Consider the following 41,298-nt stretch of genomic DNA (forward strand, 5'->3'; position numbering starts at 1 on the left):
TGGGCGCCTCCCTGGCGCGCCCCGCGCAGGGGGGGCCCCCCCCCCCGGGGGGGGGCCCCGCCGGCGGGGGGGGGGGGGGCGGGGGGGCCCCCCCCCCCCCCCCCCCCCCCCCCCCCCCGGCCCCGATCTCTGCGGAGACGTGTCTTCTCGCATGTTGCTCGAATAGAGATCGAACTTCTCTGTTGCGACGGTGCGGCGAACGTTTTCTTCCTATAGGCTCCGCTGACGACCCCCGGAGCCCGTTCCCGTGAGCCCTGACGCCCCATCCAAGACGGCCCCGACGCCGGCCCGCCCCGAACGGGGTGGCCGGTCGGACACGGCCGCCTCGGTCCTGCCCGGCATCGGCCTGTGCGCGGTGATCACCGCGGTGGCGATGGCCGCGCAGGCGGTAGAGGAGCGGGTCGCCGGTCACCCCTACATCGAGGCCCTGGTCCTGGCGATCCTGATCGGCATCGCGGTGCGGACCGCCTGGACGCCCCCGGCGCAGTTCCGCACCGGCATCGCCTTCTCGGCCAAGCAGCTCCTCGAGGTCGCCGTGGTGCTGCTCGGCGCCTCCCTGAGCCTCGGGGCGATCCTCGCCTCCGGCCCGGCGCTGCTGGCCGGCATCGTCGGGACCGTGGTGCTCGGCATCGCCGCCAGCGTGGCGATCTGCCGGGCGCTCGGGCTGCCGGCCCGGATGGCGATCCTGGTGGCCTGCGGCAACGCCATCTGCGGCAACTCGGCCATCGCCGCGGTGGCACCCGTGATCGGCGCGGAGGCGAAGGACATCGCCGCCGCCATCGCGTTCACCGCCGTCCTCGGCGTGCTGATGGTGCTCGGGCTGCCGCTGTTCGTGCCCCTCGCGGGCATGACCGACAACCAGTACGGGGTGCTGGCGGGGCTCACCGTCTACGCGGTGCCGCAGGTCCTGGCCGCGACCGTCCCGGTGAGCCTGCTGTCGACCCAGGTCGGCACCCTGGTCAAGCTGGTGCGGGTGCTGATGCTCGGCCCGGTCGTGGTGGTGTTCTCGCTGATCGCCCCGCGTCTGCCGCAGGCAGCGGGGGCGCCGCCGGCGCCGTCCCGTCCGGGCTTCACCAAGCTGGTGCCCTGGTTCATCCTCGGCTTCCTGGCGCTGGCCACCCTGCGCTCCCTGGGCCTCGTCCCGGACCCGGCGGTGAAGCCGCTGACCCAGCTCGCCGGCGTGCTCACGGTCCTGTCCATGGCCGCCCTCGGCCTCGGGGTCGACGTCCGGGTCCTGGCCCGGGTCGGCGGCCGGGTCACCCTCGCGGTCACCGCCTCCCTGGCGGTCCTGATCGCCCTCAGCCTGACGCTGATCCGCGCCCTCGGGATCGGGTGACGCCGCGCGCGGTCTTTCCCGCCGCGCGGGCTCCCGACCCGTGTAACAGGCATTCCATCGGCACCTTTGTGCAGGTGACCGGAGCCTTTCGCGCCGGCGATCCGGCCCATCCGCACCGAAAAGCGCTTCGGGTGATCATCCTTCAGTCAAGACCGTCTTGACACATACGCGGTTTTTGCTTTGGAACCGCAGGCATCGTCGTCGAAAGCTTCGTGTGGACTCGCGCAGTGCCTGAAAAGAATCCCGAGAACAGCCTCAGGTTGGTCACGCTGGTGGGCGAGATCGTCGCCGCCTACGTCTCGAACAATTCCGTTCCGCCGACGGCCCTGCCCGAGCTGATGGCGAGCGTGCACGCGGCCCTGGCATCCCTCGACGGGCAGGCGCCGGCGGCCGCGGTCGAGCCGGCCGTGGAGCGGCCGACGCCGGCCCAGATCCGCAAGTCGGTCCAGGAGGACGGGATCGTCAGCTTCATCGACGGCCGGACTTACAAGACCCTGAAGCGCCACCTCACCGCCCACGGCCTGACGCCGGAGCGGTACCGCGAGCGCTACGGTCTGCCGGACGATTACCCGATGACGGCGCCGGGCTACGCCGCGCAGCGCTCCGCGCTGGCGAAGGCGATCGGCCTCGGCGTGCCCGGCGGGCGCGTCGATCAGCGCAGGACGGGCACCGGCGGCTGATCGGCGGCGCGGCGCGGGGCCGCGCGCGGCGCAGTCTCGCTCCGCCGCCCCAGGAACGGCAGCACCTGCGCGGGGGCCGGCTCGGATCGGCTGGGCTCGGCGCGGCCCGGGCGGCCGAACGTGTCGGCCCAGCTCAGTTTGATCACCCGGTTGTCCGCGGCCGCGGGCTCCTCCGCGGGGCGCGGCGCCTTGCGGTTCGCGGCGCCGATCCAGCGCACGATCCGGTGCTCGCGCCCGCGGCGGAGCACCGGCGGCAGATTCGTCTCGCTGCGCTTGCGGTTCTGCCGGATGTCGTCGGTCTTGTCTGAGATCGACACGCTCGATAACCCTGTCCCCGTGCGAGGTGCGGGCGGGGACGGATAGCGGGTGCAGCCGTGGATCCGCCGGGGTGCTCCACCCTCGACAACGGCGCTATCCTACTGAACTTGCAGGATCCGGACAGGGCGGTCCCGTCCAAAAAACTTGTCTCTGCGTCCCAGATTGGCCCGTCCGGGGCCGGAACGGCTCAGGAGGCGCGCGCGCCCGGCACCGCGGCGAGCAGGGTGCGGGTGTAGGCGTGCTCCGGCGCGGCGAACAGGTCCGCGGTGCCCCGCATCTCCACGATGGCGCCGCGGTGCATCACGGCGATCCGGTCGCAGATCGTGGCGGCCACCCGCAGATCGTGGGTGATGAACAGCATCGCCAGCGACAATCTCTGCTTCAGGTCCTCCAGCAGGTCCAGCACCTGCCGCTGAACCGAGACGTCCAGCGCCGAGACCGCCTCGTCGGCCACCAGCACGTCCGGCTCCATCGCGAGCGCTCGGGCGATGCCGATGCGCTGGCGCTGCCCGCCCGAGAAGGCGTTGGGGTAGCGGGCGGCGGCCTTCGGATCGAGACCGACGAGGTCGAGGAGGCTGCGCGCCCGCTCCCGGGCCTCGGCGGCCGAGACCCCGTGGGCGATCGGGCCCGCCGTGATGATCTGCTCGACGGTGCGCCGCGGGTTCAGCGACGCGAACGGGTCCTGGAAGATCATCTGGATCCGGCTGCGCTTGTCGCGCAACGCGCCGCTCCTCAGCGCCGTGTAGTCGAGTTCGCCCAGCCGGACGGTGCCGCCGTCGGGCTCGATCAGGCGGATCGCGAGCCGCGCGGTGGTCGACTTGCCGGAGCCGGATTCGCCCACGATCCCCAGGGTCTCGCCGCGGCGCACGTCGAACGAGACGTCCTTGACCGCCGCCACGACCCGCGGCTTGCCGAACAGGCCGGAGCGCCCGGAATAGGTCTTCGACAGCCGGTTCACCGACAGCGCGACCGGGGCGGCCGCCAGGGGCGGGCGCGGCGGCGGCGTCAGGCTCGGGACGGCGGCGAGCAGCGCCCGGGTGTAGGGCGCCTGCGGGTTCCGCAGCACCGCCTCGGCCGTGCCGGATTCCACGAGCCGCCCGCGCTGGAGCACCGCCACGTGGTCGGCGATCTCCGCCACCACGCCGAAATCGTGGGTGATGAACAGGACGCTCATCCCGCGCTTCCGCTGCAGGTCGCGGATCAGCCGGAGGATCTGGGCCTGGGTGGTGACGTCGAGCGCCGTGGTCGGCTCGTCGGCGACCAGCACCGAGGGCTCCAGCGCCAGCGCCATGGCGATCATCGCCCGCTGCCGCTGGCCGCCGGAGAGCTGGTGCGGGTAGGCCCGCACCGCCTCCTCGGGGTTCGGCAGCCCGACCTCGGCGGCGAGCGCCACCGCCCGGGCCCGGCGCTCGCTCCGGCTGAGCAGGTTGTGCGCCTCGAACATCTCGGCGATCTGGTCGCCGACTCGCATCACCGGGTTCAGGGCCGTCATCGGCTCCTGGAACACCATGGCGATGCGCCGGCCCCGCAGCGCGCGCCACGCCGGCTCGTCGAGGGTCAGGAGGTCCCGGCCCTCGAACAGGATCGCGCCGGCCGTCGGTTTCAGGGCCCGGGGCAGGAGGCCGGTCAGCGCGTAGGCGCTCATCGACTTGCCCGAGCCCGATTCCCCGACGACGCACAGGATCTTCCCGGCCTCGAGGTCGAGGTTCAGGCCCTCGACCGCGTGCGGGCGATCGGCGCCCTTGGGGAGCGCGATCGTCAGATCGCGGATGCGGACGACCGGCTCGCTCATGGTTCAGGCCCTCGCTTCGCGGCGGCGGAGGATGTCGGGTCCGTCTCGGCCCAGATCCCAGAACAGGCCGGCCATGATCGCCAGGCCCTCGCGGGTGCCGGAGGCGAGCATGTGCTCGTCGGGCCCGTGCTGGCGGCAGGCCGGGTAAGAATGCGGTACCCAGAGGGTCGGCAGGCCCAGAATCTCCGAGAAGGCGTCGTTCGGCAGCGAGCCGCCGAGATTGGGCAGCAGCGCCGGCCTTTTTCCGCTGCTCGCCTCGATCGACTGGAGCGCCCACTCGACCCAGGGATCCTCCACGGGCAGCCGCGTCGCCTGGAAGACTTCCGCGGCGCGGGCCGGCCGGACCTCGATCATCGGGAAGCCGTGCGCGTCGAGATGGGCGCGCACGTTCCGGATGAGGTTCTGCCAGTCGGTGCCGACCACGAAGCGCAGCTGCAGGGTCGCCTTGGCGTGGGGCGGCACGGCGTTGAGCGGCCCGTCCGGGTCGCCGGTCTTGAAGGCCAGCACCTCCAGCGTGTTCCAGGCGAAGACCCGCTCGGCCGGGGTGAGGCCCGGCTCGCCCCAGTCGGAATCGATCGTGGGCGCGGTCGGGTCCTCGCCGACGCGGATGTCGGCGAGCGCCGCGCGCACGCCCTCGGGGATCGGCGGCGGCCGCAGGGCGTCCACCAGGATGCTGCCGCGGGCATCGACCATCGAGGCGATCGCCGAGGCCAGCACCGTGCCGGGGTTGCGCAGCAGCCCGCCCCAGTTGCCGGAATGGTGCGGGCCCTCCCGAAGGTTCAGGCTGAGCTCGAAATTGTAGGCGCCGCGGGAGCCCAGGAAGAGGGTCGGCCGCTCGCCGTTGAGGCGGGGGCCGTCCGAGGCGATCAGCACGTCGGAGCGCAGGGCCTCCGCCTGCTCCCGGCAGAACGGCCGCAGGCCCGGGGAGCCCGATTCCTCGCCCATCTCGATCAGGAGCTTGACGTTGAAGCCGAGACGGCCCCCGCGCGCGGCGATCACCTGCTCCAGGGCCGCGAGGTTGAGGACGTGCTGGCCCTTGTTGTCGGCGGTGCCGCGCCCGTACCAGCGGTCGCCCTCGACCACGATCTCCCAGGGGCCGAGCCCTTCGCGCCACTGCTCGGGGTAGCCCCGCACCGTGTCGCCGTGGCCGTAGATCAGCACGGTCGGCAGGTCCGCGCCCTCGCGCCGCTCGGCGATCAGGAACGGTCCGTGGACCCCGTCCGGGTTGGGGAAGATCTTCGGCGCGTCGAAGCCGAGGCGGGCGACGAGCGGCGCGATGAAAGCGTCGAGATAGGCGCGGAGCGCCGCCTCCTGGCCGGGAGCCTGGCTCTCGGTGGGCATCGCCACGGCCTCCCGCAGGAGCGCGAGGAACGCGCCCGAGTCGAAGGCCTCCGTGGCGCGCGCGATGGCGGCGTCTCGCGTCATGGTGTGTTTCCCGTGAAACATTTCGTTAACCTGCCGGCCGGTTCCGGCCTGGCGACGGCGTCAGTGGCGCGCCTCGGGAGCGGTGATGTCGCGCAGGCCATCACCTAAGAGATTGATCGCCAGCACGAGGAGGAGGAGCGCCACGCCCGGGATGGTGATCACCCAGGGCTGGAAGAACATGTACTGCTTGCCCTCGGCGATCATCAGGCCCCAGGAGGGCAGGGGCGGCTGCACGCCGAGCCCGAGGAACGACAGGGCGGCCTCCAGCAGGATCGCGTGGGCCATCTCCAGGGTCGCCACGACGATCAGCGCGTTCATGATGTTGGGCAGGATCTCCTGGCGGATGATCCGCAGGTCCGTGAGCCCCGCGGCGCGGGCGGCCGAGACGAAGTCCTGGTTGCGGATCTGCTGGGTGGCGGCCCGCGTCACCACGGCGAAGCGGTCCCAGAGCAGGAAGCCCAGCACCAGCACCACCACCTTGAGCGAGCCGCCGACCAGCGCCGCCATGGCCAGCGCCACCAGCACCACCGGCATGGCGAGCCGCGTGGTCACGACGTAGCTGACCACCGAATCGACCCAGCCGCCGAAATAGCCGGCGCACAGGCCGAGCGTCGTGCCGATCAGCCCGGAGATCAGCGCCGCCGAGATCCCGATCAGGAGGGAGATCTGGCCGCCGTAGAGCAGGCGGCTCAGGTAGTCGCGGCCGAGCTTGTCGGTGCCGAGCACGTGCTCCCAGGTGCCCTTGGCCTGCCAGACCGGCGGGATCAGGCGGCGGGACACGTCCTGCGCGTAGGGGTCGTGCGGGGCGATGAGCGGGGCGGCGAGCGCCGCCAGCACGATCAGCCCGAGGATCCCGGCCCCGATCAGGAAGCCGGTGTGGCGCAGGCCCCGGCGCAGGATCAGGCGAGTGGGGGAGGGGACCGGCGCCAGCGCGATCGGCGCGTCCGGGGGCAGGGCCGGGGCGGCGAGCGCCGCCGTGTCGGGGGGGAGGCTCATCGGCGGATCCTCACGACTGGCGCAGGCGCGGGTCGAGGAAGGCGTTCAAGAGGTCGGCGGCGAGCGTCAGGCCGATATAGATCATGGCGAGCACCAGCACGATCGCCTGGACGACCGGGAAGTCGTTGCGGGCGATGGATTCCCAGGCGAGCTGCCCGAGCCCCTGGAGCGAGAACACCGCCTCGATCACGATCGAGCCGCCCAGCATGAAGCCGAACTGCACCGCCGAGAGGGCGATCACCGGGATCACGGCGTTGCGCAGCGCGTGCCGCACCAGGATCTTGCGCGGCGGCAGCCCCTTGGCGCGGGCGGTGCGGACGTAGTCGGAGGCCAGCACCTCCAGCATGCCGTTGCGGGTGAGGCGCATCACCGCCGGCATCGCGTAGTAGCCGAGGGCGACCGCCGGCAGGACGAAGTTCTTCCACGTGGCGTTGCCCGAGACCGGCAGCCAGCGGAGGTTGACGGAGAAGATCAGGATCAGCGTCAGGCCGAACCAGAAGCTCGGCATCGCCTGGCCGAGCACCGAGACGGCGAGCGCCGTCCGGTCGATCCACGTGTCCCGCTTCACGGCGGCGACGACGCCCAGCGGGATCGCCACGAACAGGGCCACGGCGAGCGCGATGATGCCGAGATAGAGGGTGATCGGCAGGCGGGCGGCGAGCAGGTCGATCACGCTCTCGCGGAAATAGAAGGAGTTGCCGAAATCGAGGTGCAGGGCCCGCCAGCCCCAGGTGAGGAACTGGGTCAGCAGCGGCTGGTCCAGCCCGTAATCCTGGCGGATCTGGGCGATCTGCGGGCCGGTGGCCTCGGGGCCGGCGATCGCGGTCGCGAGGTCGCCCGAGAGGTGGAGGAGCAGGAAGCTCGCCACCGAGACCGTGAGGGCCACCGCCAGGGCGACCAGCACGCGCCGGAACGTGAAGGCCAGCATGGGTTCAGGCTCCTTCCTGGCGATGCAGATCGCGCCGGATCAGGACGAAGCGTCCTCTCCTCCCCCGGCGATCCCGGGCTTGCCCGGGATCGCTCAAGCTTGTGGGGAGGAGCCGGAGGTGGGGGTGGCGCAGAATCGAGCGGTGCGGTGCCGTCTGCGCCACCCCCACCCCTGACCCCTCCCCGCAAGGGGGAGGGGAAAGGCGTCGCGCCTTCGCGGCCATCCTCACTTCCACGACGCCGCGTAGAAGCGCGGCACCTCGTCGGGCTGGGCCGTGAAGGTCAGGTCCGACGTGAAGGCGTAGTTGGTCGAGTAGGAGAACATCGGCAGGGCGTAGGCCTGCGCGGCGATCCGCTGGAGCGCCTTGGCGTAGGCGGCCTTGCGCTTCTCGGGATCCATGGAGCTGTCGCCCTCCTGCAGGTCGGCGATCACCTGCGGATCCTTGGTCAGGTCCTCCTCGCCGCCGCGGAAATACACCCCGTCGAAGGCCGAGACGTCGAGCACCGAGAACGACCCCCAGGTCTGGTAGCCGATCGAGGTCTTGCCGGCCCGCAGCGCGTCGCGGAACGCCGCGTAGCGCAGGTAGTTGAGCCGCGCCTTGATGCCGACGGCGCCGAGATAGCCGATCACCGCCTCGGCGTAGTCGCGCTCGCGATAGGCGCCGAGGTCGATCTCGAACCCGTTCGGGTAGCCGGCTTCCTTGAGCAGCGCCTTGGCCTTGGCGGGGTCGTAGGCGTAGCGCGGCACGCCCTGGTCGGTGCAGCCGAACTGGTCGACGAAGCACAGCGCGTTCATCACCCGCGAGGCGCCGCGCACGAGGTTGTCGACCATCGCCTTGCGGTCGATGGCGTAGGAGATCGCCTGCCGGACGCGCACGTCCTTGAGCGGCGAGTTCTCCTTCGCCCGGCCCAGCGTGTCGAACTGCAGGAACCCGACCCGCATCGTCTCGGAATTGAGGACCGTGATGTTGGGCGCGGCGCGCAACTGCTCGGCTTGGTCGCTCGGCACCCGCCAGATCCAGTCGACGCCGCCGGTCATCAGCTCGGCCATCCGGCTCTCGCCGTCCGGGATGACGCGGAACTGCAGCTTGCCGATCTTCGGCTTACCCAGAGGGCTCTCGGCCCAGTACTTGTCGAACCGCTCCATGGAGACGCCGCGGCCGCTGTCGACCTTGGTGATCCGGTACGGGCCGCTGCCGACCGGCGCCTTGGCGAAACCGTCGAGGCCGACCTTCTTGAAGTAGTTGGCCGGGAAGATCGGGGTCGGGCCGGCGAGGTATTCCAGCGCCGCCGGGAACGGGGCCTTCAGGTGGATGCGCACGCTGTGCGGGCCGGTCACCTCCACCGACTTCATCCAGTCGACGTTCTGGCGGGTGACCGTGCGCGCTTCGGGGGTCAGCACGTAGTTGAACGTGAAGGCCACGTCCTCCGGCCCGAGCGGGTCGCCGTTGTGGAAGACCACGCCCTCGCGGATCGTGAGGTCGAGGGTCGTGTCGTCCGCCCATTTCCAAGCGGTCGCCAGGAACGGCTTGTAGGTGCCGTCCTTGGGATCCCGGTACAGCAGCGTGTCCCAGCAGTTCCGGGCCAGGATCACGCCCTCGCGGGCGCTGTTGTGATACGGGCTGACGTTCTCGGGCTCGCTGTCCGACGCGTAGACCAATGTGTCGTTGGCCTTGCCGGCCAGCGCCGGGTGGGCGGCGATCAGGGTCGCGAACGAGGCGGCCAGGGTGGCGGCTCGGGTGAGGGTCCGTAGCGGCATGCAGGCTCCGACGGCGCGGCGGACAGGCCCGGCGGACGGTTCCGCGGCTGCCGCGTTTTTCACCCTGCCATGGTGTTGTGCATCTGGGATCGCAACAAGTAGAATTTAGCGAGTGCTGCGTTGCCATATCGGCAATGTGCACGGCACCATACAGCGCATCGAGCACGATAATGCAGAGTACGGGCCTGCGCTACTTCCTGGCCGTGGCCCGCACCGGGTCGATCGCGGCCGCCTCGTCCCAGCTCAACGTCGCGGCCTCGGCGATCAGCCGGCAGATCGCCAACCTGGAGGCCGAGCTCGACTGCGTGCTGTTCGAGCGCCGCCCGCGCGGCATGGTGCCGAGCCCGGCCGGTGAGCTGCTGGCGCAGCACGCCCATCAGGTGCTGATCCGCTCCGAGCAGGTGGTCACCGAGATCCGGGAGCTGGAAGGGCTCGCCCGCGGGCTGATCCGGGTCGCCTGCTCGGAGGGCTTCTCCCTCGACATCGTGCCGAACGCGATCGCGGCCTTCCACGCGGCCCATCCCGGCATCCGCTTCGAGGTCACGGTCCAGCCCCCGGCCCAGGTCACCCAGACGGTGTCGGTGGGGGATGCCGATCTCGGGATCACCTTCGCGCTGACACCCACCGCGCAGGTCGAGGTGCTCTACGACGGGCAGGTCGACATGCTGGCGCTGGCCGCGCCCGACCATCCCCTCGCGCGGGCGCCGGCCCTGCGCCTCGTCGACCTGCTGGAGTATCCCGTCGCCCTGCCGACCCGGGACACGACCCTGCGGCAGGTCTTCGACGCCGCCTGCGCGCACGAGGGCATCGCGGTGGAGCCGGTGCTGACCTCCAACACGCTCTCGGCGCTGCTGCCCTTCGTGCGGCGCTCCCGCGGCATCGCCCTGATGTCGGCGCTGTCGGTGCAGACGCCCCTGCGGCTCAACGAGCTTGTCAGCCTGCCGATCCAGTCCCGGACGAGCCTCGCCCGGGGCGTGAAGATCCAGGCGATGCGCGACCGGCGGCTGCCGAAGGCGGTGCGGGCATTCCTGCGCCAGCTGCTCGACGCGCTGCCACCGCCGCGCTCGCCGTGACCCTCGACGCGCTCGGCCCGCGGCTCTGCATCCTGGGGCCGTCGAACAGCGGTAAGTCCACCCTGGCGGTCGCCATCGCGCGGGCGCGCGGCCTGCCGCCGGTCCACCTCGACCGGCTGTATCACCAGCCGGGCACCGACTGGGACCCGCGGCCCTTCGCGGAGTTCCAGGCCCTGCACGACGCGGCGATCCGCGAGCCGCGCTGGGTCATGGACGGCACCTATGCCCGATGCCTGCCGCAGCGTCTGGAGCGGGCGACGGGCGTGATCCTCCTCGACGTCCCGACCGCCACCGGCCTGATCCGCTACCTGCGCCGGTCATGGTTCGTGCGCGAGCGGCTCGGCGCCCTCGACGGCGGCCGGGACAGCGTGAAATGGGCGATGATCCGCCACATCGCCGTTACCGAGCGCGAGAACCGGGCGCGCGAGGCGGCCCTGTTCGACCGCGTCGCCCTGCCCAAGATCCGGCTCGCCGCGGGGGCCGGCCTGGCCGGCTTCTACCGCGCGGAGGGACTGAGCCGGTGACCGGGCCCGCTCAAGCGCCGCCGCGGGACGCAGCGACGGTGCAACTGTGGTCCATCACGTCCTCGGCGCTGGCGCTCGGCGCCCGGTATGCCAGCAGGATGTAGCCCGGCTCGGGATCGCCCGGGGGCGTGGCGAGCGCCGCGAAGCTCGTCCGGTGCAGGTCCGGCCGGGCGCCCGGCAGGGTGTGCAGGGCCGCGAACGGGTTGAACTGCGCGGCCTCCGCCTCCGGCACGCGCAGGGCGTAGTACCGGTCGCCGGCCAGCGGCACCGGGAAGCGGCTCCAGGTGTGGCGCACCTGCCGGCCGTGCGCCCGGACGGCCTTGAGCACGCTCGGCTTCAGGCAGTCGAGGTGGATGTGGAGCTGGTCCTGGCTGCGGCCCCGGGCCGAGTTGACCGCGAGCCCGACCTCCGCGGGGGTGAGCTTCCCCTTCAGCACGTCCGACACGAGCGGCCGCGCCGCCAGGGCCGCCCGCCAGTAGGCGGCACCGCGCGGTCCCCGCAGGACCGGCGCCTCCAGGCCCGGCACGGTGTCGGTGGGCATGACGACGCTGTGGGTCGGCTCGCCGGGCGCGCGCAGGACCGCCGAGCCGGGACGGTCACCGTCCCCGAGATCGACCGACAGGCACGGGAAGGTCCGGTTGGCGAGCCGCTTGGCGAGCACGCAGGTCTTCAGGGCGGCCCACAGCACGTCGCGGCTCGGGTCCGGCGCGGCTTCGGCCGGTGCCGCTGCGGCCGACAGGGCCGCCACGAGGGCCACGACGAGGAGGGCGGCGGGCGGCGGGCGGCGCATGGGGTCTCTCACTGGGGCCGGCGCGTCCGGCCCGGCCTCACCGCGATAGCCGATCCGGGGCCGTGCCGGCAAAGGATCCGCGAGCCCTGACGCCGTGCCGGGAAACCCGCTATGCCGGCGGTCGCCGAGTCCCCGCAGAACGCCCGCCGGAATGCCGCGATGACGCCCACTCCCACGCCCACTCCCACGCCCACTCCCACGCTCACCCCCGACATCGCCGCGCGCTTCGCCGCCGTCGCCCTCGGCCATGTCGGCCGCGAATATCCGAACAAGCCGGGCCACGTCCTGGCCGGGCCGGCGGATGCCCGCACCCCCGCGGCCCTGCACCCGGCCTTTCACGGCAGCTACGACTGGCATTCCTGCGTCCACGGTACGTGGCTGCTGGCGCGGGTGCTGCGGCTGTTCCCGGACGGCCCGCAGGCCCCGGCGATCCGCGCCCGGCTCGACGCGCAGCTGACTCCCGCGACGGTGGCGGGGGAATGCGCCTACTTCGCCGCCCCGACCGCCCGGGGCTTCGAGCGGCCCTACGGCTGGGGCTGGCTGCTGAAGCTCGCCGACGCGCTCGCCGCGCTCCCCGAGCGCCGCTGGTCCGAGGCCCTGGCGCCGCTGGCCGCGGTGATCGTCCGGCGCTTCGCGGAGTTCCTGCCGGTGGCGTCCTACCCGGTGCGGGTCGGGACCCATTTCAACACCGCCTTCGCGCTGCGCCTGGCGGCCGATTACGCGGAGGGCGCGGGGGATGCCGGGCTGACCACTCTGCTGCACGACACCGCCGTCGGCTGGTACGGGGAGGACGCGGATTGCCCGGCCTGGGGCGAGCCCGGCGGCGACGACTTCCTCTCCTCGGCGCTGATCGAGGCGGAGTGCATGCGCCGGCTGCTGCCGCCCGCCCGCTTCGCGCCCTGGTTCGACCGGTTCCTGCCCGGTCTCGCGGCGTCCCGACCCGCGACCCTGTTCCGCCCCGCGGGCGTGACCGACTGCTCCGACGGGAAGATCGCCCATCTCGACGGGCTGAACCTCAGCCGCGCGTGGTGCTTCCGCGCGCTCGCCGCGTCCCTCGGCCCGGACGATCCCCGCCGGCCGCCGCTCCGCGCGGCCGCGGAGGCGCACCTCGCGGCCGGGCTCCCGCACGTCACCGGCGACTACATGGGCGAGCACTGGCTCGCGACCTTCGCGCTGCTGGCCCTCGAGGCCGGTGCCGAGACCGGTGCCGGGACCGTTGCTCTGGGCGAGGCCCAGGACGGCGGGAAGTAAATCTGAGAGATTCTTGAGAGCTGTCCGTCGCGGGCCATGTCGACGACTGCCCGGCGACTGACCGACGACAACAAAAAAAGGACCGCCCTCAGGAGAACGGTCCGGAAGTCTAGGGAGGAAACGCCCACGAGGGGCTGCAAGACAGCGACGCCGTCGCTGTCTTGCCTGCCGTCAACCCGACAGGGACGGCCTTGTTCCTGGCTCCGGCCCGCCGCGCGGCAGGGCCCGCCCGCCCGGGACCGCCGTGAGGCCGGCGGGGCGGCGCGGCTCGCCGGGGCCGAACTCGGCGCGGTAGGTCCGCTCCAGCGTCATGAGCCCCCGCAGGGGACCTTCGGCCAGATCGAGGAGCCGCGCGTCGCGCCAGCGCAGGGTGCGGCCGAGGCGGCGCCGGAACCAGCGCCCGCGCTCCTCCTCGACGAGCAGGACCAGCTTGCCGGTCCAGGTCCGGCGGAACCAGAAACGTCCGGTCAGCGTCATGGCGGTCGAGGCCCCGGTGGTGGATGGGGATAGACTACATCCGGATCTCGTCTGCGGGAAGATTTCCGGATGATGCGCCGATGAATTCTGGCGAAGACTGTTAATCGGAAGCGGGTTCCGGCCGTGCGCGGGCGTCCGGCTGCCCGCCCCGCCGCGCCGCCTCGGAGAGGACCTGGGCGAGCTGCTCGGCCGAGTAGGGCTTGCGCAGGAGGGCGAAACCGTGGGCGTCGTCCTCGGCCAGGACGTGGCTGTAGCCCGAGGTCAGCACCACCGGCAGGTCGGGGCGGCGGGTCCGGAGCTGCCGGGCGAGGGCGAAGCCGCCCATCCCCGGCATGACCACGTCGGAGAAGACCGCGTCGAACCGGTCCGGCGCCCGGTCGAGTTCGGCCAGCGCCTCCTCGGCGGATTTCGCCCAGACCGGCGCGTGGCCCAGATCCTCCAGGATCTGGGTGCAGAAGCGCCCGACCCCGAGATTGTCCTCCACGACGAGGATGCACAGGCCCCGCCGCGGCTCCGCCTCCGGGCGGGCCTCGCGGTCGGCCTCGGACGCCGCGGCGGGCGCGGCGACCTGCGGCAGGTAGAGCGAGAAGGTCGTGCCGTGGCCGAGCGCGCTCGCCACGTCGATGTCGCCGCCCGACTGCTTGGCGAAGCCGATGACCTGGCTGAGGCCGAGGCCGGTGCCCTTGCCGACCTCCTTTGTTGTGAAGAACGGCTCGAAGATCCGTCCCAGATCCGCGTCCGGGATGCCGGCGCCGGTATCGGAGACCCGCACGGCCACGAACGGTCCCTTCGCGCCGGCATGCCCGCGGATCGGCGGCATCGGGCTATCGCCCTCCAGCCGCAGGGTCAGGTTGCCTTCCCCGTCCATGGCGTCGCGGGCGTTGACCGCCATGTTGATCAGCGCGGTCTCGAACTGGCTCTGGTCGGCGCGCACGTAGCGGGGCGTCGCCGGCAGGTCGATGGCCACGCGGATGCGCGCGCCGGTGACCGAATCGAGCATGTCGGCGATGCTGCGCAGGCGCGCGCCGATGTCGAACACCTGGGGTTTCAGCGCCTGGCGCCGGGCGAAGGCGAGGAGCTGGCCGGTGAGCCTGGCCGCGCGGTCGACGGTGTCGGAGACGGCGTCGAGGTAGCGGCGCCGGCGCGTCTCGGCCAGGTCCGGCCGGCGCAGGAACTCCACGGACGACCGGATGATGGTCAGGAGGTTGTTGAAGTCGTGCGCCACCCCGCCGGTGAGCTGGCCGATGGCCTCGAGCTTCTGCGACTGGCGCAGCGCCTCCTCGGCCTGGCGCTGCTCGGTGATGTCGCGCCCGAAGCCGTAGAACAGCCCGTCCTCCGGAACGACGGTCCAGAGCACCCGCCGCCGGTCGCCGGCGCGGGTCAGGCAGGCCAGTTCGATATCCTCGACCCGGCTGTCCGCGCAGAGCGGGCGCAGCGCCGCCTCGGCCGCCGCGCGCTCGGTGGGGGCGAGGAAGTCCAGGGCCGGCCGGCCGACCGTCTCGGCCTCCGACCAGCCCAGCGCCCGGCTCCACGAGGGGTTCACCGACTGGACCCGCCCGGTCCGGTCCGAGACGAGCTTCAGCACCGGCGACAGCGTCCAGACCCGGTCGCGGTCGCGGGTCTGGGCGGCGACCTGCGCCTCCAGGTGCTCTGCCCGGGACTGGAGCAGGACCTCGTTCCGCTTCCGCTCGGAGACGTCGTGGGCGAAGACGTAGAACCCGTCGACGCGTCCGTCCGGGCCGCGGCGCGGGAGGTAGCGGGTGTCGGCGATCCGGGCCTGGCCGTTCGGGAAGGTCCAGGCCCATTCCTCGCGGACCTCCTGACCGGCGAGCGCCCGCTCGATGCCGGCGCGCCGGGCCTCGAACGCGCCGGGGCCGAGGAGGTCGCCGACGGTCCGCCCGACGACGGCGTCGGGCGCCTGGCCGGTCCAGGTCTCGTAGGCGGCGTTCGCGAACCGGTAGGTCAGGTCGCGGTCGATGAAGGCGATCAGGACCGGCATCGCGTCCGCGACCAGCCGGAGTTCCGCCTCCCGGGCCCGGAGCGCGTTCTCGCTCCGGCGGCGCTCGGTGATGTCGTTGAACAGGATCGCGACGCGGTTCCGCGCCGGCCCGTCCACCCGGTAGGCGTGCACGTCGTACCAGCGGCCCAGCGCCGCGGCGGCCTGCTCGAATCGGACCGGCTCGCCGGTCAGGGCGACCCGGCCGTAGAGGTCGAACCAGTGCTGCTCGAGGTCGGGGGCGAGGTCCCGCATCCGGCGGCCCACCGGGGCCCGCAGGCCGGTCTGCCGCTCGAAGGCGGGGTTGACCTCCAGGAAGCGGTAGTCGACGGGCCGGTCGCCGTCGGCGAACTCCACCTCGATCAGGCAGAAGCCGGCATCGATGAAGGTGAACAGCGAGCGGTAGCGCTCCTCGTTCCGGCGCAGGGCCGCCTCGGCGTTCCGGGATTCCAGCTGCGTCATCACCGTCCGGGCGAGCGCCTTCAGGATGAAGAGCTGCTGGTCGGTCAGCGTGCGCGGGACGCGGTCGAGGACGCAGAGCGTCCCGATGGCCCAGCCGTCCGGCGTCACCAGGGGCACGCCGGCGTAGAAGCGCAGGTGCGGGTCGCCGGTCACGAGGGGGTTGGCGGCGCTCTCCGGCTCCGCGGTCAGGTCGGGCAGCACGAGGGCGCCGTCCGCGCGCATGGCCTCGGTGCAGAAGCCGAACGCGAGCGGCATCGCCCGCGCGGCGTGGCCGAACGCGGCCTTGATCCACTGCCGGTCGGCGTCGACGAAGTTGATGTGGGCCATCGGCGTGCCGCAGGCCTGGGCGGCCATCTCGGCGATCTCGTCGAACGCGCGCTCGGGCGGCGTGTCGAGGATCGCGTAGGCGCGCAGGGCGGCGAGCCGCTGGGGATGCTGGGGCTCGAAACCCGACGGTCGGGATACTGTCTCGTTCGGCGACACGGAGCCGTCATAGCTCAAGCTTTCGCTTCCCCCTAGTGAAACTCTGCATCGCGCGTCCGGCGGCGGGACCAGGGCAAGCATTCCGCGATCGTTCAATACTAGACAGTCCCGCCGGATCATCGGTGGGGGTGCGATTTCACGCGCGCCGTTCAAGTCTTGCTGGTCCGGCCGACCGGGCTTCGGGCGCCCGCCGGGATCTCTTCCTGCCTCGCCCGTCGCGGGCCCCGCGAAGAGCTCGGGCGGGCCCCGCGCGGCGGCTGTGGATCGGATCGCCGCGGCCGGGAGCCCGCGGGGCCGGTGCGGCGTTGCCGGCTCACGAGGGATGGGTTCGGATCAGGCATGGCCAAGCGCAGGACGAAGGCGGGCGCCCGACAGGGGCTGGAGGACGCGCCGCTGATGCCCACCGGCGCCCTGGCGGTGGCGCTCCTGGCCTTCGCCGAGGGGCCCGGGCCGGTGGTGCACGTCGCCCGGGACGCCCGCCGCCTCGAGGACCTCGCCGCGACCCTGCAGGCACTCGATCCCGACGCGCGGGTCGCGGTCTATCCCGAGTGGGACTGCCTGCCCTTCGACCACGCCTCGCCGTCGCGGGCCACGATGGGTGCCCGGGCCGCCGTGATGCGCTGGCTGACCGACCGGGACGCGCTGCCGGACTTCGTGCTGACGACCGCCCCCGCCCTCGTGCAGCGCGTGCCGCCGCCGGAGACCTGGGCGTCGGCCCGCGTGACCCTGCGGGTCGGCAATCCCCTCGACGTCGAGGCCGCGACCGCAGACCTCAAGCGCCTCGGCTACATCCTCGACGAGCGGGTCGACGAGCCCGGCGAGATCGCCGTCCGCGGGCGCACCGTGGAGGTGTTCCCCGCCGCCGCGCCGCTTCCCTGCCGGATCGAGCACGCGGCGGGCCGCGTCACCGCGATCCGCTCCTACGACCCGATCTCGCAGCGCTCGGTGGCGGAGGCCGACGAACTCGTCATCGACCCGGCCACCGAGATCGTCCTGGAGCCCGGCTCCGGCCAGAGCTTCGAGCCGTTCACCGGCCAGGAGCACCGCCTGGACCGCTACTACCCGCGCCTCGTCACGCTCCTCGACTACGTGCCCGAAGCGCGCCTCGCGGTCGAGGACGGCACGCAGGCCCGGATCGACGCCTTCTTCGAGCAGATGGACGAGGCCCGGGGCCGGCTGAAGACCCGCGACGCGCCGGCGGGGCCCGGCACCGGCCTCTACCTGACGCCGGAGGCGTGGCGCGCCGTTGTGGCGGATCGCGGCCGGCTCGCCGCCACCGATGCGGCCGGCGAACCCCGCGCCATGCCGCGCTTCGCCGGGGAGCGCCGGCCCGGCACGGCCTTCGCCAAGGTCCTGCGCGCCCGTCTGAAGGCCGGCGACGTCGTCGTGCTCGCCGGCTCGGTCCGGCCGCTCCGACGCCTCGTGCGCCAGGCGGGCAAGATCGCCGAGCGCCCGATCCGCCTGATCGACGCCTGGGCCGACGTCGCCGAGGCGGCGCCCGGCGACGTCCTCGCCCTGGAGGCCCCGCTGGCGGCCGGCTTCCGGGTGCCCGAGCAGGGCGCCACCGTGATCGCGGCGGCCGACCTGTTCGGCCCGGAGGCCGCCGTGACCGGGGCCGCCCGTGCGATCCTGCCGATGGGCGAGGTCGACCTGCGCCCCGGCGACGTGGCGGTCGACCGGGACCACGGCCTGTGCGTGTTCGAGGGGCTGGAGCCGGTCTCCGCGCCGGGTGCCGCGCAGGACGGGGAGCCCTCCGAGGCCCTGCGCCTGCGCTTCGCCGGCGACGCGATCCTGATGGTGCCGGTCACGCAGGCCGACCGGATCTGGCGCTACGGGTCGGAGCCCGACGCCGTCACCCTGGACAAGCTCGACGGCGGCACGTGGCCGCGGCGCCGCCTGGAGGCCGAGGCCACCATGGCGCGGACCGCCCGCCTGATGCTGGAGGCCGCCCGGGCCCGCCGGGAGACCGAGGCGCCGGTCCTGGCGCCGCCGGCCCGCGAGATGGAGCGGTTCGCCGCCGGCTTCGGCTTCGCGCCGACCCCCGATCAGGCGGCGGCGGTCGACGCGCTGATGGCCGACCTCGCCTCCGGCCGGCCGATGGACCGCTTGGTCTGCGGCGATGTCGGCTTCGGCAAGACCGAGGTGGCGCTCCGGGCCCTCGCGGCCGCGATCTTCTTCGGCCGGCAGGCGGCGCTGATCGCCCCCACCACCGTGCTGGCGCGCCAGCACGCCGAGACGCTGCGCCGCCGCTTCGGCCGGTTCGGCGTCGAGGTGGCGCAGCTCTCGCGCCTCGTGGCGCCGGCCGAGGCCAAGCGCGTCAAGGCGGGGCTCGCCGACGGCTCGATCCGGCTGGTGGTCGGCACCCACGCGCTCGCCGGCAGCGGGGTGGCGTTCGCGGATCTCGGCCTAACCGTGATCGACGAGGAGCAGCGCTTCGGCGCGAAGATGAAGGCCGACCTGCGCCGCCTCGCGGATGGCGGCCACGTGCTGACGCTCACCGCGACGCCGATCCCCCGCACCCTCCAGGCGGCCCTCGTCGGCCTCCAGAGTCTCAGCGTGCTCGCCACGCCGCCGGCTCTGCGCCAGCCGGTCCGGACCGTGGTGGCGCCCTTCGACGCCGAGGCGGTCCGCGAGGCCCTCGTCCGCGAGCACCGCCGGGGCGGCCAGAGCTTCGTGGTCTGCCCGCGGATCGAGGACATCGGCCCAATGGCCGAGCGCCTGCGCGCCCTCGTGCCGGGCCTCGACATCCTGGTGGCGCACGGGGACCTCAAGCCCTCCGCCATGGACGAGGTCATGGTCCGGTTCGCGGAGGGCGACGGCGACGTCCTGCTCGCCACCGCGATCGTGGAGAGCGGCCTCGACGTGCCGCGGGCCAACACCATGCTGGTCTGGGAGGCCGCCCGGTTCGGGCTGGCGCAGCTCCACCAGCTCCGGGGCCGCGTCGGCCGCGGCCAGCGCCGCGGCACCGTCCACCTGCTCAGCGACCCGGCCGCGCCCCCGCCGGCGGCGGCGCTGCAGCGCCTGCGCGCCCTGGAGGCCCTCGACCGCCTCGGCGCCGGCTTCGCGGTCAGCGCCCGGGACCTCGACCTGCGCGGCGCCGGCGACCTCGTCGGCGAGGATCAGGCGGGGCACGCCAAGCTCGTCGGGCTCGGCCTCTACCAGCACCTGCTGCAGCTGGCGCTCACCGCCGCCAAGGGCGAGCGCGCCGAGGACTGGAGCCCCGAGATCGAGCTCGGCCTGCCGAGCCGGATCCCCGAGGACTACGTTCCGGAGCCCGAGATCCGCCTCAGCCTCTACACGCGCCTGCTGCGCCTCCGCGAGCCCGAAGCGATCGAGGCACTCGCCGGCGAGGTCGAGGACCGGTTCGGCGCAGCCCCCGCGCCGGTGCTCGCGCTGTTCGACCTCGCGCGGCTGCGCGCGTCCTGCTGCGCGCTGGGCGTCGCCCGGCTCCGGGGCGGGCCGCAGGGCGTCGCGGCCGACCTGCGGCCCGACCGGCCGCTGACCGCGATGGCCGCCGAGGCGGGGATCGCGCTGCGCGACGGGCGGGTGGTGTGGAAGCGGCCCTGCCCGGATTCCGCCGCCTGCGCGGCGCTCGCGACCGACCTCTTGGAGCGGATCCGCGCCGCCCGGGAACGTGAGGCCTGAGCAAAGGCCTGAGCGCGCCAGTCGAGCGTGATGCCGATCTGCGGTTGATCTTGCATCGACCGCTTCAAACCGTCACAGGCTGTCGCGCCAACAACGCGAAGGGGAGTGACCCATGCACGTGACGATCGAGCAGGCCGAGAAGGCGATCGCGGCCGCCCGCGCCAAGGCCGTGGAGCTCGGCACCCAGATGTGCATCGCGGTGGTCGATTCCGGCGGGAACCTCAAGGCGTTCCACCGCATGGACGATGCCTGGGTCGGGTCGATCGACATCGCCCAGAAGAAGGCCAAGACCTCGGTGTTCTTCGGCATGATGACCGGCCAGATCGGCCAGCTGTCGCAGCCGGGCGGGCCGCTCTACGGGATCGAGCACTCCAACGACGGGCTGATCACCTTCCCGGGCGGGATCCCGATCGTCGACGCCGACGGCGTCATGTCGGGCGCCATCGGGGTCAGCGGCTCGACGGTCGAGAACGACCACACCGTCGCGGAGGCCGGCGCCAAGGCCATCGGCCGGACCGAGCTGCCGGCCCATCCCTGGCGGACCTGAGCCGCCGGGGCTATTCCCGAGAGCTCTTCCCAGGGCCTCTTCCCGGGGCGCGCGTCAGGGGTCGCGCCGCGCCAGCGCGCGGCCGATCCCGTGGAGCAGCATCCCCGAGACCGAGCGGAGATAGGGGTCGCCGTGGCGCTCCAGCGCCGCGTGGATCTGGATGCCGTGGTCGGCCGCGGTGTTCAGGTCCGCCCCGTCGGTGGTGCCGTGCGTGACGCCGTTCATAGGGCTGTTCACGGCTCCGTTCATGGCCCCGGACTGGATCCCGTGCCGGTAGAGGTCCGTGACGTCGATGTAGGCGCCGCGCCCGCGCAGCAGGCCGTCCGAATCGGGCGTTAGGCAGCCGCGGTTGAGGATCCAGCGGATCTCGCCCGCCCCGGTCACGACGCGGAACTCGAGGGAGACCGGGCCGCCGGTCTGGCGGACGTGGCGGATCCGGCCGAACACCCAGTCCCGGTCGGCCGGGTGGATCCGGCCGAGGGCCGCGTCCAGCGGCAGCGGCGTCCCGGCGAGCCCCGGATCCCCCGCCATCAGCGAGGCCGCGCCCGAATCCAGCATCGACCGGCCGGCCCGGACATCCGTGTCCCAGATCCCGATGAATCCGGCGGCCTGCAGGGCCGAGGCTGTCGTGGAAGCCAGCACCATGGAATCCCCTCCGAACTGGCTACAATCGACGATTGTACGATGGCGGACAGACTAATCCGCAACACATGCTGTCCGCGAGCCCGAAGTCCAGTATCGGCTGCGCGAACGGCTTTTGACACGGCGTCGCGGCCCCCCGCCACCGGGTTGCATTGCGGATGATCAAGACTTCGGTTCCGGACAATCCCGTTCTCGACAATGCGGGGCCGCTCCGGTGCGGCGCAAAGACCGGATTCACAGCGCCGCCGCGCGGACAGTTCGATCACAAATGATCGGTAGACGCCGCGATCCGGCGGAAATCCGCACTTCGGCCCGTGGATCGCTCCACCGCCGGGCGCCGTCGGGCGCCGCCGGCCCGCGAAGCCCGTGGCTCGCGCCGGGCCCGCCCTGGTGCGGGTTGCCGCTGCGCCGTAACCTGCACCTTCCGGTAGGCATCCCGCCGGGAGGCCAGCAGCAGAGACGCCATGGACCGCACGGTGAACCGCACCAACCTCCCGCTCTCGCGGGAGCGGCTCTGGGACAGCCTGATGGAGCTCGCCCGGATCGGCGCGCTGCCCAACGGCGGCAACGACCGGCAGGCCCTGACCGACCGCGACGCCGAGGGGCGCGCCCTGTTCCAGCGCTGGGGCGAGGCGGCGGGGCTGACGCTCACCGTGGACCGGGTCGGCACCATGGTCTTCCACCGGCCCGGGCGCGATCCGGGCCGGAAGCCGGTCGCCGTCGGCAGCCACCTCGACACCCAGCCCACCGGGGGCAAGTTCGACGGGCCGCTGGGCGTCCTCGCCGGGCTGGAGATCATGCGCGCCCTGCAGGAGGCCGGGATCGAGACCGAGGCGCCGCTCCTGCTGATCAACTGGTGCAACGAGGAGGGCGCGCGCTTCGCGCCGCCGATGAGCGGCAGCGGCGTCGCCATGGGCATCGTCCCGGAGGCCGACATCCTGGCGACCCGGGACCTCGCGGGCCACGCCTTCGGCGACGAGCTGCGGCGCATCGGCTGGCAGGGCGCGGCGGACCCGGCCGCCCTGCGGGAGATCGGCGCCTATTTCGAGCTCCACATCGAGCAGGGCAAGCGCCTGGAGGAGGCCGGGCTCACCGTCGGGGTGGTCGACCGGGCGCTCGCCCAGATCTGGTACGAGATCACCGTGCTGGGCGAGGAGGCCCATGCCGGCAGCCCCATGGCGGGCCGGCGCGACGCGATGATGGCCGCGGCGGCGCTGATCGCGTCGCTCGAGGGCATCGCGGAGGCGGCGGTCGGCGCCGGCGGCGAGCGCGGCCGCGCCACCGTCGGCGTGCTGCGGGCGGAGCCGGCGAGCCGCAACATCACGCCCGGCCGGGTCTGGTTCAGCCTCGACACCCGCCACGGCGACACCGCGCAGCTGGAGGCGATGGGGGCGCGGATCCGGGCCCGGGCCGACGCCCTGGCGGCGGAGCGCGGCGTCACCGTCCAGGTCGCGGAGTTCTGGCGCGCCCCCCCGACCCCGTTCGACCCGGTCCTGGTGGACCGCGTCCAGGCGGCGGCCGAGGCGCGGGGCCATGCCTGGACGCGGATGCCGACCGCGATCTACCACGACGCCGTCTACTGCGCCCGCGCGGTGCCGGCGGCCCTGGTGTTCTGCCCCTGCCACGGCGGGATCAGCCACAACGAGGCCGAGAGCATCACGCCGGCCTGGGCCGGGGCCGGCCTGGAGGTTCTGGCCGACGCCGTGCTGGCGACGGCGGGCCTCGCCGGCCCCCGGACCGGGCCGGAATGAGCCGCGCCGCCGGCCGCGCACGAACGGAGACCGGGTTCCCGCATGTCCGACGACAACGTCATCCGCCCCGCCTTCGGCGTCCCCCGCAACCCGGCGCCGGAGCCCGATCCGGCCCAGGCGCCCCTGCGCGTCTTCGGCACGGGGGCCGGCCACCGGGTCGGCCTGATCCACGACCCGTCGGCGGTCGAGGGCGACGTCATCCGCATCGTGGTCGGGCCCGAGGACGAGCCGGGGGTCGAGACCGTGGCGCTGCTCCCCGCCGACGCGGAGGCCGAGGCCGAGCGGATCGGCTTCGCCATCCTGCGGGCGCTGGAGGTGGTCGAGGGCGCGGTCTGAGCCGCGCGCTGGATTCGCCGGCTGAACCGCGGCCTGCGCCGCGGTCTGGACCGCGGAGCGGGCGGTGCGCGTTCTCGGAAAGCGGGAGCGGCCGGCGCGAACGGTCGCCGGATCGCCGGGAGGGACGGATGACGGGCGCTCGGATCAGCAGCACGGAGATCGCGATCCCCGCGCGGGCCGGACTGGTCTGGTCCGTGTTAACGGACCTCGATTCCTACCCGGCCTGGAACCCGTACATCCGCAAGGCCGAGGGCCGCCTGCGCGAGGGCGCGCGCTGGCGCCTGGAGCGGACCCTGAACGGCCGCGCCTACCGGGCGCGCCAAGTGACGGTGACCTGCTGGGAGCCCGGCCGGCGGCTCACGTGGCGCGGCGGCATCCCGACGCCGCCCCTGCTCATCGGCGAGCACGAGATCCGGATCACCGAGACCGCCGACGGCGTCCGCCTCGTCCAGGCCGAGACCGTCGCGGGCCTGCTCGCCCCCGGCCTGTTCCCGTGGCTGCGGACGCGCATGCAGGCCCGGTTCGCCGCGATGAACGAGGCCCTGCGCGAGGAGGTCGCGCGCCGGCTGGCCGAGAACGCCTGAGGGCCGGTCTCGGCCGTTCCGGACCGCTCCGGGCCGACGCGGTCAGGCGACCGGCTTCGGCTTGACGATCGGCGAGCGGGTCAGGCTCTCGATCGCGCGCCCCGGCCGCCCGGCCTTGCGGGCGATCTCCTCCTCCTGCTCGGCGATGAGCTGCCGGGCAGGCTCGTCGCCGTCGAGGCCGCCGAGGATCTCGGCCGGCACGCGCCGGTTCGAGGCCCGGGACCCGTCCGCGAAGACGATATCGAACAGAACGGAGCCCCGCTCCTGCGGTCTCGACTTGATGCGCTTGGCCATAGGTGCTGATACGCCGCCGGAATCGGTCGCGGCAAGGCGCGGTGCCGGGCGGGGGTGCGCGGCGCGCACGGACGGGCCCGCGCGCCGCCCCGCTCCCGCCGCGATCCCTCCGCCGCCCGCATGACAGGGCGCCGGCAAACGAGGACGCGCGCGTGATACCCTGGGTTCATCTCGATACCGGATCCGTGCCCGGCGGCGGCACCGACCTGCGCCTGATGCGGCGCGGCGACGAGTTCGCCATCATGGCCGACACGATCGAGCTGATGAACAACCGGCGCAGCGGCTCGGAAGTGGCGCTCGCGGCGATGACCTGCGCGCGGCTCCAGGACCGGCCCCGCGCCCGGGTCCTGATCGGCGGCCTCGGCATGGGCTTCACCCTGCGGGCGGCGCTCGAGGGCCTCGGGCCGCAGGCGCAGGTGGTGGTCGCCGAGCTGGTGCCCGCCGTGGTCGCCTGGGCCCGGGGGCCGCTCGCCCACGTCTTCGCCGGCTGCCTGGACGATCCGCGGGTCGACCTGCAGGAGGCCGACGTCAACCGCCTGATCCAGGCCGGACCGGAGCGCTACGACGCGATCCTGCTCGACGTCGACAACGGCCCGGAGGGGCTGATGCGCAAGGCGAACGACCGGCTCTACGACAATTGGGGGCTGAAGCGCGCCCGCTGGGCCCTGCGGCCGGGCGGTATCCTGGGCGTCTGGTCGGGCGCCCCGGACCGGAAGTTCAAGAGCCGCCTGCAGCGCTCCGGCTTCGCGGTCGACGAGCAGCGCGTCCACGCGAGCGGCCGGGGCAGCGGCCCGAAGCACGTGGTCTGGCTCGGGACCCGGACCGAGGGGCGGGTCGAGGGCCCGGGTCAGAGCGACGGGAGGCCGGGCGACGACCGGGCGGCGGGCGGCCCGAGACCGCGCGGACCGGCCCAGGGCCGGCGCCGGCCGGGACGCTAGGGCGGCTTCAGCGCGGGCTGCGGCGGTCCGGAGGACGGGGCTGCCGCGCACGGTCGCACCCCCTGTCCCGGCGCCGGACGCCTCCGCACATTCCCGGCATGGGTGCGACGGGCGGGCATCTCTACACGGTCGAGGTCAGGCCGAGCCGGCATGATCCCGGTCACTTCACCTGGGCGATCCGCGACCGCGGCAAGCTGGTCCGGGGGTCGTACCGCCCGCACACCTCCGAGCACGCGGCGCGCGCCGTCGCGGAAGCCGAGGTCGAGCGCCTGATCGGCCAGGACGGCCGGTCCGGCGGCGCCTAGACCCGCCGCGCGGGGCGATTTCAGGTCCGCCCGAAGAGCATCGCGTCCCAAGATCCCGGCCCGCTCGTGGGCCGGCGCGGCGCCATGCGAAACTCGCATGGGTGTGCAGTCTGACCCGGGTACATATGCATGCCTCCGCGGCGCTCGATCCATTGCATGCCGCAATGCGGTATCCTATCTTTGCACTGCGGGATGGCGATGGCGTCGCGATCCCGCTGCCCTTCTTGGGCGTTTCCTCCCTAGACTTCGGGCCGCTCCTTCGGGAGTGGCCTTTTTTCTTTCCGCCGGCCGACCCGCCGCGCGGACCGCGCCCCGACGTCTCGACCGCGCGGAACCCGGAGCTTGGCGGTACGTTTTTCCGCCATGGAACACTATCGCTCCACACTTGGGACGACTGCCGTTGCCGTATTCGGGCTGGTGGCGGCCGCGCATATTCTGCATCCGGGCAATTACGAGGTGCAGACGCGTCCCGCGCGTCCTGCCGTGACGGACGCCGCGCCGGTCTCGAAGCCGGCCGCCGCACCGGTCTCGCGGAGCGCCTGGGTCGACCCGCCGGCCAAGCTCGCCGCGCCGGAGACCACGGGTGCCCTGGCAGCCGCCCCGGCGCCGCGGGTCGCGGCGACGGTCCCGGACACTGCGATGCCGGCTGCCCCGCTCCCCGCCGAGATGGCGCGCCCGGCCGGGCCGCCGCGCAGGACCGCGGCGCACCGCGCGAAGGGGACGGAGCGCGGCGTCCACCGGGCGGCCCGCCTCCGCCACGCCGCCCTCGTCCGCACCGCCGAATCCGACCGGCCGACCGTCACCGCCGCGGCGCCGCAGCCCGCGCCGGCGGCCGCACCGTCGCAGAAGATCGATCCCATCGGCGACATCATCCGCGGTCTAGGATTCGGCCGCGACGGCTGAGGGCTCCCGGATCCCTACTCGACGTGGAGGGTGAGCTTCATCTTCGGATGAATGCCGCACTGGATGACGAAATCGCCCGGCTCGGCCAGGGTCAATCGCGTCTCGGTGCCGGGCTCCTGAGTGCCGGCGTCGAACGAGAACCGGTCCGCCTCGATGAAGGCGTGGTGGGTCAGGCGCGCGTCGCCGTTGCGCAGGGCGATGGTGTCGCCGCGGCGCAGGTACAGGTCGGTCGGCATGTACCGGCCCGCCTTCTGCAGCACGATCCGCGTCGTGGCCGGCAGCGAGGCCCGGGCCGTCCCGAGACCGATGGTTGTCCCGATCAGCGCCAGGATCCCGGCGAACACGAGGGCGCGCAGGCACCGGCTGCGGAGGGACATGACCGAGATCCAGACGTGACGCGCTGCGGGCCGGACCCTCGGGGCCCTGGCCGTGCGGCCGAGCTTGCCGCCGCGTCGCAGCATGCGCGCAGCCTCTCAACCGGGGGCTACGATATCCGGTAAAAATTTATCAAGTTGGGCCGCTGTATAGCGCATATACAGATAAAGAAATCTATTTATCTGTATTCGCCGTCTGATCCCGCGCTGTCGCGGGGGCATCCACGCGAGGCCAGGACGGTCCGGACATGCTCGCGGAAGACCTGGACGCGGGCCGGCAGCTCGCGCCCGGCCAGGGTGACGGCGCGCAAGGTGCTGCTGCGGGTCGCCCAGGGCCCGAGCACGCGCACGATCTGCCCGGCCTCCACGGCCCGGGCGGCCACGAGGCTTGGGAGATGGCCGATCCCGGCGCCCGCGAGGGTGAGGCGGAGCGCGGTCGCGAAGTCGCTGACCCGGATCGCCGGGCTCAGCGAGAGCGGCTCCGTGCGGCCCTGCCCGTCGGAGAGGGTGAGCCCGGCCGTGCCGATCCGTTCCCGGGCGAGGATAAGGTCGTGGTCGCGCAGGCCCGCGAGGTCCGTCGGGGCCGGGCGGCGCTCCAGGTAGGCGGGGGCGGCGTAGAGGGCGAGCGCCAGGGTCGCGAGGACCATCGCGCGGTAGCCGGTCTCCTCCGCGCCGCCCAGCCGCAGGGCGAGGTCGATCCGGTTGGCCGCGAGGTCGAGGCGCGCGTCGGTGTTGAGCATCTCCACGGTGATCTGCGGGTAGGCGGCCCGGAAGCTCGCGACGATCTCGGGCATCACCTCGATCCCGAAATCGATCGAGGTCGTGATCCGCAGGTGCCCGGCCGGCACCGTGCGGGCGTCGCGGGCGGTCTCGGTCGCCTCGTCGAGGAGCGTCAGGCTCTCCTGGGCCTTGGCGTAGAAGGCGAGGCCCTCGGCGGTCGGCGAGACCGCCCGGGAGGTCCGGGCCATCAGCCGGACGCCCAGAGCCCGCTCCAGGCGGGAGATCCGACGGCTGACGCTGCCCTTGGTCTCCTGCAGCGTCGCGGCCGCGGCCGTCACCGTGCCGAGATCCACGACGGCGCAGAAGGCCCGCACGTCGTCGAGCCCGCCCCGGAAGGTTTCCGTTCTCGCAACCATGCGGTGCCGGATAGCAGGCTCAACCGGTGCCGTGAACGGGTCTACACGGCGGCTGCGGCGCAGCGAATCGCGCTCGGCCGTCTGCTCTGCAGGAGACACCCTTGAAGTCGATTCTCGCCTCCGGCCTGCTGGCCCTGCTGGTCGCCGCCCCGGTCGCCACCCCCGCGCTGGCCCAGACCCCACCGACCCGCGACCCGGCGCAGATCCAGGCCGGCACCTACGCGGTCGATCCCGGCCACACCCAGGTCGGCTGGCGCGTCTCCCACATGGGCTTCTCGAACTACGCCGGCGGCTTCTCGGACGTGTCCGGCACGCTGGAGCTGCAGCCGAAGAACCCGGCCGCCGCCAAGCTCTCGGTGAAGATCCCGGTCGCCTCGGTGACGACGACCAGCGCCAAGCTCACCGACGAACTCAAGGGCGACCAGTGGCTCGACGCCGCCAAGTTCCCCGACATGACCTTCGTGTCCACCAAGGTCGTGCCGGCCGGCAAGGACCACGCGAAGGTGACGGGCGACCTGACGCTCCACGGCGTGACCAAGCCGGTGACCCTCGACGTCACCCTGGTCGGCGCCGGCGTGAACCCGCTGAGCAAGAAGTACACGGTCGGCTTCGAGGCCACCGGCACGCTCAAGCGCTCCGAGTTCGGGGTGAAGACCTACGTGCCGCTGATCGGCGACGAACTGCACCTCACCATCGCGGGCGCCTTCGAGAAGCAGGACTGACCTGGGAGAATCCGCCATGGCGCGAGGGGTTTCCGCGCGGCGGTACTCCGCCGTGGCGATCCTGCTGCACTGGGCGAGCGCGCTGGGCGTGCTCGTCCTGATCGGCCTCGGCCTGACCATGACGCACGCGGCCCTGGCGCCGCTGCGCCAGTTCCAGCTCTACCAGTGGCACAAGTCGGTCGGGATCACCGTGTTGGCGCTGACGGCCCTGCGGGTCCTCTGGCGCCTGACCCACCGGCCGCCGCCGCACCCGGCCGGGATGCCGGCGCGGGAGCGCCGGGCGGCCGCGGCGGCCCATCACCTGCTGTACCTGCTGCTCGTCGGGCTGCCCCTGACCGGCTGGGCCGTGGTCTCGCTGTCGCCGTTCAACATCCCGACGGTGCTGTACGGGATCGTGCCCTGGCCGCACCTGCCGCTGGCGGCCATCGTCCCTGACCCGGGCTCCGCCGAGGCCGTCCTGAAGCGGGTCCACGCCCTGGGGGCGTGGTTCCTGGCGGCCCTTCTCGCCGTCCACGTGGCGGCGGCCCTGCGCCACCACCTCCTCCTCCGCGACGACGTGCTGCGCCGCATGCTGCCGGGGCGCCGGGCGTCGACTGCCCCCAATGTGGAGCCGACCCGATGAACGCGCGTCACCTCTGCCTGCTGGCGGTTCTCCAGGCCGTCACCTTGCCGGCCGCCGCCGCCGATTGGGCGGTGGATCCGGCCAGGAGCGCGATCTGGTTCTCCGGCGTGCAGGTCGGCGTCCCGTTCACCGGGCGGTTCGAGCGGTTCAAGGCCGACATCGATTTCGACCCCGCCAAGCCCGAGGCGGGGCGCGCGCTCGTGCTGGTCGACCTCGCCAGCGCGCGGACCGGGGACGTCCAGCGCGACGAGGCCCTGCCGCAGAAGGACTGGTTCGACGTCAGGGCGGCGAGCGAGGCGCGCTTCGAGGCGACCCGCTTCGTCGACAAGGGGCAGGGCGACTACGCGGCCGTCGGGACTCTGACGATCCGCGGCACGAGCCGGCCGGTGACGCTGCCGTTCCACCTGACCCTCGAGGGCGGCGCGGCGCACGCCGCGGGGCGCGTCGGCCTGGTCCGCACCGAGTTCGGCGTCGGGCAGGGTGCCTGGGCCTCGGGCCAGTGGGTGGCGCTCGACGTCGGGGTCGAGGTCGACATCGTCGCGACGGCGCGGCCGGCCTCCGGCCACTGAGGTTGGCTCGGGTCGGATCCTTCGGACGTCACGCACTCCGTCATCGCGAGCGCAGCGAAGCGACCCAGGGCAGCGCGCCCTCCATGAGTGTGGCGCGACTGGATCGCTTCGCTGCGCTCGCGATGACGGCGGCCGGGCGTCGGAGGCCGCCCGGTCCCGGCCCGCTACCCCGGCCGGTCCTCCGACCCGGTGCCCAGCGCCCGCTGGACCATGACGCTGTCCGACCAGTGGCCGTACTTGAAGCCCACCGCCCGCAGGTAGCCGACCCGCTCGAACCCGCAGGCCTCGTGAAGCCGCAGGGAGGCCGCGTTCTCGGCGTCGATGTAGCCGATCATCTGGCGGTAGCCGCCCGCCGCGCAGGCCTCGATCAGGGCCGGCAGCAGCCGCCGGCCGATCCCCGCGTGCAGGTGGTCGGGATGCACGTAGATCGAGTGCTTGAGGGTGTAGCGGTAGGCCGGCCGCTTCCGGAACGGCACCGCGTAGGCGTAGCCCGCCACCGCGCCGTCCCGGTCGGCCACGAGGTGCGGCAGGCGCTTCTTGCGCATGGTCTTGCGCCGCCGCTTCAGGTCGTCGGGGAGCAGCCGGTCCTCCTCGGCGACGCTGACATCGGTCACGCCCTTGCCGATATGGTGCTCGTAGATCGCCACCATCGCCTCGACATCGGCGTCCGAGGAGGCGCGGATGACGATGTCGGGGCAGGACCGGGCCGGGAGCAGGCCGGGCGTCTCGGCCTCGATCTCCATCAGGCGCCCTCCCGCGCCACGTAGGTGTGGAAGCGGATCCGCCCGTCCGGGTCGACCTCGCGGTAGACGCCCTGGATCTCGGCCTCGAAGCCCGGGAACAGGTTGGCGGACGCCTCGAACATCTTGAAATAGTCGAGCATGGGCTTGGCCCGGTCGTCCAGGCGCTCACCGGGCAGCACCGTGCCGATGCCCGGGGGGTAGACCAGCATCAGCGTGGTGGCGATCCGCCCCTCGGCCTCGGCGATCGGCACGTAGTCGACCTTGTTGCGCGTCAGCAGCTGGGCGGCCCGCTTGGGCGGCAGCACCATCTCGGGCAGGTGCTCGGGAGCGAACTGCCGCCGCTGCAGCGTCGAGGTGCCGGCCTCCCGGTGGAAGGCGTGGAACTCGCCGCAGAGGTCGCGCAGGCGCACGCCCCGGTAGCGGTTCGGCCGGCGGTTGACGAATTCCGGCATGGCCTCCTCCAGCGGGACGTTGTCGTCGTGTAGCCGCTTGAAGGCGACGAGGCCCGAGATCAGCGTGCCGGCCTTGGAGGATTCCACCCCCGGGGTCAGCAGGAAGAGCAGCGAGTTCAGGTCGTTCTTCTCGGCGACGATCCGGTTCTCACGCAGGTATTGCGCCACGATCGGCGCCGGCACGCCGTGCTGGGCGTAGGCCCCCGTGTGCCGGTCGAAGCCGGGGGTCAGCACGGTGAGCTTGTTCGGGTCGGTGATGGCGTAGCCCGGCGCCACATGGGTGAAGCCGTGCCAGCGCGCGCCCGGCTTCAGCTCCCAGTGGCGCGGCGTCGCGGCGAGCTCGTCCGTCGGCACGCTCTCCCACGGCACCTCCGCGCCGTCGACGTTCACCGTCACGTCCGGCACGAACGGGTCGAAGAACCAGCGCCGCGCGGGATCGCGCTCGTTCTCCTCGAACTCGCGCCGGATCGCCCGGACCTTCTTGCGCCACTCGATCCCGAGCCGGATCGTGTCGTCCCACAGGATCATGCCCGAGCGCCCCTTCATCATCTGGGCGCCGACGTCGAGGGAGGCGAAGAGCGGGTAGAAGGGCGAGGTCGAGGCGTGGACCAGGAAGCTCTCGTTGAGCCGCTTGTGCTCGACCCGCCGGGTCTGGCCGCGGATATGGCCGTCGCGGGTGTGGATCTGCGAGGCCTGGCTGAAGCTCGCGAGCTGCTTGTGGGTCGATTGCGTGGCGACGATGCCGGGCGAGGTCTCGTCGAGCCCGGTCAGCCCCATGGCGAAGCGCCTTGCGTAGAGCGGGTGGAACTTCATGAAGCCCGCCCAGGCCTCGTCGAACAGGATGTAGTCGCAGAGGTGGCCGATCTTCTCCAGGATCTCCTGGGCGTCGTAGATCGTGCCGTCGTAGGTGCACTGCTCGATCACCGCGACGCGGAACGGCCGCTCCTGGCGCCACGCCTCCGGGTCGGTCACCAGCGGGTTGCGGCGGATCTTCTCCCGGATCCGGGTCTCGTCCAGGGCCTCGTGGAAGATCGGCCCGATCAGCCCGTAGGCGTTGCGGTCGGTCTCCAGGAAGATCGGGATGCCGCCGCCGAGGAACAGGGCGCCGTGGTGGGCCGCCTTGTGGTTGTTGCGGTCGAACAGGACGAGGTCGTCCTCGGCCACCAGGGAGGACAGGACGATCTTGTTGGAGGCGGAGGTGCCGTTGAGGACGAAGTAGGTCTTCTCCGCCCCGAAGATCTTGGCGGCCTCCTTCTGGGCCTTCAGCGCCGGACCCTCGTGGGTCAGGAGGTCGCCGAGGTCGAGGACCGAGTTGTCGAGGTCGTCGCGGAAGATCGCCTCGCCGAGGTGCTCCACGAAGATCCGGCCGATCGGCGACCGGTTGTAGAAGATGCCGCCGTTGTGGCCCGGGCAGGTCCAGAGCTGGTTGCCCTTCTCGGCGTAGTCGACGAGCGCGCCGAAGAACGGGGTCTTGAGGGTCTCGGCGTACTGCGTGACCCGGCTGACGAGGCCGCGGGCGATGAATTCCGGCGTCTCCTCGGCGAGGAAGATGTAGCCGTCGATGAAGTCGAGGAGCTCGACCGGGATATCCTCCAGCCGCTTGCGGCGGACCATGATGACGATCGGCATCTCCAGGCCGCGCCGGCGCATCATGTCGATGAGGGCGGCGGCCTTGCCGTCGAGGCCGCGCTTGCCCCAGTCGACCACGAGGCAGCCGACCGCCGCGTCGGTCTGGACCGCGATGGCCGCGTCCTCCACCCGTCGGGCGCGCACCACCTCGAAGCCGCGCTGCTCCACGGCCGCCACGATCTGGTTGACGCGCGCGCCCTCGAGATCGTCCGGGTCGAAGGCCGGGGCGCACATCAGGACCGTGAAGCGACGGTGGAAGTCCATGGAGCCCTCTCTGGCCTCGGATGCAGCGGGTGGCTTTCCGGCCCGTCTGCGACGATTGCATGACACGGCGCGCGGCGGGCGGTCGCGGTCCGGACGAAACACCGTGAACCGGGCCGGCCACGACCGCCGCGCCGTCAGGATCGGCCGCGGGTCCCCTCTCCCGTGCGGGAGAGGGACAGGCTGAGGGGTGAGACCTCACCGGATGAGGCTCCCCCTCGAATCGCGTCGATCGGGTGCTTGATCCCGAAGCCTCTCGTCCCTCACCCCAACCCTCTCCCGCACGGGAGAGGGGGGACCATCACACCCCGCGGCGCCGCTCCCAGACGGCCGGGTTGACCAGCCCGCCCGGCCGCCGGCCGGCGAGGGCGTCGACCACGCGGGCCGCGGCGGTCTCGGCGGTGCGGATCAGGGCCGCCCCGGTGGAGCCGCCGACATGGGGCGTCAGGATCGCCCGGGGCTGGCGGGCCAGCGGGTGGTCGACCGGCAGCGGTTCCTGGGCGAAGACGTCGAGCCCGGCGCCCGCGATCGTGCCCGCCGCCAGCGCCTCCACCAGGGCCGCCTCGTCGATCAGGCCGCCGCGGCTGGTGTTGATCAGGAAGGCCTCCCGCTTCATCCGGGCGAGCTGGTCCCGGCCGATCAGGCCGCGGGTGCCCGGGGTCAGCGGCACGTGCAGGGAGACGATGTCGGACTCCGCCAGGAGCGCGTCGACCGAGGCGGCCCGCAGGGCGCCGGCATTGGCGAAGTCCGCGTCCGGGCGGCTCGGGCCGTAGGCCAGCACCCGCAGGCCCAGGGTGGCGCCGAGCCGGGCGGTCGCCTGCCCGATCGCCCCGAAGCCGACGAGGCCCAGTGTCAGGCCGGCGAGCTCGATCAGCCGGGCGGTGAACTTGAAGCTGTCGTCGCCGGCCCGGACCGAGCGGTCGGCCTCCGGCAGGGCCTTGGCCAGGGCGAAGATCAGCGCCAGCGTCTGCTCGGCCACCGAGACGGCGTTGGCGCCGGGCGTGTTCACCACCACGATCCCGGCCCCGGTCGCCTCGGCCGTGGCGACGTGGTCGGTGCCGGTGCCGTGCACCCCGATCACCCGCAGGGCCGGCGCCGCCGCGATGGCGCGGGCCGGGAAGCCGGTGTTGCGGGTGATGACGGCGACGCAGTCGGCGACCTCGCGCGCCAGCGTCTCGGGATCGGTCCCGCTCGCCGGGCGCGGCTCCAGGCCGGCCGCGCGCAACCGGTCGAGGCCCGCCGCGTGGATCGGCTGGACGATGAGGCACGGACCGGTGATCACGGGAGAAGACCTCTGCACAAGAGGAGGGGTGACAAGCACGTTTCGCGCCGGGCCCGTCTAGGCGGGGTGGGCAACCCTGGCAACCGGGCGCCCCGATCGCGGCGCCGCGGCCGCCGGTCGGCGCTCCCGCGGGCCCGTCGGGATCCGGTGGTCGCGCGGTCGAACGCCCCGGCGGCCCGACCGGCCGCGCACGATCCACGGGAAATCGCGGCCGGGTCCGACCTCGGCGGCCTCGTCCGGACCGATGATCCCGGCCGTGCGCCTCGGCCGAGCTGTGGCCCGGCCCTCCGTGAAATCGTCGCCCCGATCGCGCGAAGATGGTCGCGTCATTGATAAACACGACGTCCTGAAATACATCTATGTATATACGAAAATAAATATCGACAATGTTCGATCAGCGATGCGATCGCACTGTAGAATTGTAATTACTCCAAATGTATTTTTGACACATGTAGAGATATTTGCTGCCTTGCTCCGTGATTCGGAGCCATCGTCACGACAATGCAGTCCCACGACTTTTCAGTACCTGTTTCCGCAAGGAACCGGCGCCGGCGGCGCGCGGCCCGGCCGGTTCTCCCGATGGCTGTCCTGCTGGGCTTCGTCGGTTCCGGGCCGCACGCCGCCCGCGCCGAGGAGGCCGGGGCCGGCCGGGACGTCCAGCTCGACGAGCTGTCGGTCGCGAGCGCGGCCGCGCCGCGCGGCCCGGTCCCGGCCTATGCCGGCGGTCAGGTGGCGCAGGGCGGGCGCCTCGGCCTCCTCGGCGATACCGAGACCCAGAAGGCGCCCTTCAGCATCGCCAGCTACACCGACACGCTCATCCGAGACCGGCAGGCGCGGACGGTGTCCGAGACCCTGGTCCTCGACCCGTCGGTGCGCGCCACCCAGACCACGGGGGCGCCGTTCGACTCCTTCTCCATCCGGGGCTTCCCGTCCAACGAGAACACCAGCGGCGAGGTCGCCTTCGACGGGCTCTACGGCGTCGCCCCGAGCTTCCGCATCTTCACCGACTACGTGGAGCGCATCGAGGTTCTGAAGGGGCCGTCCGCCGCCCTCACGGGGGTGTCGCCGAACGGCGCGGTCGGCGGCGTGGTCAACATCGTCCCCAAGCGCGCCGGCGCGGACCTGACCCGCGTCACCCTGGATTACGGCTCGTCCGCCTGGGGCGGCAGCCAGGTCGACGTCGCCCGCCGCTGGGGGCCTGGGCGGGAATGGGGCGCCCGCGTCGTCGGCAGCCTGCACGGCGGTGCCACGCCCTTCGACCGCCAGACCGAGACGACCGGCGTCGGGGCCCTGGCCCTCGACTACCAGGGTGACCGGTTCCGCGCGTGGCTCTACCTGCTGGCGCAGACCGACCGCTTCAACGCGCCGCTGCGCCCGTTCCTCCTGCGGGCCGGCGTGCCCGTACCGCGGGCGCCCGACGGCCGCCTGAACCTGACCCAGCCCTGGGAATACTCGGACGTCGACGATCGCGGCGGTCTGCTGCGCACCGAGTACGACCTGACCGATCAAGTCACGCTGTTCGCGGATGTCGGCGGCGGGCAGACAGGCGTGGAGCGCTACTTCCAGTCGGCGCCGACGATCCTCAATGGCCGCGGCGACACGACCAGCACGCCGCAATTCTACGCGCTGGGCGTCGACCGGCTCACCTACGACGGTGGCGTCCGGGCCCGGTTCGAGACCGGCTTCATCTGGCACGCCCTGACCGTGCAGGGCTCCGTGTACGACGAGGCGACGGCACGGCGGTTCTCGCCCGGCCGGGGCGCCTACCTGTCGAACCTCTACGCGCCGACCCTCGTCCCGTACATCGCGCCGATCTACGGCGTCGGCCGGCCCCGCCTGTCCGACAGCACCCTGTCGGGGATCGCGGTGGCCGACACGCTGTCGGCCCTCGACGAGCGCGTCCTGCTGACGCTGGGCGTGCGCCGCCAGCGCGTGGAGGCGCACAACTACGTGTCGAATGTCGGCACGCTCACCTCGTCCTACGACAAGAGCGCCACGACCCCGATGGTCGGCCTCGTGGTGCGGCCCTGGGACTCGGTCTCGCTCTACGGCAACTATATCGAGGGCCTGAGCCGCGGCGACGTGGCCCCGGCGGTGGCGACCAATTCCGGCACGATCCTGGAGCCCTACGTGGCCAGACAGGTCGAGGCGGGCGTGAAGCTCGATCTCGGCCGGTTCGGCGCCACGCTCGGCGCCTTCCGGATCACGAAGCCCGCGGGCGAGCTCGGCCCGCAGGGGCGCTTCGCGGCGACCGCCGAGCAGCGCGTCGGCGGGCTCGAGCTGAGCCTGTTCGGCGAGATCACCCCGCAGGTACGGGTGGTCGGCGGCGTGACCCTGCTCGACGGACGCCTCGTCAGGACGGCGCTCGCCGCCAATCGCGGGAACCGGCCGATCGGCGTGCCGGAGGTCCAGGCGAGCCTGGGGGCCGAGTGGGACCTGCCCGGGTTGCCCGGCCTGACCCTCAACGGCGCGGTCATCTATACCGGGCGGCAGTTCGTCGACCTCGCGAACACCCAGGCCCTGCCGGACTGGGCCCGCCTCGACCTCGGCCTGCGCTACACGACCCGCGTCGCCGAGCGGCCGACGACCTTCCGGGCCAGCGTCCTCAACGTGACCGACGCGCGGTACTGGACCGGGGTCGCCTCGTTCGGCACCTTCTTCCAGGGCGCGCCGCGCACCTACCTCCTGTCGATGGCGGTGGATCTCTGAGCCGGACCAGTGCGGCCGCGCCGGGCCTGTCGAGCGGCGCGATGTTTCACGGGAAACATTTTCTTAACTCTGAGCGGCGACCGCGCGGGACCGGCAAGCTGTTGCACCGGCGCCGTCGCGGAGCCGAGCCGGCCGGGTTACCACCGGTTTGGCATGACGACATCGAGCTGGCGCACCCTCCGCAACGTGCAGGCCCGGAAACGGCTGGAGAAGGCCCTGCCGGCGATCTTCCCGGCACCGGTCCTGCAGCACGCCCTCGCGCGGCCCCTGATCCCGCCGACGCCGCGGCTCGCCGTCGAGAGCTACTGGCGCAACCACATCCTCCGGGCCGACCGGCTGGCCCGGGCGCTGGCGGCGCGCTCCGGCACGCCGGAGGGCTGGGCCTGGCAGATCGGGGCCGAGGGGCGGGCCGGGAGCTTCCGCACGCCGCCCGCGCCGTTCCGCGATCCGGCCTTCGCCCGCGGCCGCGGCGCCTGCTGCATCTGCGGCCAGCCGGTCTTCCGGTTCGGCTGGCACCGGGATCTCTGGGGGCGCGGCGCGCCCAACACCAATGCCGGCTGGCACGCGGCCTGTGTCGCGGCCTGGAAGTTCTGGATCGCGCCGCACGCCCAGGTCCGGGCGCTCAAGCTCCGCCAGCGCCACCGCTGCACCACCACCGGCAAGCGCCTGCTGAGGACCGCCGAGGTCGACCACCTGCTGCCGCTCTACCGGGTCTGGCGCGAGCACCGCGACGCCCCCTGGCCGGAGCTCCTCGGCTACTGGGGCGCGCCGAACCTGCGGGTGGTCAACCGCGCCGCCCATCTCGACAAGTGCCGCGACGAGGCGGCCGAGCGCTCCCGGACCGTGCAGCGCGCCCGTTTCCGGGTGGTCGAGGACGAGTCCGGGTTCAGCGTGGTCGAGGAGGAGTGACCGGCCGGCTCAGCCGTCCAGGGCCCGGAAGGCCCGCGACAGGTCGGCCAGCAGGTCGGCCTCCGCCTCCAGGCCGACCGACAGGCGCAGCAGCCCGTCGGTGATGCCCGCGATGGCGCGGGCCTCCGGGTCCATCGCCGCGTGCGTCATGGTCGGCGGATGGGCGATCAGGCTCTCGACGCCGCCGAGCGACTCGGCCAGCGTGAACACCCGCAGGGCCTCCACGAAGGTCCTCACCGCGTCGCGGCCGCCGGCCAGCTCGAAGCTCAACATCGCCCCGAAGCCCGCCTGCTGGGCCTTGGCCAGGGCGTGCCCCGGATGCGTCGGCAGGCCCGGATAGTGGACCCGCGCCACCGCCGGATGGGCGTCGAGGAAGGCCGCCAGGGCCGCGGCGTTGCGCTGCTGCTGCTCCACACGGACGAACAGGGTGCGCAGGCCCCGGAGCGTCAGGTAGGCGTCGAGGGGCGAGCCGGTGACGCCGATCGTGTTCGCCCAGGCGGCGAGGTCCTCGCCCATCGCCTTGTCGGCGGCGATCACAGCCCCGCCGATCACGTCGGAATGGCCGTTCAGGAACTTGGTGGTGGAGTGGACGACGAGATCCGCCCCGAGGGCGATCGGCTGCTGCAGGGCGGGCGACAGGAAGGTGTTGTCCACCACCGCCAGCGCGCCGGCCGCCTTCGCGTCCGCGGTGATCCGCCGGACATCGACCACGCGCATCAGCGGGTTGCTCGGGGTCTCGATCAGCACGACCTTCGGTCCCTGGGCCAGGGCCGCCGCCAGCGCGTCCGGATCGGTCTGGTCGACGAAGGCGACGCGGTAATGGCCCCGCTCCGCGCGGAAGCTGAGCAGGCGGTGCGTTCCGCCGTAGCAATCGTGCGGCGCGACCAGGAGATCGCCGGGCCGCAGGCTCGACAGGGCGAGGTCGAGGGCTGCCATGCCGCTCGCCACCAGGACGGCGTGGGCGCCGCCCTCGAGCTTGGCGATCGTGTCGGCCAGCGCGTCCCGGGTCGGGTTGCCCAGGCGCGAGTAATCGTAGGGGCCGGGCTGCTCGAAGGCCGGGAACCTGAAGGTCGTCGACAGGTGGATCGGCGCGATCACCGCACCGAAGGCCGCGTCCTGGGCCACGCCGTTGGCCGCCGCGACGGTACGCGCCGCTAATCCCTCTGACATCGCCTTGTCCTCCACGCAGAGATCGCCCGCCCCGTCCGACCGAGGCGGGCGAGCGTTCTTTATGGAGAACGGATCAGACTTTCAAGAGAACGAGAGGGTCGTCTCGGCGTCTCGGTGGTCCTCGCCGGTGTCGACCGCCAGGGCGCCATGCTGGCGAAGACCCCGTCCCGGCGGATCAGCGCGTGCAGCAGCGCCGCCGCCAGATGCGCGAGAATCAGGGCGAACAGCCCGTAGGCCAGCGCGGTGTGGAGCCGGCGCAGGGCCGCGTACAGCATCGGGTCCTGCGGCAGGATCGGCGGGAGGACGACCGAACCGGCGAGGATGACGGGGTAGCGCGCCGCCGACAGCATCGCCCAGCCGATCAGCGGCATGGCCAGCATCAGCCCGTAGAGCAGGATGTGCGAGGCGTGGGCCGCGCGCTTCTGCCAGCCCGGAAGATCGGCCGGCAGGGGCGGCGGGGCGTGGCGCCAGCGATAGGCGAGTCGGAGCCCGGCGAGGACCAGGATCAGGATCCCGAGCGGCCGGTGCAGGGCCACGAGGGCGCCGTACTCGGCGAGCGACGCCACCATGGCGACGCCGATCAGCAGCATGGCCAGGATCAGCGCCGCCATGGTCCAGTGGAGCAGGCGGGCGGGCCGGTCGAAGCGGTCGGGCTCGGTCACAGGGCGGCTCCGTGGATCGCGGCGCCGGTGACGGCACTCGGGGTCTTGGCCTCGCCGGACCGGCGGGTGACGGATCGCGCGTAGGCCGCCGACCGGGCGCTCAGCAGCGGGTCGTCGCTCGGCGCGATGCCGTCCGGCAGCACCAGCGGATCGAAGTTGACGTCGCGGCAGCTGGCGGCGGCCTCCGGCGTCGCCGCCGTGAGCGTCAGGGTGCCGACATCCACCGTCTCGCGGTCGGCCGGCCAGGGCCGCGTCGCGTCGGCGGTCGGGTCGCCGGCCTGGCCGAGCGTGACGATCAGGTGCCAGTGCCGGGGGCCCTGGGCCAGCTGCGCGGCGAGCGCGTCGAACAGGGCGTTCGCGCCGCCCGGTGCGGCCTCGGCCGCCGGCGTCGGGTCGGGGACGAGGGCCCAGCGCACCGGCCGGGCGGCGCCGTCCGCGGCGACGAACCGGAAGGCGTTGAGGCTCCAGTAGGTGCTGTCGGCGAAGCCCGCGGTCACGGTCCGCGCCCTGATCAGCGCGGCGGCCTTCGCGCTCTCCGGATGGTCCGCGAAGAAGGCCTTCAGGCGCTCCGGATCCGGCTTGCCGGTGGCCGGATCGGGCTTGGCCGCGAGGAGCTGCGCGTAGAAGGCCTCGGGTGTGCGCACCGGAAAGACCGGGATGTTGTTCATGCCGGTGCGCCACTCTTCGCCGTCCGGCAGCCCGAAGCGGAGGGCGAGGCTGCGCACGGTGGCGGCGGCGTCGGCCGCGTAGGGCTGACCGCCGGCCAGCGCCACCCGCCCCTCGACCGGCGTCACGCGTCCCGCCGCGAACACGCCCGCCTTCGAGAGGCGCGCGCCCGCGCCGCTGCCCGTGAAGCGGCCCGCGACGCACATCCCCTTGGCGTGGTTGCGCCGGAAGCCGGGATGCGGCCCGTTCACCTGCTCGAACCGGTCGATGATCCGGGCCGGCGTGAGCTGGCCGGGCGAGAGCCAGCCGCCGGCATACGCGAAGGTGCCGGCGGTCCCGGCCAGGGCCGCGCCGATGGCGGAGAGGCGCAGGAGCAGGGCGGTCCCGGTCATGCCGGGGGACGCACCCGTGAGATCGTGCAGCAGCGTCATCGAGTGCCTCAGGATCAACCGCGATCACGCCTCTTCGCGCACCCGCCGCGATGGTTTCAGGCGGTGTGGGTCGTGCGCAGCGCCGGGGGGAGCACCCGCGTCGACCGGTGGGGGTGGGGGCCGGCGAGCGGGCCGGCCGGCCGCGATCCGCGAGCCGTGCGTCCCGGTCGGGGCCGCCCCGCGCTCGGCCCCTTGCGCAAGGCGGTTCGGACCCTTAGATCCGCTTCACCGGTCACGACGGCACGCCGTCCGCCGGAACTTCCTCAGCATTACCGGCCAGCACCGATCCTTCGGGATCGCGACGCCGTCGGGCGCGAGCGCAGGCTCGACCCGGACCGGGTGCGTGAGGGAGCGTCCATCGTCCAGCGCCGCACCGAAGGGCCTCCGGGCCGTTCCGCGTCGCGCTCTGTCGACGGAGGGACTGAAATCCGGTTCGGCCGGTTCGGTTCCGTCGCCGGGGAAAAGGGTGGTTGACAGGAAAGTCCGGGGCAGCTTATACGGCGCCTCCCGACGCGGTCCGGAAGAAAAACGGGGCGGGTTGGACGGACTTACCGAGATTTAGAAAAGTAGATCTGGCGAAAGCCAAGGTACTTGACTTCTTCTCAGCCGGTAATTACGAGAGTGATTACTGATCTTTGACAAGTTGGATTGAGGAAGGGAGACGCGGGCGGCGTTTGTCCTTGCGGCTAGGTCGAGAGATCTAGCGTGAGTAGACTTGTGCCGATCT

The 41,298-nt window shown here is 72.8% G+C and carries 37 protein-coding genes; 18 read left to right on the top strand and 19 right to left on the bottom strand.

Features of this window, described 5'->3' with window-relative positions:
• The first annotated feature begins 247 nt into the window (after positions 1-247).
• Complete coding sequence (locus ABIC30_RS29275; RefSeq protein ID WP_020093975.1) at positions 248-1,336, top strand: YeiH family protein; 1,089 nt, start codon at positions 248-250, stop codon at positions 1,334-1,336.
• A gap of 227 nt (positions 1,337-1,563) precedes the next feature.
• Positions 1,564-2,016, top strand: a complete 453-nt coding sequence (locus ABIC30_RS29280) for a Ros/MucR family transcriptional regulator (RefSeq protein ID WP_026605051.1) — start codon at positions 1,564-1,566, stop codon at positions 2,014-2,016.
• Here the strand turns inward: ABIC30_RS29280 and ABIC30_RS29285 are convergent.
• The 6 genes from ABIC30_RS29285 to ABIC30_RS29310 form a co-directional block, all read right to left on the bottom strand.
• Positions 1,989-2,333, bottom strand: coding sequence for a hypothetical protein (locus ABIC30_RS29285; protein WP_020093973.1), 345 nt, complete (start codon positions 2,331-2,333; stop codon positions 1,989-1,991). The genes ABIC30_RS29280 and ABIC30_RS29285 overlap by 28 nt on opposite strands.
• Positions 2,334-2,521: 188 nt before the next feature.
• Positions 2,522-4,126 carry a dipeptide ABC transporter ATP-binding protein gene (locus ABIC30_RS29290; protein ID WP_020093972.1) on the bottom strand — a complete coding sequence of 535 codons (1,605 nt, stop codon included), beginning with the start codon at positions 4,124-4,126 and terminating at the stop codon, positions 2,522-2,524.
• Between the two features lie 3 nt (positions 4,127-4,129).
• Positions 4,130-5,551: a M20 family metallopeptidase gene (locus ABIC30_RS29295; protein WP_354456543.1), complete on the bottom strand. Its 1,422-nt coding sequence runs from the start codon at positions 5,549-5,551 to the stop codon at positions 4,130-4,132.
• A 60-nt stretch (positions 5,552-5,611) separates the two neighbouring features.
• Positions 5,612-6,547: an ABC transporter permease gene (locus ABIC30_RS29300; RefSeq protein ID WP_020093970.1), complete on the bottom strand. Its 936-nt coding sequence runs from the start codon at positions 6,545-6,547 to the stop codon at positions 5,612-5,614.
• A 10-nt stretch (positions 6,548-6,557) separates the two neighbouring features.
• Positions 6,558-7,475, bottom strand: a complete 918-nt coding sequence (locus ABIC30_RS29305; protein ID WP_020093969.1) for an ABC transporter permease — start codon at positions 7,473-7,475, stop codon at positions 6,558-6,560.
• 225 nt (positions 7,476-7,700) lie between these two features.
• A complete protein-coding gene (locus ABIC30_RS29310) occupies positions 7,701-9,233 on the bottom strand; it encodes an ABC transporter substrate-binding protein (protein ID WP_020093968.1) in 1,533 nt (510 codons plus the stop codon).
• A 170-nt stretch (positions 9,234-9,403) separates the two neighbouring features.
• On the opposite strand from ABIC30_RS29310, the gene ABIC30_RS29315 reads away from it, so the two are divergent.
• Positions 9,404-10,306, top strand: a complete 903-nt coding sequence (locus tag ABIC30_RS29315) for a LysR family transcriptional regulator (protein ID WP_020093967.1) — start codon at positions 9,404-9,406, stop codon at positions 10,304-10,306.
• Positions 10,303-10,830, top strand: a complete 528-nt coding sequence (locus tag ABIC30_RS29320) for a P-loop NTPase family protein (RefSeq protein ID WP_020093966.1) — start codon at positions 10,303-10,305, stop codon at positions 10,828-10,830. The genes ABIC30_RS29315 and ABIC30_RS29320 overlap by 4 nt, the downstream gene beginning before the upstream one ends.
• Positions 10,831-10,840: 10 nt before the next feature.
• Here the strand turns inward: ABIC30_RS29320 and ABIC30_RS29325 are convergent, their stop codons facing one another.
• Complete coding sequence (locus ABIC30_RS29325) at positions 10,841-11,620, bottom strand: CDP-diacylglycerol diphosphatase (RefSeq protein WP_020093965.1); 780 nt, start codon at positions 11,618-11,620, stop codon at positions 10,841-10,843.
• A gap of 159 nt (positions 11,621-11,779) precedes the next feature.
• Between ABIC30_RS29325 and ABIC30_RS29330 the strand changes: the two genes are divergently transcribed.
• Complete coding sequence (locus tag ABIC30_RS29330) at positions 11,780-12,871, top strand: DUF2891 domain-containing protein (RefSeq protein WP_051123759.1); 1,092 nt, start codon at positions 11,780-11,782, stop codon at positions 12,869-12,871.
• A 171-nt stretch (positions 12,872-13,042) separates the two neighbouring features.
• Here ABIC30_RS29330 and ABIC30_RS29335 read toward each other — a convergent pair whose 3' ends face one another.
• Together ABIC30_RS29335 and ABIC30_RS29340 are read right to left on the bottom strand one after the other, a co-directional pair.
• Complete coding sequence (locus tag ABIC30_RS29335; RefSeq protein WP_020093963.1) at positions 13,043-13,348, bottom strand: hypothetical protein; 306 nt, start codon at positions 13,346-13,348, stop codon at positions 13,043-13,045.
• Positions 13,349-13,448: 100 nt separating this feature from the next.
• A complete protein-coding gene (locus ABIC30_RS29340) occupies positions 13,449-16,307 on the bottom strand; it encodes a PAS domain-containing protein (RefSeq protein ID WP_205833908.1) in 2,859 nt (952 codons plus the stop codon).
• A gap of 321 nt (positions 16,308-16,628) precedes the next feature.
• Here ABIC30_RS29340 and ABIC30_RS29345 point away from each other — a divergent pair, with 321 nt between their 5' ends.
• Complete coding sequence (locus ABIC30_RS29345; RefSeq protein ID WP_354456544.1) at positions 16,629-19,934, top strand: DEAD/DEAH box helicase; 3,306 nt, start codon at positions 16,629-16,631, stop codon at positions 19,932-19,934.
• A 112-nt stretch (positions 19,935-20,046) separates the two neighbouring features.
• Positions 20,047-20,481: a GlcG/HbpS family heme-binding protein gene (locus ABIC30_RS29350; RefSeq protein ID WP_020093960.1), complete on the top strand. Its 435-nt coding sequence runs from the start codon at positions 20,047-20,049 to the stop codon at positions 20,479-20,481.
• Positions 20,482-20,535: 54 nt separating this feature from the next.
• Here ABIC30_RS29350 and ABIC30_RS29355 read toward each other — a convergent pair whose 3' ends face one another.
• Complete coding sequence (locus ABIC30_RS29355) at positions 20,536-21,126, bottom strand: PAS domain-containing protein (RefSeq protein ID WP_020093959.1); 591 nt, start codon at positions 21,124-21,126, stop codon at positions 20,536-20,538.
• Between the two features lie 461 nt (positions 21,127-21,587).
• On the opposite strand from ABIC30_RS29355, the gene ABIC30_RS29360 reads away from it, so the two are divergent.
• The 3 genes from ABIC30_RS29360 (at position 21,588) to ABIC30_RS29370 (ending at position 23,794) form a co-directional block, all read left to right on the top strand.
• Positions 21,588-22,874, top strand: a complete 1,287-nt coding sequence (locus ABIC30_RS29360) for a Zn-dependent hydrolase (RefSeq protein ID WP_020093958.1) — start codon at positions 21,588-21,590, stop codon at positions 22,872-22,874.
• 42 nt (positions 22,875-22,916) lie between these two features.
• The gene (locus tag ABIC30_RS29365; protein WP_020093957.1) at positions 22,917-23,210 is read left to right on the top strand and encodes a hypothetical protein; all 294 of its coding nucleotides are present in this window, start codon (positions 22,917-22,919) and stop codon (positions 23,208-23,210) included.
• A 128-nt stretch (positions 23,211-23,338) separates the two neighbouring features.
• Positions 23,339-23,794 carry an SRPBCC domain-containing protein gene (locus ABIC30_RS29370; RefSeq protein ID WP_020093956.1) on the top strand — a complete coding sequence of 152 codons (456 nt, stop codon included), beginning with the start codon at positions 23,339-23,341 and terminating at the stop codon, positions 23,792-23,794.
• 42 nt (positions 23,795-23,836) lie between these two features.
• Here the strand turns inward: ABIC30_RS29370 and ABIC30_RS29375 are convergent, their stop codons facing one another.
• Entirely contained in the window at positions 23,837-24,088 is a 252-nt protein-coding gene (locus ABIC30_RS29375) for a hypothetical protein (RefSeq protein ID WP_020093955.1), read from the bottom strand.
• A gap of 152 nt (positions 24,089-24,240) precedes the next feature.
• On the opposite strand from ABIC30_RS29375, the gene ABIC30_RS29380 reads away from it, so the two are divergent.
• The 3 genes from ABIC30_RS29380 to ABIC30_RS29390 all read left to right on the top strand — a co-directional run bounded on the left by ABIC30_RS29380 (position 24,241) and on the right by ABIC30_RS29390 (position 26,234).
• Positions 24,241-25,026, top strand: a complete 786-nt coding sequence (locus ABIC30_RS29380; RefSeq protein ID WP_026605050.1) for a spermidine synthase — start codon at positions 24,241-24,243, stop codon at positions 25,024-25,026.
• 98 nt (positions 25,027-25,124) lie between these two features.
• Positions 25,125-25,331 carry a hypothetical protein gene (locus tag ABIC30_RS29385; RefSeq protein WP_042670101.1) on the top strand — a complete coding sequence of 69 codons (207 nt, stop codon included), beginning with the start codon at positions 25,125-25,127 and terminating at the stop codon, positions 25,329-25,331.
• Between the two features lie 483 nt (positions 25,332-25,814).
• Positions 25,815-26,234 (top strand): hypothetical protein, encoded by a 420-nt coding sequence (locus tag ABIC30_RS29390; protein WP_234081627.1) that lies wholly within the window; start codon positions 25,815-25,817, stop codon positions 26,232-26,234.
• A 14-nt stretch (positions 26,235-26,248) separates the two neighbouring features.
• Here the strand turns inward: ABIC30_RS29390 and ABIC30_RS29395 are convergent, their stop codons facing one another.
• Both ABIC30_RS29395 and ABIC30_RS29400 read right to left on the bottom strand, forming a co-directional pair.
• On the bottom strand, positions 26,249-26,611 hold the full coding sequence (locus ABIC30_RS29395; RefSeq protein WP_042670121.1) for a cupredoxin domain-containing protein: 363 nt from the start codon (positions 26,609-26,611) through the stop codon (positions 26,249-26,251).
• A gap of 176 nt (positions 26,612-26,787) precedes the next feature.
• Positions 26,788-27,744: a LysR family transcriptional regulator gene (locus ABIC30_RS29400; protein ID WP_026605047.1), complete on the bottom strand. Its 957-nt coding sequence runs from the start codon at positions 27,742-27,744 to the stop codon at positions 26,788-26,790.
• A 101-nt stretch (positions 27,745-27,845) separates the two neighbouring features.
• Here ABIC30_RS29400 and ABIC30_RS29405 point away from each other — a divergent pair, with 101 nt between their 5' ends.
• The 3 genes from ABIC30_RS29405 to ABIC30_RS29415 are packed head-to-tail and all read left to right on the top strand — an operon-like array spanning position 27,846 to position 29,657.
• Positions 27,846-28,466, top strand: coding sequence for a YceI family protein (locus ABIC30_RS29405; RefSeq protein WP_020093950.1), 621 nt, complete (start codon positions 27,846-27,848; stop codon positions 28,464-28,466).
• Between the two features lie 16 nt (positions 28,467-28,482).
• Positions 28,483-29,088, top strand: a complete 606-nt coding sequence (locus ABIC30_RS29410; protein WP_026605046.1) for a cytochrome b — start codon at positions 28,483-28,485, stop codon at positions 29,086-29,088.
• A complete protein-coding gene (locus ABIC30_RS29415) occupies positions 29,085-29,657 on the top strand; it encodes a YceI family protein (RefSeq protein ID WP_354456545.1) in 573 nt (190 codons plus the stop codon). Before ABIC30_RS29410 ends, ABIC30_RS29415 begins: the two co-directional genes overlap by 4 nt.
• Positions 29,658-29,821: 164 nt before the next feature.
• On the opposite strand, the gene ABIC30_RS29420 is transcribed toward ABIC30_RS29415, so the two are convergent.
• The 3 genes from ABIC30_RS29420 to ABIC30_RS29430 all read right to left on the bottom strand — a co-directional run bounded on the left by ABIC30_RS29420 (position 29,822) and on the right by ABIC30_RS29430 (position 34,024).
• Positions 29,822-30,400 carry a GNAT family N-acetyltransferase gene (locus ABIC30_RS29420; RefSeq protein ID WP_020093947.1) on the bottom strand — a complete coding sequence of 193 codons (579 nt, stop codon included), beginning with the start codon at positions 30,398-30,400 and terminating at the stop codon, positions 29,822-29,824.
• Complete coding sequence (locus ABIC30_RS29425) at positions 30,400-32,745, bottom strand: Orn/Lys/Arg family decarboxylase (RefSeq protein ID WP_020093946.1); 2,346 nt, start codon at positions 32,743-32,745, stop codon at positions 30,400-30,402. Before ABIC30_RS29425 ends, ABIC30_RS29420 begins: the two co-directional genes overlap by 1 nt.
• Before the next feature lie 298 nt (positions 32,746-33,043).
• On the bottom strand, positions 33,044-34,024 hold the full coding sequence (locus ABIC30_RS29430; protein ID WP_020093945.1) for a hydroxyacid dehydrogenase: 981 nt from the start codon (positions 34,022-34,024) through the stop codon (positions 33,044-33,046).
• A 579-nt stretch (positions 34,025-34,603) separates the two neighbouring features.
• On the opposite strand from ABIC30_RS29430, the gene ABIC30_RS29435 reads away from it, so the two are divergent.
• Positions 34,604-36,733 (top strand): TonB-dependent receptor, encoded by a 2,130-nt coding sequence (locus ABIC30_RS29435; protein ID WP_020093944.1) that lies wholly within the window; start codon positions 34,604-34,606, stop codon positions 36,731-36,733.
• Between the two features lie 153 nt (positions 36,734-36,886).
• Positions 36,887-37,642, top strand: a complete 756-nt coding sequence (locus ABIC30_RS29440) for a hypothetical protein (protein WP_020093943.1) — start codon at positions 36,887-36,889, stop codon at positions 37,640-37,642.
• A 9-nt stretch (positions 37,643-37,651) separates the two neighbouring features.
• Here the strand turns inward: ABIC30_RS29440 and metB are convergent, their stop codons facing one another.
• Genes metB through ABIC30_RS29455 form a run of 3 tightly spaced genes read right to left on the bottom strand, consistent with a single transcriptional unit; the run spans position 37,652 to position 40,571 of the window.
• Entirely contained in the window at positions 37,652-38,812 is a 1,161-nt protein-coding gene (gene metB, locus ABIC30_RS29445; RefSeq protein WP_354456546.1) for a cystathionine gamma-synthase, read from the bottom strand.
• A 59-nt stretch (positions 38,813-38,871) separates the two neighbouring features.
• Entirely contained in the window at positions 38,872-39,474 is a 603-nt protein-coding gene (locus ABIC30_RS29450; RefSeq protein ID WP_020093941.1) for a cytochrome b, read from the bottom strand.
• Positions 39,471-40,571, bottom strand: a complete 1,101-nt coding sequence (locus tag ABIC30_RS29455; protein ID WP_020093940.1) for a catalase family peroxidase — start codon at positions 40,569-40,571, stop codon at positions 39,471-39,473. The genes ABIC30_RS29450 and ABIC30_RS29455 overlap by 4 nt, the downstream gene beginning before the upstream one ends.
• Between the last annotated feature and the right edge of the window lie 727 nt (positions 40,572-41,298).

Source organism: Methylobacterium sp. 1030 (assembly GCF_040544715.1).
Classification (GTDB): Bacteria; Pseudomonadota; Alphaproteobacteria; order Rhizobiales; family Beijerinckiaceae; genus Methylobacterium.

What these genes read in the sequence shown, in the direction of transcription:
- ABIC30_RS29455 (WP_020093940.1), bottom strand. Translation starts at nt 40,571, where the DNA reads ATGACGCTGCTGCACGATCTCACGGGTGCGTCCCCCGGCATGACCGGG.
- ABIC30_RS29350 (WP_020093960.1), top strand. Translation starts at nt 20,047, where the DNA reads ATGCACGTGACGATCGAGCAGGCCGAGAAGGCGATCGCGGCCGCCCGC.
- ABIC30_RS29360 (WP_020093958.1), top strand. Translation starts at nt 21,588, where the DNA reads ATGGACCGCACGGTGAACCGCACCAACCTCCCGCTCTCGCGGGAGCGG.
- ABIC30_RS29310 (WP_020093968.1), bottom strand. Translation starts at nt 9,233, where the DNA reads ATGCCGCTACGGACCCTCACCCGAGCCGCCACCCTGGCCGCCTCGTTC.
- ABIC30_RS29420 (WP_020093947.1), bottom strand. Translation starts at nt 30,400, where the DNA reads ATGGAGATCGAGGCCGAGACGCCCGGCCTGCTCCCGGCCCGGTCCTGC.
- ABIC30_RS29325 (WP_020093965.1), bottom strand. Translation starts at nt 11,620, where the DNA reads ATGCGCCGCCCGCCGCCCGCCGCCCTCCTCGTCGTGGCCCTCGTGGCG.
- ABIC30_RS29385 (WP_042670101.1), top strand. Translation starts at nt 25,125, where the DNA reads ATGGGTGCGACGGGCGGGCATCTCTACACGGTCGAGGTCAGGCCGAGC.
- ABIC30_RS29400 (WP_026605047.1), bottom strand. Translation starts at nt 27,744, where the DNA reads ATGGTTGCGAGAACGGAAACCTTCCGGGGCGGGCTCGACGACGTGCGG.
- ABIC30_RS29440 (WP_020093943.1), top strand. Translation starts at nt 36,887, where the DNA reads ATGACGACATCGAGCTGGCGCACCCTCCGCAACGTGCAGGCCCGGAAA.
- ABIC30_RS29305 (WP_020093969.1), bottom strand. Translation starts at nt 7,475, where the DNA reads ATGCTGGCCTTCACGTTCCGGCGCGTGCTGGTCGCCCTGGCGGTGGCC.
- ABIC30_RS29355 (WP_020093959.1), bottom strand. Translation starts at nt 21,126, where the DNA reads ATGGTGCTGGCTTCCACGACAGCCTCGGCCCTGCAGGCCGCCGGATTC.
- ABIC30_RS29435 (WP_020093944.1), top strand. Translation starts at nt 34,604, where the DNA reads ATGGCTGTCCTGCTGGGCTTCGTCGGTTCCGGGCCGCACGCCGCCCGC.
- ABIC30_RS29290 (WP_020093972.1), bottom strand. Translation starts at nt 4,126, where the DNA reads ATGAGCGAGCCGGTCGTCCGCATCCGCGATCTGACGATCGCGCTCCCC.
- ABIC30_RS29425 (WP_020093946.1), bottom strand. Translation starts at nt 32,745, where the DNA reads ATGGACTTCCACCGTCGCTTCACGGTCCTGATGTGCGCCCCGGCCTTC.
- ABIC30_RS29295 (WP_354456543.1), bottom strand. Translation starts at nt 5,551, where the DNA reads ATGACGCGAGACGCCGCCATCGCGCGCGCCACGGAGGCCTTCGACTCG.
- ABIC30_RS29330 (WP_051123759.1), top strand. Translation starts at nt 11,780, where the DNA reads ATGACGCCCACTCCCACGCCCACTCCCACGCCCACTCCCACGCTCACC.
- ABIC30_RS29315 (WP_020093967.1), top strand. Translation starts at nt 9,404, where the DNA reads ATGCAGAGTACGGGCCTGCGCTACTTCCTGGCCGTGGCCCGCACCGGG.
- ABIC30_RS29335 (WP_020093963.1), bottom strand. Translation starts at nt 13,348, where the DNA reads ATGACGCTGACCGGACGTTTCTGGTTCCGCCGGACCTGGACCGGCAAG.
- ABIC30_RS29365 (WP_020093957.1), top strand. Translation starts at nt 22,917, where the DNA reads ATGTCCGACGACAACGTCATCCGCCCCGCCTTCGGCGTCCCCCGCAAC.
- ABIC30_RS29345 (WP_354456544.1), top strand. Translation starts at nt 16,629, where the DNA reads ATGGCCAAGCGCAGGACGAAGGCGGGCGCCCGACAGGGGCTGGAGGAC.
- ABIC30_RS29395 (WP_042670121.1), bottom strand. Translation starts at nt 26,611, where the DNA reads ATGTCCCTCCGCAGCCGGTGCCTGCGCGCCCTCGTGTTCGCCGGGATC.
- ABIC30_RS29375 (WP_020093955.1), bottom strand. Translation starts at nt 24,088, where the DNA reads ATGGCCAAGCGCATCAAGTCGAGACCGCAGGAGCGGGGCTCCGTTCTG.
- ABIC30_RS29410 (WP_026605046.1), top strand. Translation starts at nt 28,483, where the DNA reads ATGGCGCGAGGGGTTTCCGCGCGGCGGTACTCCGCCGTGGCGATCCTG.
- ABIC30_RS29300 (WP_020093970.1), bottom strand. Translation starts at nt 6,547, where the DNA reads ATGAGCCTCCCCCCCGACACGGCGGCGCTCGCCGCCCCGGCCCTGCCC.
- ABIC30_RS29415 (WP_354456545.1), top strand. Translation starts at nt 29,085, where the DNA reads ATGAACGCGCGTCACCTCTGCCTGCTGGCGGTTCTCCAGGCCGTCACC.
- metB (WP_354456546.1), bottom strand. Translation starts at nt 38,812, where the DNA reads ATGTCAGAGGGATTAGCGGCGCGTACCGTCGCGGCGGCCAACGGCGTG.
- ABIC30_RS29370 (WP_020093956.1), top strand. Translation starts at nt 23,339, where the DNA reads ATGACGGGCGCTCGGATCAGCAGCACGGAGATCGCGATCCCCGCGCGG.